Source organism: Terriglobia bacterium (assembly GCA_035712365.1).
Lineage (GTDB): Bacteria > Acidobacteriota > Terriglobia > UBA7540 > UBA7540 > SCRD01.
Genome location: DASTAW010000007.1, coordinates 1 through 57,671 on the forward strand (window position 1 = coordinate 1; position 57,671 = coordinate 57,671).

Here is a 57,671-nt window from a genome sequence, read left to right on the forward strand (position 1 = left end):
TCGGTGTCGAGTTCAATTCTGATTGCGAAGCCGCCTTGGCCGGCGCCGGCCGGCTGGAAACGCAGGTCCCGTATGATAACCGTCGTCCCGCTCTCGGTGGGCAAAACTTCAGTCCAGGGAAATCGCGCGAAATCCATAAAGTCCTCCGCCGTACGCGTTTTCAGGGCTGCTTCGAGAGCAGGCGAGGATTCAGGTTTGCGGTAGATGCGGGCATCCTGGGGGTCAAGTTGCCTGCCGGCCACATCGACAGGAAGCACATAAAAAGCCTGAGAAGTTTCAGCCACGCCAGTCCAATCGAATGGATTCCCAAAGCTCGGGAATGCGCCAATGCGCTCAGGCATTGCGTCCTGGTAACTGACAGAATCCAGCATGTTCAAGGCCCTGCGATGGCTGAAATCACGCAGGCCCCACACCGCCACCACGGCGCAAAGCGAGAAAATGGCTCCCGTCCGGAAACCGGTTTTGCGAGCTCCTACTTCCTCATTGATCAGCCGGAACAGTGCGGGAAGGCCAAGACCCGCAAACAGCACCAGCCAGAGCAGAGGATCGACAATCGGTTCGATGCCCCAGGCGTACCAGCGGGCGCTGAAGGGCAAAAAAGGCCGGATCCCATATGAGTTCGTAAAGTCCATGAGCAAGTGGGCGCCTGTCGCGACCGAACACGCCAGCAGAAGCCATGCAGCATTCAGTGGCGGGCCGGAAGCCTTGGAAGGCAGTTTCCTGTCCAAAAGATAGAAAGCTCCGGCCAGCGCGATTCCAAGGGCAGCAACTCCCACGATGGAGTGGGTGATGCCTCGATGATGTTGCAGGTAAGCAACGCCGCCCCAGAAACCACTCACGGAATCAACATCGGGAAGGTTTGAACCGACGAGAATGGCAAGCGTGGCAAAGCGCGTCTTGCGGTTGAACCCCGCCTGGCTGATCGCAAGGCCGGTGAGAGTATGAGTGATGTTGTCCATTGTAAGAGCGCGCCGTGTGGGGAGTGTAGGGTTTCTCCCCAATCGCTGTCAAGCCGGGTCTGCCCGTGATTAAGGCGCCGAACGGAGGAATGACTCGGGTGCCAGCAGGGTTAAAGCGTCGGGGACAACATCAAAGCTGACGGGTATTTGTCCTGCCAACTCCCCGTCCAGCTCAAAGAAGATACAGTCTTCTGGTTGTTCGGTGGTACAGCGTATGCTGGCCCCGCTCAGGCGCCGGACGTCGCCCAGTCGATGGTGCGTTCGTGAGATGATACTCAGCGCGTACTGAAAGTAACGACGCGGCGTGCGCCCTTCAAACAGACAGCAGGTGAGTCCGCCACTGCGGATACTGTTCGGCTGTGCCAATTTCAGCCATCCGGCGTAGCGGCTTGAACGCTGGACCACCGCAAAAGTAGTGGAAATCGGAGGGCCATTTACGGCGCATAAGAAAGAGGGAAAGTTGTAGCGGATGGCCTGACGAACGGCCTCCCAGCCATAGGCGATAATCCCCACCCGGAGTTTCATGGCGACGTCCAACTGGCTGATGATGCGCGCGTCGAACCCAACTCCCGCCACGGCCAGAAAATAGCGTTGGCGAAGTGATCCTGACTCTTCCCAGGCGGCGCGTCCCAGCGGGACGCTGCACGGGCGCCATGAATGGAGTTCCCGGGCGGCCTTCACGATTTGTCCAGGCAATCGCAGTTCCCTGGCAATGATGTTCGCGGTCCCGCCTGGCAGCACCGCCAGTGGGACCCGGCCGGTGGCCATTCCGTTGGCAGCCTCATTGATCGTGCCGTCGCCGCCGCACACAATCACCAGGTCACAGCCTTCCTTCACGGCTTCGCTGGCCAGTTTTTTCCCGTCGCCGGGTCTGCAAGTGAACCGCAGGTCCGCCGAAATGCCTGCTTCACGCAGGACCGCCACCGCCTGCTGAATCTGGCGCGCACGGCGGGATGTCCTGACCCCCGCCAGAGGGTTTGAGATGAAGGCAGCGTTTTTCAAAGGGAGGTTACCGGAGGGCCAGCAAACCTCCTCCTTCCGCATCGCGAAGGCTGCTGTCGCAGAGATTCGAGGACTTGCTCGACGACGAGCGCAAAAAACCTGATCACGATCAAAGTCTTCTATTGCGAAGCGGCTTTTGGGCCGATGCCGGTGATCACTTGTTTTGCGGTCTTGTCGTTTGTCTTTTTGTTGATCTTGGCATCGACCCAGACCATGTCACCCGCCTTGAATGCCGCTAGCGTGCTGCGTTTGCCGTTATCAAAAAATTTGGTCTTGGGTTCCAGTTTGAACATCTGGTCGTCCCCGTAGCGGGTCTTGTCAAGAATGATCTGGTCCTTGCCGATTTTCTTCACCACCCCATAGATGTAATTCTGATATTTTCCACCCACGGAAATGGCGTTTTCCAAACGGCCTGCGGCCCCGGGCGAGTCAGGCGACTGATAAACCTGCGTCCAGGCCGGTCCGGCCACCATTGTGCCACCCAGCAGAGCATACAGTAAGACGTTTAGGATTGGCATACGCATACGGTTCAACCATCCCTATGGCTATTGGTGGTTCTACCAACGAAACTAACAAGCGGATGACTGGAGTGTCAAGACTCCTTGCCTGCACGGCATTACCGAAGGTTGCATAATCTAGTGACACGTTGTCTTTGTAGCGCCGCCGTCTCGGCGGCATTTATCGAGGCCGGTCCCACTGGGCGGGACCGGCGCTACGCGAAAACGTCACTATATTTTTCAATCCTCAATTAGGATGTGTGAAGGAAGCTGCGAGTTGCTGTTCCCCGCCCACAAACTCACGCGGCGCCGCAATTTGAGTTTAGGGACTATCGGATGGTTGTGGTCGCCGCCTTCAGCGCGCTTAGGTCCTGAATAATCACTTTGCGCCCTTCGATCTTAAGGATCCCCGCGGACTGGAATTGGCTCAGATTTCTGGAAACCAGTTCACGCACGGTGCCAATCTGGAAGGCAAGTTCCTGGTTGTTGACGCTCAACGTCAGCTCGATTCCGCATGAAGTCTTTTGACCTCGATCATGGGCCTGCTGCACCAGCCATGACGCCAGGCGGCTGCGGACGGTGGTGAAAGAAAGTTCCTCGATGATCCCCACAAGGCGCCGCAGCCGGGAACTGACCACCTTCAGAACTTTAAGCGATACTTCAGGCCGTTCGAGGCACAGCGCGCGGAAGTCTTTCTTGCTGATGAAGAGTAGCGCGCACTTCTCGATGGCGGCGGCGGACGCCGGGTAGTTCCCGCCGTCGAACACTGGGAGTTCAGCCAGGGAATTGCCGGCTTTTTCGATATGCAGCACCTGTTCACGCCCCCCTGCAGAAGTGTTGAAAATCTTCACGCTTCCGGCTTGAACCACGTACAAGCCCTCGCAGGGATCGCCTTCGGAAAAGATTATTTCGCCCGGCTGATATCCCCTGGATACCGCCCGGTCCGCCAGCATGCCCAGTTCACGTTCTGTCAAATCAGCAAACAGTGGAACGTCACGAAGAGATTGAACATTCCTGGTCTTTAAGTTGCCCATGGCAGGTTATTCTACTTAAAGATCCGGCCGAAGATGCAATAAACCTGCTTTCGAATGAGGGGCGACCCTCCTGCTCAACCTTGGTTCGGCAGCAACCCCCCACCGCGGGTGGCGCATACGTCGCGCCCTTTGCGATGTATGCGGCCCTTTTTTCCCTACATCAATTGACGTAGAGGCAATCCCCTGCTGCGCATACATTCCAGACCCGGAACGTATACGCGAGCCGCCTCAGCCGAATTTGCTTGACTTAGTAGGCTAGCTGTGGTAGCCTTAACAGAGTGCTTCCCGATGAGGCGCGGCGGGCACAAGTCTTGCAGAGGGGCAGGCAAAACCTGCCAGGTTAAACAGCAAAGGTTGCGGTGCAGGATCAGGGAATAAAGCGCGGTGTTTGCAGCGCACGGTCCATGGTTGGCCCGGCGGTTTTCGCAGTGGCGGGCGACGAATGCGTGCCGGCGACGAGCGAATTTTTGCAGTCCCCAAAAAGGCACTTTTGCGCTGGTTTTGAGGCAAATGGGACAAAAAAACACGTTTTTTGAAGAACGAACCGGAGAGGTTATTGAAAACAAAGGAAAATTGCCAAAAAACGAACCGGAAACGAACCTAAAACGAAGCGGAGAAGTTGTTGAAAACACGTAGCTGTGGAAAAAACAAACCGGAACGAACCGGAAAACAAAGCTACCGATCTCGTTGATTCTGAAGGATGGCCAAAAAGCGGACCAAAAACAAACGCGACAACAGATTGGCCTCGACGCGGGCCCGTTACCGCTTCTCCGGATGCTCAATCCCCCAAAATTGGAGAAGCTCTTGATGACTTTTTCCATTGACGGGAGACAACTGTGACCAGGGATGGCGACGTTAAAAGGGAGATCGAAAAGCTGCGGGAAGAGATCCGATATCACGAGCACCGATACTATGTTCTTGACGATCCAGAAATCTCTGACGTCAAGTTCGACGAGCTGGTCCATCGTCTTCAGAAGATGGAGCAGGCCCATCCGGAACTGGTGACTCCTGACTCTCCCACCCAGCGAGTTGGAGGGCAGCCGGCGGAAGAATTTGCCAATGTCCGTCACTCGGCGCCCATGCTGAGCCTCGACAACACATATTCGGTGGATGACCTGCGTGATTTCGACCGTCGGGTCCGGGAACTCTCGGGCCGCCAGCAAGTCTCATATGTTGCGGAGTTGAAGCTTGATGGACTCTCGATGGCTCTGACTTATGAAGATGGGGTCCTCACGCGCGGTCTGACGCGCGGCGACGGCGTGACAGGGGAAGACGTTACTCGAAACGTAAAAACCATCCGTTCTGTCCCTCTCAGGATTGATTCCCGAAAGCTCGGAGCAATCTCACACGCCAAAAAGTTCGAGGTGCGCGGCGAAGTGATTATGACCCACAAAGCCTTCCGCCAGGCTAATGAGCAGCGCGCGGAGAGCGGCGAGCAGCCTTTTGCCAACCCCCGCAACGCGGCCGCGGGCGCCATCCGGCAGCTTGACCCCAAGGTGGTCGCAAAAAGGAACCTGGACATTTTCCTCTACTACCTTTTGGTGGATGGGCGTACTCCTCTCAAAGAACACTGGAAGGTTCTGGAAACGCTGGAAAATCTGGGGTTCAAGGTGAACCCCTACAGAAAGCTCACAAGATCATTCGAAGAACTGACCGCCTATATCCAGGAAATGGAGGCCAAACGGGAAAAGCTCGAATATGAAATCGATGGCATGGTGGTCAAAGTGAACGAAATCGCGCTGTGGGACGAATTGGGCATGACGGCCAAGTCGCCGCGCTGGGCGATTGCTTACAAGTATCCAGCCCACCAGGAGACGACCGTGGTCAAAGACATTCGGCCCCAGGTTGGCCGGACCGGCACTCTGACTCCTGTGGCCGATCTCGAACCGGTGAACGTCGGCGGGGTGACGGTGACCCATGCCACCCTCCACAACATGGACGAAGTTGAGCGGCTGGGCGTGAAGATCGGCGATACGGTCCTGATACAGCGGGCCGGTGAAGTGATCCCTCAGGTGCTTAAAGTGACGAAGCACGCGCCGGACGGCAAAGAATTCAGGATGCCGAAACATTGCCCCGTCTGCGGCGGCGATGTCATCCGGGTTGAAGGTGAAGTTGCGTATCGCTGCGTGAATGCTGCCTGCCCGGCCCAGTTGAAAGAGTCGCTGCTCCACTTTGCTTCGCGGCATGCCATGAACATCAACGGGCTTGGGGAATCGCTCGTAGACCAACTGGTCGGCAAGAAAATCGTTCAGGATGCCGCTGACCTCTATGGCCTGGATGAAGCCCAACTGGCGGCGCTTGAGCGAATGGGAAAGAAGTCTGCGCGAAACCTGCTGGAAGAAATCGAAAAAAGCAAAAGCGCCGAACTGCCCCGCGTGATTTACGCCATTGGAATCCGTTTTGTCGGCGAGCGCACAGCCCAGTTGCTGGCGGAACACTTTGGCTCGATGAAAAAACTCCAAGAAGCCGCAGTAGAGGAACTGTATGAGGTGGAAGAGGTCGGGCCCAAAGTCGCGCAAAGCATTGTTGAGTACTTCCACGAAGGACGCAACCGCGACGTCATCGAAAAACTGCGCAGGGCAGGCCTGCACTTTGAACAGAAAGAGCGCAGGAGTGGCGGCTCCCTCGAGGGTCGCCAATTCGTTCTGACCGGCTCGCTTCCCAGCCTCTCGCGCGAAGAAGCCACACGCATGATTGAAGAGGCTGGCGGCCGCGTGACAGGTTCAGTCAGCAAGAAGACGGACTACGTGGTTGTGGGCGCCGACCCCGGCTCAAAACTTGCGAAGGCGAAATCATTGGGCGTCCGCACGATTGACGAGGCCGCACTCAGGAAGCTTCTCGGCCCGTAGCCGGGAAATCTTCCCATCTGGCGACTCAACCACACAAGCGCCCGGAAACATTCCGGAACAAGTTATGCGGTTGTGAGTATTTTGATGGTCGTGGCCAGAGATATGAAGATTCAGGTAGTCCACGTAGACGAAGACTCCATCCCGGCAATCGTGTTACGCGGTCGGTTCGGCGCGTTCGAAAACGAAATTGCCGGATTCCTCGCTGTAGTCGAGATTCAGGTCACCGAGGGCAGCAGCAACCGTCTCGTCGACGGCCAGCCGCGTCCCAGCGGTGGATTCTACCAGGTCATCCGATTCCGGCTCTTTGGTGTCGAGTTTCAGGGTCAGGCGCAGTTGATTTTTGCCTTCCACGGTCCGGGCATCAACTCGCAGGAAAGTTGTTGCGGGAAGCGATTTGCTGGCGACAATCGATTTCACTTCCTGCGCTGCTCTTTCGGTCATTTTGATCATTCAATCTCCTTGGTGGAACCACCGGCGGAAATAACTGCGCCTTCCTTTGCCTTAGTCGAAGAGAAGACTTGAAATCTCCGGCGATTCGTATGGAATTCACTACTTCTAGCTCGGAGCACGACCGTCGATGGCAACCCCCAATTTACGGCGCGGCTCAGTCTGGTACTTACCTTGTGGCACGGTTATCCTGACCGTGTCTTTCGACGGCAGCACGAGCGAGGACGCCTGTGTCACAAATCCTCGCTGCTCCAGAAGCGGATTATCTGACATCACTGCAGCGTCTCCAGCCATTTTAGCACGGCATCCAATTTGTCGGAGGGGACGCCTTCTGCCCAGCGAACTTCATTGCCGGCATAGAGCAGTACGACTTGGCCCGAAGCCGTGTGGCCGATAATGCGTTCCGAATCGGAGTGGACGTCCGGAGTAAACTCTTTATATTTTAGAGTGAGAATCTTGTGGTAGTCACGGAAAAACGTCAGGGCGGCTTCCGCGCTCGTCCACCGTGTTCTTGCAATCAGCGGATTATTTTCACCTGACTGATCTTCATAAACGATATAGCGATCGCCCATCCAGCCGGCGCAGTCGGCGGTCGCCGTGTCTTCATCCAGGAACTGTCCCAGCAGTTCGTTGCAACCGAGCTCGCCCAGGATGTTTTCATCCAGCAGCTTGATCCCAGGGTCTGAACCGAGTGGAGTGTTGCCGGGCAATTTAACTTCGGGCAGTTCTGTGTGTTTGAAATAGACCTCTGGCTGGTAAAGGGCTTTGGTGGAAGAGGGCGGGGAAGTAAACAGTTCATTTAATGTCTTCCAATCAGCCTGGCGGAGGCCTTTCACAATAAAGCTGGCGCCCTGGATATAGGGAAAGAGTGCTTCGAGCTTGAAGAAGAAAGGGGCTTTTGAGAACACCGGGAACTCCGCCATCTGCTGGCGTATGGCAGGTCCGATCATGGCATCGAGGCTGGGCAGGTTTGAGATTGGCATTCCATCCAGCATGGTCTGGAACATGGCGGCGGTCGCATATCCTTCCACCACTGCCTGGCGGGCGGCTTCAGCATCGTCATTGGACTTGACGGCTTTCATGTAACGGGCGAGGTCGAAATTCTGGTCCTGAAGCGCGTGGGTCAGTTCGTGTGACAGCACCATTCCCTGCATGTCGGCCGGGATCCAGTTGGCGATGTACATCGTCTTCGTCTCCGGATCGTAGAAACCTGCAACCTGCTCCGTGTAAAAGCTGACCAGGAAGCTTTCCAGGTCGAAGCCTTTGGGAATCAGACCAAAAGCCCGAAGAGTGGCTTCCTGCGCATGAATTTCCTTCGGCGTGTAATCGGTGTGCAGGTTGTGGAGCAGGATTTTCCGGACCTCTTCCCGGCTCACAATTTTCTTGTTCACGGGCGACTTGATGGGAAGCCCGGTCATCTCGCTCATTTTGTGCAGGACCTCGTCGGCCTGGGCCAGCAGATCGCTCGGCGCCTGCTGCTGATTTTGAGAACTGGCGCCCGGCACAGAATCCTGCAGTCTGGCGGCAGAATCATGCCCGGCAAATAGGGCACAGAGGACCGCAAGGACGACAAAAAGTATGGGCCAATGCCGAGGTAGGCCATTCGATTTCACTGATGAGCCAGCCTTTCACGTTTTCCAACAAGAAACAGCCGGGGTAACTAAGCGTGGACGGACCGTGTGCCATGGACCCGAACGATAGAAATCCGTGCTTCAGCCCACCTGGATATTCCACTCTCCGGGTTCCCGTACTTTATGAGGATTGCATAATCGAGTGACGGACTTCCGTAGCGCCGGTCCCGCCAAGCGGGCCCGGCCCTGAAAATTGCCGCCGGGACGGCGGCGCTACAAACCATCTTGTCACCATATTTTGTAATCCTCAGTAGAAGACGACGCTTCCCGCCTCATCCATCCTTTGTGCCGGTTGGTTGACCCTCCCCTACAGGCAGATTAACATAGAAGTAGCGCGGGCAAGCCGGACGATCGCTGCTCTGCTCAAGCGCCTTTCCGGGAGCCGCAAGAAGGGTCCGGGATTGGCAGGCAAGAGCAGAGGAGAGGAAAGTCCGAACTCCACAGGGTAGTGCGCTCGTTAACAGCGAGGGTCGGAAGGGGATCTCCGGGCGACCGGGGCGTACGCTTCCGGCATGGAAAGTGCCACAGAAAACATACCGTCCCGCCTTGCGGGATAAGGGTGAAAAGGTGCGGTAAGAGCGCACCGCCTCGGCAGCAATGGCGAGGGCAGGGCAAACCCCGCACGGAGCAAGACCAAATAGGAGAGGAGGAGTGACCCGCTCCGCAAAGCCTTTAGCGGCGATCCATAATCATTCGAGCGGCTGTTGCAGGCCGGTGATTATCGACCGCCGCTAATGGCTGGTAACTCTCGGGTAGGTCGCTTGATCTCATCAGCAATGGTGAGGCTAGAAGAATGATCGTCACCCTGGGCAACCGGGGAACAAAATTCGGCTTACAGGCTTGTCCGCGCTAAGCAATCGACTCAGGGTGGACCCGGGTAGGGCTTTGTTCCAGTGTTAAGGCTTTCATCAGTGCTTTCTGTCTCATGCTGCAACAGCCCTTCGGCCACCTGACTCAGGACGGCGTCGCGCCACAGGCTTGCGCGCCCTCACAAATGCGCTCATGAATTTGCCGGCGACCTTTGCCGCGAGAGAATCCATGTTCAGACCTTGTCCTGCCAGGAACTGTCGGGTATCCTCACAACCGTAAACGCGAGTTGCTTCAATTCCGATCTCCTCGAATCCTGCAGCCGCCAACAGGGATCGGTATTCAGATTCATGTAACGCCCCGGCCACACACCCAGCCCAGAGTTCCGCGTTGCGCCGGATGTCAGAGGGTATATCGCCCCGGACGACGATGTCGGAAACCGCAAACCGCCCGCCCGGCTTCAGAACCCAAAACACTTCCCGGAGCACTCTGGCCTTGTCCGCCGACAGGTTGATAACGCAGTTTGAAATGACTACATCCATCGCGCTGTCCGGCAGTGGAATTTTCTCGATTTCACCCTTCAGGAATTCAGCGTTGGCAATGCCGGCCCTCACCTGGTTCTGCCTCGCCAGCTCCAGCATTTCGTCCGTCATGTCCAGCCCATAGGCCTTGCCTTCAGGACCGACACGTGTGGCTGAGAGAAGAACATCGATGCCGCCTCCTGAGCCCAGATCCAGCACAATCTCACCGGGATTCAGTCTGGCCAGTGCCGCGGGGTTGCCGCAACCAAGCGACGCAAGCACCGCTTCCTCGGGCAGTTCGTTCCTCTCAGCGGGGCTATAGAGGTTGATGGCAACAGGGTCGGGATTTCCGCCCCGCTGGCCGCAGCAGGCTCTTCGCCCTGACGTTGCCTGCTTGGCCGCCTGCCCATATGTTTCTCTTATGGCTTCCTTGATTTTTCTCGAATTCATCCACTCTTTCCTTTCCGGGCCTGCCCAGATCTCTGCCCGATCGTGACGAGTTTGTCCGGTTCAATTGCCTTGTTACGTGTGCAGCATTCCGCGTAAAGAAACGTGATCAGCTCCTGAAGAGAATCGGTGTCGGCCGTGTACCAGAGAAAGCTGCCCTCGCGTCGCACCCGGACCAGTTTTTCGTTTCTGAGCTTGTCGAGATGATGAGAAAGTGTGGAGGGAGGAATGCCTAATTCACTTTGAATCTCGCCGACAACAAGTCCCTGTGGGTGCGCAGTCAGCAGAAGCTGAATAATGCGCAGGCGCGGTTCGGCGCCCATGGCGGCAAACATATCTGCGTAGCGGCTGGCTTCCTCAGTTATGCTCGATGCTGCCATGGGTTCTATTATTCCAGAATTGCCGAACCATGTCAATGGATGCCAATTCCATTGATGAACGTGCATGCACGTACTTTTTGCCATGGCCTGGAGCGGAGGTGCTGGCAAAGAAAGCCTAAGATGAAGGTTCGGTATGCACGCTGTCATCGAGCCTTTTCAACAATTGCCTTCGCCAGCCTGGCGATAGCGCGCCGACGTTTAATGCCTTATGGAAAAGTTCCGGATTCTGAGGTTCACGATCGTAGAGTAGATGAATTAGGTCGCTTACACTGATCTTGTTCACATCCTGATGAATCAGTTCAACCCCGTCGCCTTCACCGACCTCGCCTTCCTCCACAACCGCAAAATAAAAGCCCGTACGCCGGCTGGAAAGGAATCGCTCGGGCATGTCGCGACGCCCAAACCTGATTCCCAGCTTATAACAAGGCAGGCGCGGTTGGGTGAGCATCAGGATGGCTGTTCCTATTCGAAAGCGATCGCCGATGTGAGCATCATGCTCCGTCAAGCCTGTGAGGGACAGGTTTTCTCCGAACGCACCCCACGGCATCTCCACGCCGGGAAGCTCGTGCCGCCAATACTCGTAATGCTCGGAAGGGTAGGCGTAAACAGCTTTATCAGGCCCGCCGTGCACCGAAAGGTCTGCCTGGCCGTCGCCTTCGATGTTGAGCTTTTTGACTTTGACCCTCTGGCGGACCGGAAACTTGTAGATCCCCGTCGTCACAGCCTGGCCACTGGAAACTACCTGGCGTGGAAGTCCGGCATTAACCGAAAGAACCTTCATCGCGTCCACCTTTTGGAGCTGTGCGCGCCACTCTTACGTCCAACCCCAAACTGAACCACCGTTTTCCAAACTGGCCGGCATCCCCGATAGGTTTTCAAGCTTTCACACACCTGATTATAATGGTTCAACGCGAAAGTGGCGGAATTGGCAGACGCGCCAGACTTAGGATCTGGTCCCGCAAGGGGTGGGGGTTCGAGTCCCCCCTTTCGCACCAAAAGCTGCGGGGAACCATCGCCTGCTTTCCGCCGTTACGAGGAATGTCAAACTACTTCGGCATGAATTCTCAGTAACGATGCTTGCGAGTTGACGCAACCTTCATCCAACTGTCTAGTTGGGACGGGTCAGGAACAACACGGCGACAACCTCCAATGCCGCCAGGACCATGGCCTCGACCGAATCGAAAGCGACAATGACTCGATTCATCGTCGGGGATGTTGTAAAGAAGGATTCTTGTTTCCTGCCGGCCGTGAACTCACTCGCACCCCAGACCCCCAGATGAATCATCGCAAAGAGGACCACCAGGACCTTCCATAACAGGGCATGCCACAGTGGCCAGGCAGCGAGCGCCAGAAGCCAGTAAACCCCCTCAATTCGCAGGGCCCGCCGTGGGGGGAATCTGAGGCTGATCCAGGAAGCGGGATGCTCGCGCCACGCCTTGAGAATCCTGGAGGTTGTCACGTGGATCAGGAGCATTACCGGTGTGTAAAAGGCGATGAGAAGCCCAAGAATCTTCATAGCTTTTCGTCAGGGATGCTGGGGGATCCTGAAATCAGAGAAGACGTTTGCTGCACTATCATCGGTTCCTACCCACCCGCCGCGGCTGCCGCTCGTTGAAGAAAGCATTCAACTCGACCACGAGATGGTCCAGGTCTGCGTGATCGGCCGCAGCCGCCTCCGCAAGGCTCAGGGACCGCGGAGTCTTTCTCGTTTTGGAAAGCGTCTTCAATCCGGCCTGTATCAATACAGCCCTCGTTTTTGGAAAGCTGGTGAGGTACCAGTATAAAGGCAACTGGGCGCTGATGCCTTGCGCCGCAAACCAGGCCGGGAGTGGTTGCATCATCGTTGCGGCCATATTGATCACGAAGGCGAGGACCCCGCCGAATTCAAGATAAGCAGAGATTGGCAGCAGGTTCCAGGCGTTGCCGCCAAAAGAATAGGCGACAGCCTCGCTGGACACTCTCAAAAGACAGCCCACGCCTAAAAGCCAGAGGCTTGCCGCCATCCACCGGGTGCTGTAGAGTTCACGGCCATTGAGAAACGAAGGAAGCATTCGAGGACCGATCGAGAGGATCAAAACACCGATAAAGCCCACTGTGACGGCGTGACGGGACGCGCCAACGAGGCCCGTGGCGCGAGGAGCCAAGTCAGCAGCAACACCCAAAAGGGCTCCGACGATAAGCCACGCGTAGGCAAATCGTATGAAAGCTGGATAATGACGGTAAGCTCCGACCAGTTTTGCGGGGCGTGCGGGCTTGTGAAATATGCGCAAGGCCCAAACCGCGTAAATGGCAAGTGCCAGAATGACCAGGTCGGCGAAAAGATACTGACGTGCCAGGGCCAACGCTAGAAGCGCAAGAATACCGATTCCGAATTGCCTCGCCGCCTGATGAAAAGGAGGATAAAGCCCAAGAAAGATGGTGACAAATCTTGTGCTGAAGCCCCACGCCGTTACGACTACGAATCCCCACACCATCAGGATCAAAAAAGTGCTGTCCCATTCCGGTGGAAACACCGGCGACCGGCCACGAACGGCCAGCCAGGTGGAAAGGCCCAGATTCAGAAGAAGGGCTACTCCTAAAGACGTAAACCCCCAGATACCAAGGCAGGAACCCAGGTCGTTGGGCTTCTTCTTAGTCGATCCGCCGAAAATCAGAATCTTCTGGGTCAGCGCGTACGCAGCGAGTTCGAGTATTGCAGATGCAGGCAGGCCGAAGCGCCAGGCTGTCTGGTTAATGCCGACCCACCACCGGAGGGCCACCCCCACGGTCCACAGGACCCAGATGGTCCAGACCAGCGAAAAGGACTTCAACGGCCGCCCGCGGAATTTGGGCAGAATGTAGAGTGAAATGCCAAGGATGAAACTTCCCACCCAGCCGAATAACTGGGCGTGGCCATGCGCCTGAATCCAAGCCGCGCTGGCAGCAGTGTTGGACCGATGGACTGAGATCTGAAGCAAATTCCAGACACCCAGGAATGTGCCCGGAAGGGCTAGAAAGAATGTTCCCGAAACGATGAACGCGGCAAGCGCCCTGGCAGCCTTTCTTTCCCAGGCTGGATCAGCATAATCCACCTGGCCTTGAGCATCGCGCTGGTAGGCTTGCACCCACTGTTCCGGCAGGCCAGCCGTTTCAAGGTTAATGGTACGCATTCAGAAATTGCCTTAAAGAAGATCCTCGGATGAGACGAGAACCACTACTCTACTCGAAGATGTCATTTCGATTCCGTGACCTAAGTCATAGGCGCTTCGGCGGCCCGGCGCCGTGCAATGGACCTGGCGGACGGCAGCAGTGCGGCAGTTCATGGCATTTCCCAGGCCTTCACCTGAGTGGCAGTGTTTGAAAAACTTGGAAAACCAACCACAAGCATGCCTAGCCACGGTAAATTCGATCGGCAATCCAGCATTGCTGTCTCACCGCATCGATAGGACCTTCCCTCGATGCAATTTGCCAGTTGTCCGCCAAGGCCAGAGATTCCTCATGCTGGGCTTGCGGATACCGATAAGCTAACATACACTTCTGCTATGCAAAGCGGATTTGACCATGGAACAATCTACGACGCGCTGATCGTCGGCTCTGGAGCGAGCGGCGGATGGGTGGCCAAGGAATTGACGGAAGCCGGCATGCGCGTCCTTATGCTTGAGGCCGGACCGCCGCGCGTCCCATCGCGCGATTTCACCGAGCACGTTTGGCCCTACCAGTTGAAGTACCGCGGTTTTGATGACCAGCAGGCCCGCCTGACCGACCAGCCGATCCAGCGGCTCTGCTATGCCTGCGATGAATACAGCCACCAGTTCTTCGTCAAAGATGCCGAGCATCCGTACACGTTTCCGATCGACAAGCCGTTTATGTGGATCCGCGGACGCCAGATCGGCGGCAAGACGTTCTGCTGGGCGCGAGAAAGCTATCGTTACAGCGATTACGAATTTAAGGCCGCAAGCCGCGACGGCTACGGGCAGGACTGGCCTTTCGATTACAAAGATCTTGAACCCTATTACGACAAGGTGGAGAGTTTTATTGGTGTGAGTGGCTCGCACGAAGGGCTCGAGCAGATGCCCGACGGGAAGTTCCTGCCTCCGATGAACCTCTCCTGCGGCAGCTTGCAGGCCAAACGGATCATTGAAAGCAAGTTTGGCTGGCGGGTGATGCCGGACCGTGTGGCCAATCTGACGGTCGCTCACAACGGCCGCCCGCCGTGTCATTATTGTGACGAGTGCCAGCGCGGCTGCTACACGGCGTCCTATTTCAACAGTCCTGCTGTGACGCTGCCCGCAGCAGTAAAGACCGGCCGGTTCACGCTGCTGAGCGATGCTGTGGTCAGCCATGTGATCGTCGATAACGAAGGCCGCGCGAGCGGTGTCCACTATATCCATCGCGCGACGCACGAACATCGTGAGGCACGGGCAAAGATTGTTGTGCTGGCGGCAAGCACGCTGGAATCAACGCGCATCCTGCTGAACTCCACCACGCGCCGTTATCCCAACGGCTTGGGAAATTCCACCGGCGTGCTGGGCCACTACCTGATGGACCACTTTACTCTGGAAGGGGCTGGCGGCATTATGGCGGGGCTGAAGTCTTCGGTCCGCGAGCCCACGGGCAACCCCTGTGGTTTCCTGATTCCGAAATACGCCAACGTGGGTTCCGACAAGCACAAGGATTTCATCCGAGGTTATCGGTTTGACGGTGACGGAAGCCAGGCGCTGTATAGCCAGGCCTTCTCGACTCCGGGATACGGTAAGGGCTTCCGAGAGAAGGTCCGCGCGAATATCCCATACCATTACGGCATGATGGTCCAGGGCGAAACACTTCCGCGTTATGAAAATTACGTTGCACTCGATAAGGAGAAGAAGGACGCCTGGGGAATTCCGGCTTTGCACATCAATGCCAGTTACGGAGAAAACGAGCACGCCATGGCCAAAGCCATGCGTGAAGACGTGGGGGCAATTCTTGACGCCTTGAAGTTGGAGGATGCGCGTCCGCCAGGAGAAAAGCTGAGCGTGTTCGGCAAAAACATCCACGAGTGCGGCACCGCGCGCATGGGCAACGATCCCAAAACCAGCGTGATCGATCGATTCAACCGGCTCCATGACGCAAAGAACGTCTTCGTTGCCGACGGCGCCGCCTTTGTCACCAATAGTTGTTACGAGCCGACGCTGACCATCATGGCCATTGCAACCCGCGCCGCCGACTACATCTCAGAGGCCCATCGCAAGGGCGACTTATAGCCGTCTGCTAAAACTGCAACGGGCCAGGGAGCAAGTGGTGGAAGACAACGACAAAAAAACGACGACAGGGGGCCGTGGTGACATCGCCGGGCTCTCACGCCGTGAGTGGCTGATTGACGTGGGTAAGGCTGCTGCCCTGGCAGGAATCGCGGGGAAGGCAATTCCTCTCGGCGCTGAAGGACTGGTTGGGAACCCGGCTTCAGAAACCGGGCAGGAAAGTCTCCCACCGGGACTTTATCGTCCGTCGCCCGAGCATCTCGGGCACGCGCTGGGGAATGATATGCGGTTCCATCCGATTCCGCCGGGCTGCGAAGTTGATTTTATTCGCCCGCGTAAGGGGCCGTTCGAGCCGCAGTTTTTTTCTCGCGAGGAATACAAAGTGGTTCGCCGGCTGACTGCTTTGATGCTGGGTGAGCCTGCGGAGTCGCACGGAGAGAGCGTCCATTCTACAGATGGGAATATCGTAGACGAAGTGGGCGAGTGGATCGATCTCCACACTTACAGTTTCGCCGGTATTCGCGAGGCGGCCGGGCGGCTGACTTCGGAGCAGGTGGCGCTCGCCAAAGCGTACGACGGCGCTCCGCTCCTGCACGGCCTCAAGACCGCCGACCCTCAGAAGACATATCGGGCCGGATTGTCGTGGATGGCCGGGGAGTCGAACCGGCGGTACGGACATGGTTTTATCGAGCTTCGCGAGGAACAGCAGACCGCCATCCTCGACCTCATCAGCGATACTCGGACCCGAAGCAGCGCTGACAACGACGGCACACGCTTTTTCCAGCAGCTCAAGCACGACATTATTTCAGGCTTCTACACCTCGAGGACCGGCCTGAAAGAACTTGATGACAAGGCCAACCGGTTTTACGCAGAATCGCCCGGTTGTCCGTCTTCCACGGCCAATCGGCGGAAGCCGCAAAGTTAGGTTGCCGAAAATCGTCCTTCATCTATTCCAGCCTCTAAAGACAACGGTGTGCTGCTTTCTGGGCGCGTGGCGCGCTTGCGTGGATCAGCCGAAGAGTTGTACCCTCTCCTTCCGGGAAAGCTGCCCGCGTGCCGACACTTATCTGGCGATAGGACGCCTGCGAGGAGCGTTTTGGGGTGTCCGCGCTGGCTGTTAATTTGAGGATAAATCCGATCCGTATTGGGCATCCGCCCGGCGACAAAGTCTTGTATTGAGGATGAAGCAAGTGCCAGTCCCCGTGGAGAATACCAAAATGAAAACGAGAACCCTGCCTGACAAGATCCAGAAACTAATGACGCGCGATTGGGAAGTGGACTACGCAAGCCGATGGTTCCTGTCGAAAATCGTGGCAGCAGTAGCGTTCCTGATAGTGTTCGGCGCCAGTCCGAGCGTGGCGCAGCAGGGTATAAATTATGACGAGTCAAAGGCGCCGGCATACACGCTGCCGGACCCTCTCGTGATGGCCAACGGACAACGGGTGACGAACGCCCGGATGTGGACGGCGGAGCGGCGTCCGGAATTGCTGAAACTGTTTGAGACGTATGAATACGGACGCAGCCCCGGCCGGCCCAAGGGAATGACCTTCCAGGTACTTTCCGTGGAGGTGAACGCTCTTGGCGGCAAGGCCGTCAGGAAGCAGGTGCTGATCAACTTTACCGGCAAGCAGGATGGACCCAGGATGCGGCTCCTGATTTACCTGCCGAAGGGCGTAACGAAGCCGGTCCCCATCTTTCTCGGCCTGAACTTTGGCGGCAACCAGACTGTTGCCCCGGACCCTGGAATTACCATCAATCCGGGTTGGGTGGGAAGAGGCTGGGGGGTCATTGACCATCACGCGACCGAGGAATCGCGAGGCGCTAGTGCCTGCCAGTGGCAATTGCAGAAGATTCTCTCCCGTGGCTACGGACTGGCTACGGCATATTACGGCGATATCGAACCGGATTTCGACGGCGGCATCCGGCACGGGGTTCGGGCGCTCTATTTGCATCCAGGGCAGTCAGCGCCGGCGGCTGACGGCTGGGGAGCTATTGGAGCATGGGCCTGGGGACTGAGCCGCGCCATGGATTATCTGGAGACGGACAAGGACGTGGACCCCCATCGCGTGGCCGTCATCGGGCATTCACGGCTGGGCAAGACGGCCCTCTGGGCGGGAGCGCAGGACACGCGGTTTGCGCTTGTGATTTCCAACGATTCAGGCGAAGGCGGAGCCGCGCTCAGCCGGCACTGGATGGGCGAAACCGTCAAGGCCATCAATACCAGCTTCCCATGGTGGTTCTGCCGGAATTACAGGAAATTCAACGACGATGTCAACGCGCTTCCGGTGGACCAGCACGAATTGATTGGCCTGATCGCCCCGCGGCCCGTCTACATAGCGACAGCCGCCGGCGATTTATGGGCCGACCCGCGGGGCATGTTTCTGGCGGCCCGGGCTGCCGGTCCAGTTTATCGCCTCCTGGGGACGGATGGACTGGGCGCTGCCAAAATGCCAGGGATCGGTCATCCCGTGATGACCACGATCGGATTTCACCTGAGGTGCGGACCCCATGACGTCACCGCGTACGATTGGGACAGGTTTCTGGACTTTGCCGACAAGCACGAAAGGGTGCGGTAATTGGGCGTGCTGGCGTTCCTTAGATAGCCCATTCAATGCGGGATTGGAGCCGTTGCATATTTCAGGGCGGTTGTCAATCTATTGAACCCTTGTGCGCTATCTGCTAACCTGACGGTTTATTCTCATGGCCACGCCGTGTAGAAAATGTGGGGCGACAAAGACAGAACGCGCGAACCGCGGCCTTTTGTATCTGGCGGCCCGAAAGTGCGGTTATCGTTTGCGCCTGTGTTCCCGGTGCCGCAGGCGGCGCTTGCTGCTCCTTGAAGAACATACTGATGAGCCGGTTCTGCCGCGAAAGGGGCGGTCCCTGGTAGGACTGCGAAGCTCGCCGGCGCGGTCCCGCAATACTGAAAAGGCCGTCCTCAACTGTCCGCGTTGCGGCGGGTTGGACTTTCAAAGAACGAAGCGCCGGTGGTATGAGCGAGCTCTCCGCCGCTCTCCGATGGCACGGTGCCGGCATTGTCACCGTCGGTTTCCGGTGGCCGCTGTGTAGCAGGATCGGAGCAACACCGTCAAGAATCTTCCACGAAAATTTCTCGGAGCTTTGCTTTCGGCATTGACCATCGATGGCTGGTCCTAGTGGATTAAATCGCGATACACCATCGCCCCTGCCGGCGCTCACTGTAACTCAGCGGATCGTGGCCTCGACCGGCATCGTCATGGCGAGCATTCTGGCCAGCCGCCTGCTTGGTTTTCTGCGCGAGTGGGCTGTCGCCCACCAGTTCGGCTCGAGCGCGGTTACCGACGCCTACTACACGGCTTTTACACTCCCCGATTTTGTCAACTACCTGGTTGCCGGAGGCTCGCTCAGCATCACTTTCATTCCCGTTTTTGTTAAATACATGGCGGAGGACAATGAAGAGGAAGGATGGTATGTCTTCTCGACCGTGATCACCTCGATGGTGCTTCTGCTGATCATCCTGGTGGCGGTGGGAGAGATTTTTGCTCCAGCGCTCCTCCACGTGATAGCGCCGGGCTTCAATCCGGCGGAAACAACGCACGCTGTGTATCTGACCCGGCTGATGATGCCGGCGCAAATCTTCTTTTATCTTGGCAGCATCCTGACCGCCGTGCAGTACGCCAAGGGACGTTTCCTGATCTCCTCTCTGGGTCCTGTCGTCTACAATCTGGGCATCATCCTGTGCGGTTTCCTGCTTGCCTCTTCCGTGGGCATCACCGGCTTTTCGGTTGGTGTCTTGATCGGCGCCTTTGCTGGGAACCTGCTGCTCCAGATTTATGGCGCGCGTGGAGTGGGAGCCCGGTTCAGGCCCAACCTCAACCTGAGACATCCGGGCTTTCGGCTGTTCATCAAGCTCGCCGTTCCCGTCATGCTGGCGCTGTCGGTGGTCTACTCCGATGACTGGATTATCCGCTGGTTTGGGTCTTACCTGGTTCCTGCGTCAATCACCTGGTTGAGCTATGCCAAAATCCTGATGCGGGTCCCGATCGGCGTCATCGGGCAGGCCGTGGGCGTAGCTTCATTTCCTTTTCTGGCCCAGCTCTACGCCGAAAAAAAATATGACGAACTCAACCGCACTCTCAACACGACACTGAAAGGCCTGCTGCTGATGATCGTGCCAGTCTCAGCGCTCACGATTGCCATGAGCCGGCCGCTGGTCTACTTCGTTTTTTCGCACACCCGCCTTCGCGTCCCTGATCTGAATGCCACGGCCGCGGCCCTGGCGCTGTTCTCGACCAGCATGTTCGCCTGGGGAGCTCAAGGTATCCTGGCAAGAGGATTTTACGCCGGACGCGACACACTTCGGCCGGCGCTGTATGGGACTGCCGTAACCTTTCTGAACCTGCCGGTATACTGGCTGCTGGTGAGGTCTACACAGTTCAAGGGGCTTGCCCTGGCAAGCTCAATCGGCATATCGGCTTACACGGTTGTGCTTTTTGTCTCGCTTTATAGGTCTACGGGCAACAAGGCGACCCTGGAGATGGCGGGGTTTTTTCTGAAGACCTCGGCTGCTTCAGCCGTCGGCGCCATCGGCGCATTTGAGATTGTCCGTTGGCTCGAAGGCGTAACAAACTGGCAAAACTCGTCGGGCGCTCTCATCGTGTTGATCGTGGCCACGCCGGTGGGGCTGGCACTGACCGGGCTCGCCGCAAAGCTTCTCGGCATCCGGGAAATGGATCACTATCTGAAATCGATTCCGCTGTTCTCCCGCCTTCGACGAAGTTCCCGCTGATGCAAAGGCCGCCTGCTTTCCCGCCGATTTCGCTACGGTCATTTCCCGATGCAAAACCGGGAAAAGATAATGCCCAGGATGTCTTCAACATCAGTGGCTCCGGTCAGTGTGTCCAGAGGCCGCAGCGCTTCGTAGAGGTCGAGCAGGAGCATCTCGTGGTGCATCCGCTCACAAGCCGCCTGGCGGCACCGCTCGAGAGCCTGAAGCGATTCCCGAAGTAGCTGCTGGTGTCTGAGGTTGGTGACCAGTTCGCCTTCCGAGCCGATCGGGCTCCCGGCCCCCGCCGCCTGCAGTATCCTGTTGCGTAGTTCCTCGATGCCCTGTCCGGTCAGCGCGGAGGTGATAACTGTTTCCACTGGCCCGGGCGACTCGTCATCTTCGGCCCGGATCGCCTGCCGGATGGCGTTCATGCTGGTGCTTGCGGGCAGATCGGATTTGTTCGCAACCACCAGCATGGACCCCATCCGGCTTGCCTTGCGGAGCAATTCCGCATCCTCCTCGGTCCAGTCCTGCGAGGTGTCCACCACCACGAGCCGCAGGTCAGAATCGGCCATCGCCTGGTTCGTGCGCTCGACGCCGATCTTTTCCACTTCGTCCGTCGTTGCCCGAATGCCGGCCGTATCGACGAGGCGCACAGGAATGCCGCCAATGGAGGCGCTTTCGGTCACCAGATCTCTTGTTGTGCCCGGAATTTCAGTCACGATGGCGCGGTCCATGTTCAGCAGGCGGTTGAAGAGGCTGGATTTGCCAACGTTGGGGCGGCCTACAATAGAAAGGCTCAGCCCCTCGCGGACGATCCTGCCAAACGCATAACCGCGCACCATTTTCTCAACATCGGTCTTAACGCCGTCGAGATCGTTGAGCAAGTCCTTCCAGTCGATCACCTCAACGTCGTCATCGGCGAAGTCAATTCCGGCTTCGAGCCTGGCGATCAGGTCCAGAAGGGCTTGTTTGTGCGGTTTCAGCCGTGCTGAAAGGGAGCCCCCAAGCTGCGTGGCCGCCACTCGCGCCTGGTAGAGCGTTCGCGATTCTATCAGGTCCCGAATGGCTTCAGCCTGGGTGAGGTCGATGCGGCCGTTCAGGAAGGCGCGCATTGCAAACTCACCCGGCTCCGCCGCCCGCGCGCCGCGCTCCAGGCAGCATTCCACCAGATACCGCAAAATAACCGGAGCGCCGTGGCAGGAAATCTCTACGACGTCCTCGCCCGTATAGGAATGCGGCGTACGGTAAAACGTCACGACGACTTCGTCCAGGAGCTTGCCGGTGTGGGGATCCAGGAATTTGCTCAAAGTCGAGCGTTGCGCTTCGGTCGGCAGTTTTGCCGGTCGAACCAGTTGGGAGGTGATTTCGACGGCCTGCTCACCCGAGAGGCGCACCACACCGATGCCTCCGCGGCCCGGTGGAGTGGCAATGGCCACGATGGTGTCTTCTTTCATCATGCCAAAACCTGTGGGGGTTTCAGGAAGGAGATGTCGAGGGGTAGATAACAACCTTTCGGGACGGTCCCGCGCCTTCACTCATTGTCTTCACCGTGGCTTCGTCCTTGAGAGCCAGGTGAACAATGCGCCGCTCGCGCGAACTCATGGGGGTCAGGTGGAACGGGATCCCGGTTTCAACGGCCTGGCGGGCCGCCATGAGAGCTGTCAATTTGAGCTCCTCAGCCCGGACCTGCCTCCAGTCGTCGCAATCAAAACTGATCCTGCCGTACAGCTCATCATCCACGTGCACTGCTTTCAGGACGACATATTCAAGGGCATCCAGCAGGGCCGCGTTTTTCTCCAGCAGCAAATCGCAGTCGGGACCGTCAAAATTCACAAGGATGCAGGGAGCGTTGGCATCGAGTCTAGGGGTGTCACATCTCCGCACGTTGGCCGTAAGTTCAAAGCCTCCGTGCTGGATGATCTGCGTCACAAGGGATTCGATTGCGGCCAGGTAACTATCGGCCGATGGCTCTGATGAAAATTGTGTCGTCATAGTCTTTGCTCGCTACGCCTTTGCCTCAACTGTCTTTGCCGGACTCAAAGGCGGCTGCTTCGGGGTGATGAAGCGGTTGATGATAAGCTGCTGCCCAATGCCAACTACGTTCGCTGCGAGGAAATAGAGCACGAGTCCACTGGCCAGGTGAAAGAACATCAGACCGAATACCAGGGGCATGATGGTCATCATGCGTTTCTGGTTCGGATCGGTCACGGCCATGGGGGTCATCTTCTGCATGAAAAACATGCTCACCATCATGATCACCGGCAGGATCGGAATCGGCAGACCCATGATATGGGAAGGATCGGGCAGGGACAAGTCCTTTATCCACAGGATCCATGGAGCGTGGCGAAACTCGAAGGGCGTCTCCAGCGACTCATAAAAGCCATAAAGAATAGGTAACTGCGGCAGCATCGGCAAGCACCCGCCCAGCGGATTGATCCCGTGTTCCTGGTAGAGCTTCATCACCTCCTGGTTCATTCGGGCCTTGCGAGGGTCATTGAACTTGTACTGCTTATAGCGGTCCTGAATACTCTTGACGAGGGGCCCGATCCGCTGCATTTCCTGTGCAGAGCGGATGCTCTTGAGCTTCAGCGGGAACAGGGCCATGTTCAGGACAATGGTCAGAATCACGATTGCCCAGCCGTAATTGTGTACCCAGTGGTCATAGATATAGCGCAAGCCCAGGAACAGCGGTTTGGCGATCACGCTGAACCAGCCGAAATCCACCAGACCTGTCAGCGAAGGCTGCGTTGTGTCCAGAACGTCCAGCGCCTTGGGAGCGACAAATAGCCTGAATGTCACCGGCTGCGCCGTCGAGCTTCCCAATTCCGCGTAACCTGCTTTGGGAGTTTCCTTTTTGTTCCCGTTTTCAGGGTTCCAGGACGTGTATCCCGCGCTGAAGACCTGATCTGACGATCCAGGAAAGAAGATGCCGACAAAATAACGGTCTTCAAGTCCTGCAAAGCCGAACGGGCCGGATGTTGTCAGTTGGCTCTCAAGCTTGCGGAGATCGGGGGTTTCGAGCTTGCCACTGGTTTCGTAGGCCACCTTGCCTTGTGCGAATTGCTCCTGTTCGGAAAGCGAATGGTCGCCGAAACCTCCAACCCACGCCACCCGAACGGGAACGTAATTCTGGTCCCGTGCTACGCCCACGCTCGACTGCACCATGTAATCCGAGCCGAAGGTAAACTTCTTCTGGACCTGGACGTGGCCGTCGCTGTACGTCAGTTCAAGCGTGGCGGGCGCTTCCAGCTTGGTGCCGGACGGCTGGGCAACATAAAGCGCCTGATTCACCTTCTGATTGAGCGATTCATCCGCTGTCCTCAGGCTCATCGGGTACCCGAGCTGCTTGCAGGCAGCGGCATCCACCACGTCGAGAGGTTTGCCGTTGGCATCCGTATATTTTTTCAGGATCCAACTCTTCACCACGCCTCCCCGCGTGGAAAAAGTGATCCGGTAAAGATCATTTTCGACGACGATATCCTGCGCCTGCTGGCCTTCTGAAACGGGTATCTGCGGAGCAGGAGGGACTTTGGGCGTTTCCGGCTTTCCAGCAGCTTGTTGGGTCCCGTTCGCCCCTGCGGCCTGCTGGGCTGTGGTGTGCGCGGCGCCGGAGGGTTTCGGCGCTGGGGGCGGCGTTTTGACAAACATGACCCGCCATAGCAGCAGCAGGACGAATGACAGGGCGAACGCTATCATTACCCTTTTTTCGTTGTCCATGGACGAAAGGCTTTCTGTTTAACTCTCTTGCCCCGGTGCTGCTGGGAATCAGGGAACCGGATCGTAACCGCGGCCACCCCAAGGCCGGCACCTCAACAGCCGACGGGCTGCCAGTCGCGTTCCTTCCCATGCACCCCACTTTGCCACAGCGCCAAACGCGTAAGCCGAACAGGATGGGTAAAAGCGGCAAGAGGAGGGCACAATGGGCGATAGACAAATCTGGTAGAAGCGAATGGATCCCAAAAGCAGGTATCTCAGGCCGTAGGCTCCTCCGCGGAAGATGCTTCGGGCGGTCTGGCGGGGAAAAGGCGCAACAGTTCCCGTTCCAGGGCCGAGTAGGCGACCTTGGCAGCCGCGGGACGAGGGTTCAGCACAATGTCCCAGCCGCCCGGCAGTTCCTTTCGATTCAGCCGGAAAATTTCTCTCACGCGCCGCTTGATGCGGTTCCGCAAGACGGCCGTACCCAGACGCCTCGGCACGGTGATGCCCAGGCGCGTCTGGGCCAACCCGTTCGGTCGATAAAAGATGGTGCATAGCGATGCACTTCGGCGCTGCCCCTGCTCGTAAACCCGTTGAAATTCCAATCGACGGAGCAGCCGATATTGCTTGGGGAAAGCAGCCGAATCGGGAGTCACGGAGTCAGACGGTGGCGACCCTTTTGGCGGCGCCGCTTTAACGTCTGACGCCCCCCTGGGGTTCGCATGCGAATCCGAAATCCGTGCGTTTTGGCACGCCGACGCCGATTGGGTTGGTAAGTCCTCTTCAAAGCTATCACTCCCTGTTAAGTTCGCGGCCCTAAAGCCTAAACAGCTACGATAACCCGCAGCTTCCAGCCAAGTCAAGCTGCGGACGCGCTGAATATCTGCAGAATTTTGGGCCGCGAGGCGATCTATCGACGGCGAAAACTCATTCTCAAAGCCGGGGCAACTTAGCTGCGCACGGGATTCAAGATCACCGCCTCAGGGGCGCCGGGCTTTCTTGCTGCCGGTTGCGCTGAGGCTGGCTCATCCCTTATATATAGCGTTGACACTCGATCCTCGCTTTGCAGGACGGATTCAATGAAACCAAAGTCATCGCCATCTTCACACGCTTTCAGAACAGCCGGACGGTCCGATGCCGAGAGAGAGTATCTCGTCTACGTTGGCTCGTACAACACAGCGAGGGGGAAGGGCATCCATGGGTTTCGATTTGACCCTGCGGCCGGCCGGCTCAGACTCATAGGTCTCGCAACGGAAGCAGTGAATCCCACATTCGTAACTGCGAGCACGGACGGCCGGTTCCTTTACGCGACCAAAGAAGTGGCGCGGCACGAGGGCAAAAAGGGCGGCGCGGTCAAAGCGTTTGCCATCGACAGCAGGACCGGCAGGCTTCGCTTCCTCAATGAAGCCGCTTCAGGCGGCGCCATCCCGTGCTACGTAAGGTTGGATAACACCGGCAGGTACGCGATGGTGGCCAACTACGGCAGCGGCAGCGTCACCGTGATCGAAGTCCGCCAGGACGGCCGCCTCGGCAAGGTGACCGCGTTTGAGCAGCACGCCGGTTCTGGCGTTAATCCCCAGCGGCAGGAAGGGCCGCACGCACATTCCATCAACGTGTCCCCCGACAATCGTTTCGCGGTTGCCGCAGACCTCGGCCTCGATAAAGTTTTTGTCTATCGCTTCGATGAAAACACCGGCGTGCTTGCGCCCCACCATCCCGCCTATGCCATGGTTAATCCAGGCTCGGGGCCGCGACACATTGCGTTTGCGCGCAACGGCCGATTCGTTTACGTCATCGGCGAGATGAAGTCAAACATCACGACGTTCGCGTATGATGCCGCGCGCGGCAGGCTGCGAAAACTGCAGACCATCTCAACGCTTCCGAAAGGCTATAAGGGCCAGAGTGATTGCGCCGAGGTTGCCGTGAGCCCGTCCGGGAAATTCGTCTACGGATCGAACCGCGGTCACGACAGCATTGCCGTTTTTGCAGCCGACCCGAAGAAGGGAACTCTCACTCCGGTCGAGCGCGTGCCAAGCGGCGGCAGGACTCCGCGCCACTTTGCCATTGATCCGACCGGCGCCTGTCTTCTTGTGGCCAATCAGGAGTCGGATACTTTAGTCGTTTTTGCCATCGACAGGAAGACCGGGCGGCTGATTCCCACCGGCGAAACGGCAGCCGTCAGCTCGCCGGCGTGCGTGCGATTTGTGACTTTCTGACAGGCCGCGCAATTTTTACCCAGTGTACCGCAAACAAACAATTTTTATGTGTGAGGGCCAATTTCCGCTCGAAAAATATATATAACTATAAGATACTAAACAAGTTGTAATTTTTACATTTTTGGATCTGGAAAATCCCATCCGTCCCATTTTCGGGGTGTCCAACTCGATGTAGGCTCGTATAGGAGGCTCGTGAAGTCGGTGCCGCGCTGGGTTTGCACCGCTTGCGGTGTTGGCGACGTGCGCGGCCAACAGGCGCTGGGGTGCCTTTGTTGCGATGACCTTCAGGCCGGCATGTGCCGGATCCGGGCCGGGCGCTCCGGGGCGGCATGTGCTTGCCGGCCGCGGCGCCCCGGCAACAAAATTCATTCAAAAGGCTTGACTCAGAGTCCTCTGCATGATAGAGTACTCTGCAAATCGAAAAAGAGGTCGTTATGCCCATGCCCAATGAACAAGCCGCCCGCTCTCTCCACGAAATCGAACAAGCTTCCCGCCGCAGCGCCGTTGCCTACGGCTACGAGAAGGCCTCGCCCCATCTCATCCTGTGGGGCTTCATCTGGATGGCCGGTTATTCCGCCACCTACTTTCGGCCGCAGGCCGGCGCCGTGTGGCCGCTCCTGGTGCTCGCGGGTCTCGCCGGAGATTTCTGGATCGCCCGCTGCACAGCCGCCGGGGGTTCCGGGACCCGCGACTGGCGCATTGGCGCCGCCATGCTGGCCGTGTTCCTGTTTTTCGCGGCGCTTTTCGCCATCATGCCGCCGCGCTCGGGCTTGCAAGTGGCCGCGATCATTCCCATATTCGTCGCTCTATGCTACACGATGGCCGGCTTCTGGATGCGCGGCGCGAGGTTTGTTCTGCTCGGCTTCGCCCTTGGTGCACTGAGCGTCGCGGGATATGTGTGGCTGGCCCACTATTTCCTGTTGTGGATGGCAGCCGCAGGCGGCGGGGCATTGATTACGGGTGGCCTGTGGCTGAGGAGGGTCTGAGCTGTGGAACAACCCGACCCCGCTATTCACCAGCCGACGCGGCTCAAAATCATGGCCGCGCTCAAAGCGCTGCCTTCCCGCGCGCAGTTGGAATTTACGCGCCTCAAGGCCATCGTCGGCGCCACGGACGGCAACCTCGGTGCGCACATCAGCACACTTGAAGAATCCGGCTACGTCGAAGTCGAAAAAACATTCGTGAGAAAGAAGCCCCGCACGCGCGTTCGCCTCACCCGGTCGGGCCGCCGCGCCTTCGAGGACTACGTCGCCTACCTGCGCGAAATTGTCGGAGACGCCTGACGCGCCAGACGCTCCGGCACGCCGGGAGCGAATATTCGGTGTAAGCGCCTCCTGCCGACCAAGGAGATTAACCCCTTCTCCTCATAGACCCGTAACGTTGACGCAGGAACACCCGACCGCCGCGACACTTCAGTTATGTCCACGTCTGCATACCCCTTGACCTCAAGTCGACTTGAAGTAGCAGAATATGCTTAGTAGCTCTTGAAAGTAAGAGAGGGAGGCAGATTGACGACAAGTACGATCGATGGCTCGAAAGCGGCAAAATCACGGATGACCGAGCTCCAAAACAATCCATCCAATCCATGGCGGGGCACGCTCGCCGGCTTTGTCGCGCTCCTCGTAGGAATCGGGATCGGCCGTTTTGCCTATCCTCCACTCATCCCAGCCTTAGTACGGCAACACTGGTTCTCGGCGCCGAAAGCGGATTACCTCGCGGCGACAGCGTTGGCAGGCTACGTAGTGGGCGCGTTTTTTGCCGGCCATCGGCGATGGAAGCCGGGGCCAAGCATCACAATTCGAACGAGCATGATCGTTGCTTCCGCGAGCTTTGTCGCGTGCGTGAGGCCGATCGGGTTCGATTGGTTTTTTCTATGGCGGTTCCTTGCGGGCGTTGCGGGAGGTTTCCTGATGGTCACCGCCGTTCCGTTGATTATCGCCCGCACGCCGGCAGAGTTCCGGGGGCGCGCCAGCGGCGTCATTTTTACCGGCATCGGAGCAGGAATAGCAGCCTCGGGAACGCTCGTTCCCGTGCTGGCGAACCGCAGCCTCGCGGAGGCATGGTTGGGCATCGGCCTAGCCAGCTTTGTTCTGACCGCTGCCACATGGCGATATTGGCCACGTCTCCGAACGCCTGTGTCAACGCATCCGGCCGAAAACCACTCGATCAGGCTTTCGGCGCCGATGGCCCTATTACTGGCTGCTTATTGCAGCGCCGCCGCTGGGTTCGCTCCGCATTCCGTCTTCTGGGTGGATTTTATCGCCCGCGGGCTGCGCCGAGGGTTGGCGTCTGGCGGGCATTACTGGGTGATTATGGGATTTGCCGCTGCTGCAGGACCGATCTTTGCTGGCCTGGTCGCGGATGGCGCGGGCTTCGCCTTCAGCTTGCGCTGCGCGATAGTAATCGAAGCCGTTGGCGTGGGTTTGCCCGTTTTTTCGCACTCCGCATGGTCTCTAACGCTATCTTCCGTTCTGGTCGGATCAATGTCTATGGCAGTGGTCACGCTTACGGCCGGAAGGGTATCCGAACTTGTTCCTATTTCCGGACAAAAACAGGCATGGGGCTGGATGACCGCCGGCTTTTCCATCGTGTATGCGGCAGACGCATGGGGATTGTCCTTTTTGTTTGCAGAAACGCGTTCCTACGGATTGATTTTCGCGGTCGGCGCAGCCGCTCTCCTCGCCGGAGCGCTTTTCGAAGCCGCCAGCTCGCACGCGGCATCAGCCGCCCGGATAAATGCGAAACCGCAGGCATCCAGGCCCAAGTGAAATTGAATGGGGAATCCAACGGGCCGTTCGCCGCCTAAGAATTCGGCGGTACTATCGACCGGGCAGTCCAACCGTAATAACATGAGCCGGTAGCCACAGTCAGTGCAGTTCTGACTGTGGGTTCTTTGTGGGGCAATAGCTCACGGCACAGGCCCGGTGCCGTGGCTACCAATGGCACCGCATACATCGCAAAGAGAGCGACGTATGCGCGACCCGCCCGGAGGACCACGCTACCCATGCGGCCCCTTGTTTCTTATTCAGTGACTTGTCATGCTTAGTTTATGTTCTTGACTTCCAATTACTTAAATGATATACGTGTGGAATCAAGACCTTGCGGTGTTCGCATGCCGCACCGGTTGCAAGACGTTCGACCTAAGCGCCACTCAAGCAAGATATGAAAAAGCATGTTGGTAGCCACGACACAAGTCCGGTGCACCTACGACTAGCTTCAGGGAGGTGAAATGAAATACCTATTACTCGCTGCCATATTCTGGACGGCACCTGCGTCGGCTCTCGCCCAGCCCTCGCCGATTAGCTGCGGTCAAACGCTCTACATTGCACCCATGCAGCAAGGGTTGGACGGATACATCCGTGCGCAACTCGTGAATAACGGATTCCCGCTCACGGTGACTACTGTTGAGCAGAAAGCCGACCTAATCATGAGTGGGGATTCCCAAACGTTTAAGAGCCATTGGTACAATTCCTCAACCGCAAACAAGATGACGGGGAACGTTACGATAACTGACCGTTCCGGCAAGGTGGTTTGGGCCGGTTCTGCTGGTGACCGGAGCCTCTGGTGGGGGAACATGGCCAAGCACGGGCCTGAGAAAGTGGCAAAGAGAATTGTTGAGAGGCTCATGAAGGGCGCGCCGAAGCACTGCAACTGAATGTTCGCCGCCTCCGCGCCGCTTCTCTGCCGTGGATTCGCGTAATTTTGCGAACCCACGGCAAAAGTATGATGCTGGTCGCACTATGCCTTGAGCGGCTGAAGCCGGGCGGCTGCAGGGTGGTGGTGATGACATAGCTGAAGCTATGTCCCGCTGGAAGCGGGCAGCCACGGCACACGGTTTGTGCCGTGGACTTTTTGCGGGGGAATCTTACGAACCCACACGGCATAGAAACGATGCCTGGCGACCAACCACAATGCCAGCATCGTTCAGCGGGGACAGGCACGGACAGGAGGCCGAATGGATGCTCGACCCTCTGCGGATGAGATCATCTCAGCGCAAACAACTACAGCGGACAAGATCCGCGCACTGGCACAGGCAGGCTATACCCGCACAGAAATCAGCAGGGTTCTTGGTATTCGCTATCAGCACGTGCGGAATGTCCTCCTTCGGTCCGGGATCACTGGTGGTCTGCGCAGACAAGTGGAGGTTGAAAGAGAGTCGGTAGCTGTCGAGGCCGCCCCGCCATCTCGCAAGGACGTTTCCTGGCAAGCGTTAACTAAGGCGGGATTCAAGCTGCTTGGTGAGTGGACTCGAGATGGAGAAAGCGCAATAAGGTTCGCCGGCCAGGCTCCAACCTCGCCCGGCGTGTACGCTTTTGTTGTAGATGATGTTGTCGTTTACGTGGGGCTTACCCTCAACGGACTCAGGACGCGATTTGACCAGTATCGCCGGGGCCACAAGCGACAGAGGACGAGCGCACGAATCAACAGCCTGATTGGGCGCACGTTAGCCGAGGGGAAGCACGTCAGAGCGCTTGCGGCCACGCCCAATCCCCTTGAGTGGCAGGGTCTACCCATCAACACGGCAGCCGGGCTTGAAGCGGGACTGATTGAGATGATTCAACCCTCATGGAATATCAAGGGAGCATGATGAGCAACGGGGTGGGCCAGCCACATTGCCACGGCACCGGGTTAGGTGCCGAGGGCTTTTTGCGCGGGATTTTACGAGCCCGCTACCAGCTAAGCCTCGAACCGCTCTATGAGATTTTCCAGCGCGCGTTGTCTGAACAATTCGTTCCTTAACTTGGGCTTTACCTTGTTATACCGAGGTAGTTGGAAGTACCGGCTCCAGAATGTGTGGACCAGAGCCGATTCTAGCTCCTTCCAGGTCTTAACGGCGGGAACGCCGGCGCATGTGGCTATATACACGTCGATGGTTTTGACCCCGTGTAATTTACCGAACGCCTGGCTAGCCTTGTTGACTGCTGACGCCGCAGGCCTCGCGGCTCCCTTCTTCGTTGTTCCGATGTAGATTATTCGCGACCGACGACCGCTTTTGTGCTTGTATAACCTAGGGGTCGTCAGAATGTAAACCATCCTATTACGCCACCGATTACTGCGCGTGATAGTCAGCACGGGGTCATCGGTACAGTTGATGCGCAGGGTTCGCTTCTTGTGCGCTTTGTTGTGGAGCTCATGTTTCACTCAGGCCGCCTAGGGAGCTTCTTTCGAGCAGTAATATATAGCCGGGCCTGCAGCAGTGTCAATGCCTGGGTCCCGCTAGCTTACAGCCACGGCAGCGGTTTTGTGCCGTGGACTTTCTGCGCGCGGGATTTTGCGGGCCCGCGAGGACGGCCCCTCACCCGGTCGCTGCGCGCCCACCCTCTCCCTGTTAGCAAAGCAGTGATGAGTGACAAGTGATGAGTGACGAGCCGGGTTCACACCGCAGCGGATTCAAGATTTCAGATGGCAGCGAAAGAAGCGGCGGACGGCAGACCGTAGTAGGTGGCAGGTGGTATGGGGCAAGTGGAAGGCGTGGGGCGCACACGCCAGGGGATTTGAAATTCAAAATTTCAGATGGCAGATAAAGAAGCGGCGGACGGCAGACTGTGGTAGGTGGCAGGTGGTATGGGGCAAGTGGGAGGCGTGAGGCGCACACGCCAGGGGATTAGAAATTCAAAATTTCAGATGGCAGAGAAAGAAGCGCCGGAAGGCGGGGCACGAAGTACGAAGTGTGAGGGATGAAGGATGAAGAAGCACCGACGAGCGGGGAAGGGCGCGTGCCGGGCTGAAGCCCGGCGCTACGGCGGCAGACGGCGGGATAAACCCGCAGCAGCAGTTGCACCCGCAGACCGCAACCGCGGGATCGCGCTGCCACTCAAAAGAGAGGTTCTTATTTGCAGCCGATAGAGCGTCCACCCGCTTCGCTTACTGAGAACTGGCGGTGCGCTTGCCTGTAAAGTCGAGGCTGAAGCGGTCATTGCCGGCGGTGCCCTTCATCGAATCGCCGTCGACCGTGGCCTTGTAGTTCATGGTGAAGGTGCCCCGCGGCGTCTCGCGAGTCACGCTGAAGGTGAGCTCGTTGCCCGTCACGGAACCCTTGACGGGACTGTCTCCCCTGCGGCCCGTGATGGTGCCTGTCACCGTGTTGCCGTTCTGCTCCAGCTTGAGCGTCTGCTCGGAAGTGCCGCGCTGCCCGGTCATGGTAAGGGTCCAGGCGCCCGCCACGCTTGCCGAACCGCCCTGGGCCATTGCCACGCTGCCGGTAAACAATGCCAATCCCAGCGCCAGCCCCAGCACAAACAGTTGATTGCTCTGCTTCATGGTTTTCTCCTTAATGTGGTTTGTCCAGCCGTTGGTCCAAACGGCCGTGGATGGTAGTTCAGACGAGACAGGCCGGTCCCAGGTTACTCGAGACGTTGCGTGCTGGAAGTTCGATGAAGGATGAAGTGTGAAGGATGAAGGATGAAAACCGCTGTGGCCACTGGCAAGCGGCGACAGCAATTACAATTCCGGGTTATGCTCTGGTGTAGCGGCTGGGCTGCGGCAGAGGACCAACGGTCGTACAAGGTCATCAGCGGCTGAAGCCGGGCTGCTGTGGGGTGGTGGTGATGACGTAGCTGAAGCTGCGTCCCCCTGAAAACACCCCTCGCCCGCCCTTTGCGCTCCGAGGCAACCGCCGGTTGTATTCCTAGTGGTCAGGTGGTACGTTATCGGCTTGGTTAAAGCTGCGGGTGGAGATTCTGAATACTTTCTGATTGGAGGAGGTCAAGATGCTCTTCGCCATAGCGTGGGAGAATCGAGCCAGCGCCACTGAGGAAACCGAAAAGAGGTCGCTCAAACTGTTCAAGAATTGGCAGCCGCCTGCCGGATTGGATTTCAAGGGCTTTTACGATTACGCGGATTCGAACGGCGGCATCGCCATAGCGGAGGCGAATTCCGCGGAGGCGATTCTGGAGGCGACTGCGCCCTGGGCAATGTTTTTTAATTTCTCTATCCGGCCGATCGTGCCAACCGACAAATCGCCGGCAATCATGGAGAAAGCTATGGCCTGGCGCGACTCTGTTCGCTGAAATCTGTCTGGTAACTCAGACCGTCCCGCTCTGCGGGATCTGCGGCCCTCTCGATTACCGTCCGTGACCCGGCGCAGCGGCGGTCGTGGGGTGGCGACGTCGCCGCCGCGGCTGGCCGCCTTTGTAGCGCCGCCCTTCAGGGCGGCACGTTCTAAAGGCAAAAGGCACGTTGCAAAAGCAAAAATGCCGGGCTGAAGCCCGGCGCTACACGAACAGGCGCAGGCGAAAGGGCTAACGGTGCAAGGCCATGAGCAGGCCTTCGCGGATGAGGCGGCGGACCAAAGTCAATTTGCCGGCGTCATCCAGGCCGCCCGGCAGATCGCGAACCAAAAATTCCGGATGGCGCAGAGCATAACGGAGAGCATCGGCGGCAAAGGACGGGAAAGTGATCTTGCGTCCGCAGAGGTGGATGACAACAGAGTCATCGGTCTCCTGCAAGTAATAAACCACGCCCGGCCGGGCGCCCGCCAGGCTATCAGCCGTCAAAGCGTCGAGCGCCGCAATCTGGGCCATTTGTCCTTCCAGCAGAGGCGGACACGAACGGACAAGCGCATCCAGAAAGCGGTTGAGCGCCGCGTCAAAGTCGGCCTTGAGCGGCACCTGGCCCAGAAGCGCGTGCAAAGCCTGTTTGGCCTGAGCCTTGTCAAAACCCGGGCGGGCAAACCCCGGCGGAAGCGACCTGCGAAAAGCGGGATCATTCAGGCAGGCGCCGGCCACATATTCCAGCAGCAAGTCTGCCCAGGTGTATCTGAGAATCCCGGCTGTGATGTGAAGGGATACTTCATCGGTTGAGCGGGCTTCGTGAACCACTCCGCGAGGGACGTAAATGATGTCGCCGGCGCGCAGATCGAACTCGAGCGTGACAGCGCCTTTCTTATGAACTTCCGGATCGAAATCCTGACTGGCCAACGGCAGTTGGTAAGGCGTGCCATAAACGGTCCACTGTTTGGAACCCGCGACCTGAAGAACAAACACGTCGTGAGTGTCGTAGTGAGGCCGGGCTCCCTGCGCGCCGGGCGGCGTGAGATAAATGTTGGTTTGCAAGGGGAAACTGAGCTCGCATTCGAGCGCCCTGCAAAACCGGGTAAGCGATGGAACAACGTTGTCGAGAAAGGCCAGAGTGATGGTCGAGCCGTCGGCGAAATGCTGATAGACTTTCGCGACATCAAGCACTTCGCCGTCCACAGTGTAATCACGGCGGGCTATATCGCGGGCAGCGTTCTTCAGAATGGTGTTGGGATAGCGGCGGTCGAGCGTGGTGAGGGCGCGGTCCACTTCATCAAGAGATATGAGGGAAGAGAAGTAATCCGGCTGCCCGCGGTGGATAACCAGCGGCCTGATTTCCCAGTACTCCTTGAAGAAACTTTGCTTCTCGATAGGACTGATCAGCCAGCGAAGTGAAGGCCCCTCACCTGGATTCCATGCAGAACCTTTTTCAGTTTCCACGGCGCCATCAGCAGGGATTGACTCCATCGAGGATTGGTTGGACATACGAAGCTCTGTGTGCGACGCAGGAAGCTTTTAGACGTTGCAAGAGACAACTGTAGCGTCGCGTTTTCAGGTCCTGATCAGCGGAGGCCTAACCCCTAAGTTTCTTTGCGTTCGGTGGTTTCTGATCGGGATCGGCAGGCTTCTGCTGATCCGGATCGGCCGGCTTTTGGCTATCAGGATCGGCCGGTTTTTGCTGATCGGGGTCCGCAGGCTTCTGACTATCGGGATCACTTGGCTTCTTGCTATCAGGATCGCTTGGCTTCTTGCTATCGGGATCGCTCGGCTTCTGGCTATCAGGGTCGCCGGGCTTCTGCTGGCCAGGATCACCCTGACCTTGAGGGAAGGCGACGAGGGTTGCGGCGCGGGCGCCGGTAACGATGGCCGTTGCCCCGGCCATGAGAGTGCCTGCCGTGGCGAGAAATGACCTGCGCGGAAGCTTCCGCTCGGTGACGATCTGGTCGTCATGAAGAGTGCGGATTGAATCCTGATCGGCGTTGTCTTTCTTGTTCTTCATCGTTAGCTCCTTTCGAACCCAGCCGCCCTGTCGATCGCTTTTCTTGGCAGGCCGCGGGTCCTCATCCACCGATGCTCCCCCCGGTATTAATCCTCTCGATTCCTTTCGGTTCCCTGGCTGCCTGACCTGCTCTTGTGTAATTCTGGTGAGAAACCCTAGCATAAATCAGATCGGACGCGAAGAAAAGGGCATCGAGAAGCAAGGAGCCAGAAGTAACGGGCAGGAATTACGAATTACACGCTCCCGATCCAGGGTCCCGGGTTATCGGTTATGAAGGCTGACCGCTGTCTGCTGAAGGCTGACGGCTAATAAAGCCTCGAAGAGGGGAGGAAAGACTTAGCCCATGGCGCAAGCCGTAGGAAATGGGCCGTCATCCAGCCCAACCCCGGGCATGGCGGGTCTAAACCGGATGCGTCCGCGCGCCAGGACATGCTACAGTACCCAAATCCGACCAAGGGCTGGAGGGGTAAGGAGAGCGAATGGCCCGACTCAAGCTCGTCTTGTTCTATTCGGCGATGGTGGCAGTCGCCGTAGGGCTCTTTCTGCTGATCCGGGATTCCGGAAGCGCCATCGTCGTGCCTTCCGCGCAGGGGCGTGCCAGGTTCGGGACTGGCCTGGGGTGGAAGGCCCCGGGCCTGATGGGGCACGTCCTGCTGGCGCTGGTGGTGATTGTTGTGTGCGCACGGGCGCTTGGCCTTTTGTTCCAGCGGTTTAACCAGCCACCTGTGATCGGCGAAATGATCGCCGGAATCATGCTGGGCCCCTCATTGCTGGGCCGCCTGGCGCCGGGTGTTTTTGCCTCGCTGCTTCCGCCTTCCGTGGCGCCTTACCTTTCCGTGATCGCCAACTTAGGCGTGATCCTCTATATGTTTCTGGTCGGGGTCGAGCTGAACACAAGCTTATTGCGGGCCCGCACCCACGCCTCCGTAGCCATATCTCACGCCAGCATTGTGCTTCCTTTCCTTCTGGGCAGCGCTCTGGCGCTCAAGCTCTATCCGATTTTTTCCACAAGCGATGTGCCGTTTGTCGCCTTTTCAATGTTTATGGGCGTGGCCATGTCCATCACGGCCTTCCCGGTGCTGGCGCGCATTCTGACCGACCGCAAAATGCACACCAGCCAGCTTGGGGCCGTGGCCCTCGGCTGCGCGGCCGTGGACGACGTGACGGGATGGTGCCTCTTCGCCCTGGTAGTCAGCGTAACCGCGGCGCGGCCCGGCCACGCGTTGATCACCCTGGGTCTGACTGCGTGTTTTATCCTGGCTGTCATCCTCTTTGTCCGGCCTGCCGCCGTCTGGTTCGCGCGGCGGCATGCCAGCCTGCGAAGGCCGAGCCAGAATTCGATTGTGATCGTTTGCATCGCGCTGCTTGTCGCTGCTCTGACCACCGAACGAATCGGCATTCACGCCCTGTTCGGAGCTTTCCTGGTTGGCGCCCTCATTCCTCACGGGTCGCAACTGGCGCGCGACATCCGGGAAAAATTCGAGGACCTCGTGGTTGTGCTTTTCCTGCCCGTTTTTTTCGCCTTTACAGGAATGCGCACGCAGATTGGGCTGGTGCACGGGCTGAGGGACTGGTTCATCTGCCTGGTGATCATTGCGGTGGCCTCGATCGGGAAATTTGGAGGAGGAACGCTGGCGGCCAGGCTGACAGGGCTGACATGGCGGGAGTCAGGATCGCTGGGAATCCTGATGAACACTCGCGGCCTGATGGAATTGATTGTCCTCAACGTTGGCATGGATTTAGGCGTGCTTTCGCCGGCCCTGTTTGCCATGCTGGTGATTATGGCGATCGTTACGACGGTAGCGACCACGCCCGTGCTTCACGCTTTGACGTCCGGTTCGGAAGCGGAAACTTTCGCGCAACCTGTCAGTGTGGGTGAGGAGAGCGCGTGATTTCGCGTTTAGGGGGACGTAGCTCCGTCCGCGTCATCGGGGGCGCGCAAGAAAATCGCATAACCGTCGCCAAGGGGGAAAAGGCGCCGGAGGGACAGCGGCGCGTGACGGGCGCATCAATGGGTTGAGTGAGCGATTGGCGATTGAGTGATTGGAAGGACGGCTGATCGCAGGGCGGCCGGGTCCCCGCCGCCGGCCTTGACTTTGTAGCGCCGCCCTTCAGGGCGGCAGGTTGTAAAAGCAAGAATGCCAGGCTGAAGCCCGGCGCTACAGGGCGGCAGGCGCTGGGAGTTCGGTAGACCGGACCGCGGCTACCGGTTTAGCTGGAGGGAAGCGGATCTTTCGAACCGAGCCGATCGAGATTGTCGAGCGCCTGCTGCACGCGGACCAGCATGTCCGTGGTGCCGTTGGGTATCGCTTTGCGCAGCGATTCAAGCTTTGCGTGGGTGCTCTGCACTGCCTTGAACCTGGGAGTTTCCATCAGACTGTTGAACGAACCCTCGATGCGTGAGAACGACCGATCGAGAAAGTCCTTGATTCCATTGTTCAGGCTGATTTCAGCTTGTTTCATCGCAGTATCCGCCGCCGGCCGCTCCGGTGAGCTCTGCGCAGCGGGGTCGGCCTTCATTTCGCGGATTTGTTCCATCTCGTGCTCCAGCGCGCTCATCTGGGTCTGGACGGAACTGAGCGCAGTCTGAAGCCTGCCCTGGATCAACCGCTCATGTTCGGCAAGCAGGCGCACAACTTTCTCGAGTTCGTTGCCGAGACGGCCTTCATACTTTTTCGTCGCAGCTTCCAGCGCTGCGTTCTGCTGCTCCGCTGACATCGACACACCCGAATCAGCGTTCGCCTCGCGGGCTTGCTGCACCTTCTGGTCCAGCGTGCTCATCTGGGCCTGGACAGAGCTGAGCGCAGTCTGGAGCCTGTCCTGGACCAACCGGTCATGTTCGGCGAGCAGGCCCTCCAGCCTTGCATTCGGTTGTTCCGCCGACAGCTTCGCGAGCAGATCGGCCTTCACCTGATGGATTTGTTGCGCCTTCTGGTCCAGCATGCTCATCTGGGCCTGGACGGAGGTCTGAATCTTCTGAAGCCTTTCTTGAAGCGATTGCTCCTGCTCGTTGAGCAGCAGTTCGACCTTCGGGACGAATGAGCTTTCCAGCCTGGCCGCTGCTTGTCCGACGCAGGGGCCCAGCAACTTTTCAATCTGCGCCGGGGTCTGCAATTGGAACTCAGCGGCAACCAGCGCGCTCATCTGTGCCTGGACGGAGCCCAGAGCAGTCTGAATCTTTTCCTGGATCTCTCGTTGCTGCCCGGCGAGCTGTTGGTCAATCTTCGAGTTCAGCTCTGCCGAAGACCGGGCAACCGACTCGGACTTCAGCTCACAGGACTGTTGCACCGATTGTTCCAGCGTGCGTATCTGCGCCTGGACGGAACCCAGCGCGCTGTGAAGCCTGTCCTGGACCGATCGTTCCTGTTCGGTAAGCAGGTGTTCAACCTTGTCGATCTCATTGCTGAACCTGCTTTCGTATTGTTTCATCGCACTGTCCAGCGCGGCCTTCTGCTGCTCGCCTGACAACTGCGCACCCGAATTCGACTTCAGCTCACGGACCTGTTGCACCGATTGTTCCAGCGCCTGCATCTGCGCCTGGATGGATCCCAGCACGCTCTGGAGCGTGTCCTGTATCGACTGTTGCTGGTTGGCAGTTAGCTGTTCAAACTTTTGGGAGAAGGACTTTTCCAGCCTGGCTTCCGATTGCTCAACGCAGGGCTGCAGCAGTTTGTCAACCTGAGCAGGAAGCTGCAATTCTTCCCGCAATTCGGCGGCAGCCTGCTCGATGTGGCCGCCTACCTCATTCTGGATGGCTTCCAGGGCGGCGCGAGTTTGCTCTCGAGCCTTCTTCGCCAGTTCCGCCGTCGTCTTGAGGGAAAACCCTTCGAGGTCATTGCGGAGCCGGTCCTTCAGAGTGTTCATGTGCAGCCTGGGCGCGGACGCGGAATCGTCCTGAACGCCCGCAGGCAAGCCTGGAATCTCAACGCCCGAAAAGCTGGCGACGGCCCGCAGTACTTCCCTCAACGTCTGTTGCACTTGCTCGATGTCGTGTTGCCAGGGCCGCTCGTTTTGCCTCGGATCAGGTGCAGGGTCAGGCCGCGTCCCTTTTTTTTGCCCGCTGGCCAAACGACTGGCGCGAAGTTCCTGCTCAAAACTGATGGTTCCTCTCATTTTGCGGCATGCCGCTGGCGGGGCCGGTCCCGCGCACTGCTGGTCACTTCCGGGAGGCTCCGTCAATCAATCAAATAATTCCAGCAGCATTCTCCTTTCACCCCTCGGCATCGGGACGCTCATCTATCGCTTTTCCCGGGTGCTGGTTACACTTTGGTACTTATAAACTACTTCGTCAAAGAACTTAAGTACTAGAACTTTAGTGCCATTCCACAGGGGAGTTGAGGGCGCTGCTGTTGGCATCTGGCATTGAAGTCGTACGAATCACAGGAGTTAAACTTCAAACGAGGGCGCGCAATTGCCAGCGGCGCCGGCAGCTTCAAGCTGCTGGCGGTCGGGATTTCGCGGCCAGGTGGTCAATGATACTGCCAAGGTAATAGAGGATGGCGGCGTTGATGATCAATCCCGGCAGGACCGTCAGCGACGCAAAGAAGCCGTAGAGCGCGGGCGAGCCGGCAAAACGGTTATACCAATTGACGAAGCCGACTGAATCCCAGAACCGCCCGAAGATGATGCTCCAGGGCAGCGTGATGAATATCGCAGGAACTCCTGAAAGCTCCGAGTTTGCCGTGTCAAAAATGAGGGAGCGGAAGGCCAGTATCTCGGCAAAGAGAAAAATGGCGAGGTAGGTGATGAGGAAAATCAATCCTAGTCGCGAACGCAGCCGCATACTCTGTCCACCTGATCGAGCAGTGTAACGCAGCCTCCTCTACCACGTCATCCTGGTCCCGCAGAGCGGGAAAAGGAATCTGCTGTTCCCTCGGGCGTAGAAGCAGATCCCTCGGGCCGGAAGAGTACCGGCCCTTGGAATGATGACGTGTGGTGCAGAATCACTTGGGTGCTTCTCCCGCTTCGCGGGCTCAGCATGACGGGTGGCCTTTTTCAACGGCCTGCTGGACCGGCGAGCGTCTGTGCCCGCAGGCAAACTTGCATCAGTGGAGTTTAACGCTGATGGTCTCGTCACGGTCGAGAGTGAAACGCGCCTTGTCAAAGCCTGGCGCCGAAAAATGCACCGGCGGGTTCTGCGACATGCCCCACTGTTCCTTAGGCTTGCCGTACCAGTTACGATCGAGCTTCCGGTTCTCGTTCAGATCGTGCAGCACAACGGCGGCATACTCGCCGGCCGGCAAATCAGAGATTTGAATCTCCACTGAACCCGGATGGGCCGGCACCGCGACAGCCCGGAACGCGCGGCCATTATCTGTTGGCCAGCCCCGCGGCGAGTTGAAGACCAGCACTCCCACAACGCCCTCGCTGCTGGAAACGCCTTGCGCCGTGATGGTCAGCGTGTATCCATGACCAGACGCCCAGCACGGAACGCCGAAAAGCAGGAGGCATTCGAGGAATTTCAAGCAGAATCTGTATCGGAACGTATGACGCTCCTTCTGAACGAGCCGGCGCCTAGCGCGCAACTCTCACCACAATGTGAAACTTCAGGGTGACGGCGTCCTTCACCTTCACCGTTCCCCCTGCAACGCTTTCGGGCTTAAGCCCGTAGTCCGTCTGCTGGATTTGGAATTCGCCGTCAAACGCGGCCTGCTGTCCATCAGAGCGGTACTGCGCCTGGACCGTGACGGGATGACTGTGCCCGTGGATTTCCATGTTTCCGGTGACCTGCAGCCGACCGCTGCCTTGCGCTTTGATGGCCGTTGCGGTGAACTTGATCTGCGGATAGCGCGCGGCGTCGAGGACCTCGCTGCTCAGCATCCGCTGTTGGATTGTGCGCATCTCGGACTCGCTGGGTCCCTTCCCCAATCCGGCTTTTTGCCGGGCCGCGGGAGTGTCGACGACCAGTTTGTCCGTGGGCAGCGTAATGACCGCACTTGCATGGCTCAGATCGTCAGGGTTTACCTTGAGGTCAGCGGACCAATCGCTGGCGAGGACAGCGTGCCGGTGGCCGGCAAATGCGAATAAGCCGGTGGTGCCTGTGATTGCTACCAGGTAGGAGGCGCCGTAATCCACGGCCTCGTCCGCCGGAGAGGGCATTCCCCTTCCGCGCAGTGACGGCACTCCAGAGACAAGGAGCAATATGGGCCACAGAATACCGGCGGCAGAGCGCCGCACAGTTCGCGCTTTTTGCATTAGAGACTCCCTTTCTCGATGGCATGCCCGCGTTTGCAGGCGAATAAGCCCCGCGGCTGCACTTTGTTCGATGCCGGATGACCTTCTGTGGCGCGGGCGTCCTGGCCCGTGCTGCGGCCACAATAAACGGCCAGGATGGCCGCGCCACAAAATGGAGGCCAAGCCACGAGCCAGCGCCAGGAACGCCGCCGCAGTACTCGAGAGACCTCAGTGGTCCAGCGTGCACGCCTGCGCACCGTAAGGGCACGCCGCTGGCTTCCCCCTGAGGACAAACGTACCACCTGGGCGACACATGGCTTGTCAGGCATTTGTGGCAAATTTGTAAATGTTAAGTGGATGAAGCGAAGTGGTCCTGCACATGGGGATTGGCGATTGCGGATGGTCTAAAGGAAGCGAGTAAGGAGGTCGTGGGTAGTGGGTCAATTTGAATTCCGCAGGTTTTTCTCTTGTGTCCCTTTTCAATAAGAGTCATCATAGTGGTATGCCTAAGCGTTCAAGAACAACCGACCCTATTTTGCTTGCCAAGAAAGTCTTTGACCATATCGAAGCCACTGGTAAACCTAAAAAGAACCCGGCTGCTGTAGCTCTTGGAAAACTAGGGGGGCCAAGGGGTGGGCCAGCCAGAGCAAAAGCTCTAAGCCCTGCACGGCGGTCGGAAATTGCACAAAAAGCCGCTCAGGCACGATGGGAAAAGCGTAAGTATTAGTCTGTTATCTCGTACTCTGAGATGAACGATTGGCGTGTCGCCTCCTCTTCAAGACAGTCCGTGGTTCGTGGGTACATATTTTGGAACCACGCATTCAGAAGGGGTTTGACTGCACTAACGTTAACCATAGGCTTGCCCGCCCGCAAAAGAATTGTATGATTAAGACCGCCAACGACAGGGCACACTTCTGAAAACTGTTTTGCCTCCCGGATGTGATACCAAGTTCTCTGGGTAGACATGAAACAGTTTTGCTTTCTCAAATTCAGCCAATGTAATGCCGCATTGGCCCCGGCTCCGCCGCAGAAGAATCCAGGATTGGTTTGTTCCTGAATATTCACACAATCTGTAAAAAACAGAACTGGCTTTCCCGCTTGAGTAAACCCCGCAACCGTAACCTGAGTTGAGATCACTCTATCTCTTATCTCCCCTGCTATGTCATCTCGCTTTTGCAAGTCTCTTTTTCCCAGGAACTCATCTAGGCTAACTCCATAATCAGCCAGGACCTCGCGCCGCATCCACATGCGAACATACTCGGCAGTCCTGTCCAGAGAAAGTTTGATTAGGTCAACCAAGTTAGGATCGGACGCCTGAAAAGAAGTCATCTGGTGGTGAAGATAGCTCACTACTTGATGGCTCTGACTTATGTCACCAGCTATTGCCATATAGAACCCGTGGGGCAAATCGTATAGCTTTGTTCCCTCGGGATTGCCACTAACCGGTGTCCCGCTCGCATCTGAGTAGCTGATGAGAGTGTCGGCACACATTATGAAATTACCGGTCTGGGTCCGGCTAACTGCGTCACACAAAGCAGCAATTGTCACTGTCATTGGCTTGGTGCTCCATCTGTCTCGCGGCCGCCGAATAATGATATTCCCGTGCCATCGTCTGTGAGTGCCAATCATACCTGAAATATTTTCCCCAACCTTACAAAGATTTCCCTTGACAATGCCTGAGCGTTCAAGCATAATATTGGACATGAACAGACTCCCTTTCTCCAAGCAAGTTGCCGTTGTAAGCGCCCTCGTTGAAGGGAACTCCATTCGTTCCACGAGCCGTATGACTGGCGTGGCTAAAGGAACAATCCTTAGTCTCTTGGAAGACCTTGGAACGGCGTGCGCTGAATTTCACGACCGCGCAGTGCGAAACGTGAAAGCCCGTCGCGTTCAATGTGATGAAATTTGGCAGTTTTGCTATGCCAAAGACAAAAATGTTCCGGCTGAGAAACAGGGGCAATTTGGGTATGGGAGCGTCTGGACGTGGATTGGAATTGACGCCGATACCAAGTTGACCATTTCTTACCTTGTCGGAACGCGTGATGGCGCATCGGCTTACGAGTTTATGAACGATCTGGCCGGACGCCTTGCCCATCGGGTGCAATTGACCACAGACGGACATCGGGCATACCTTGATGCCATCGAAGGGGCTTTTGGGGCTGATATTGACTATGCCACGCTGACGAAGATTTACGGGGCGCCCGTCGAATCCGAGAGGCGTTATAGCCCTGCCGTATGTCTTGGAGCTACAGCCGCTGTGATTAGTGGCAAACCTGACCGACGCCACATTTCGACAAGCTATGTCGAAAGGCAAAACCTCACGATGCGGATGTCCATGAGACGGTTTACCCGCCTGACGAACGCTTTCAGCAAGAAGGTTGAGAACCTTCGCCATGCGGTTGCGCTTTATGCTGTCCACTATAATTTCTGCCGTGTCCATAAGACTCTCAGGGTTACACCCGCAATGGAAGCGGGGCTGTCAGATCACATTTGGAAGATCGAAGAATTGGTTCGGCTCATAGCAGGTCAAATGCCAAAGGCGGCATGAGTTCAAATTGACCCACTACCAGGTCGTGTAGTGCAGGACAAGTGCCCCGGCCTTCCCGAAACGCGCCCAACCGATCTGCGGCCAGGGCCGCGCGGTATCGCATGCCGGGGTCAGATGAATCCGTGATCGTGCGAAACAGGCGCTGGGCTAGCCGGGGCCGCCACAAAACTGCGGGTCTCAATACTGGAGGCCGGCACTGGCCGCCACCTGCTTTTCAATCGAATCTGCTGGAATCGGGTCCTCGCGGGTTACTGAGGGATCGATCCGGCTCTCGTGGCGGCGGACTTCCTCAATCACGCATCTGGGGCAGCCGTGATACCGGCGTATCCTGGCGCCGTGCCGTGGGCATATCTGCTCAAACGGGGCAGTCTCTGTCTGATTTTGGTCGGGCTCAATCATCTCCATCGTCGCATCCCCCCGAACCCTGAACACTAGAGTGAGCCTAGCGCCCGGACGCCGGATCTACAATGGACCTTTAGTTCCAGCAGGTTATCCGCGAGTATCAGCCGGTCGCGTTGCGCGACCACCCTTCCCCAGGGGCGCGGGCTTTGGTTTCCTGGAAGGCTGACAACTGAGTCCAACCGCCCGCATACACCGCAAAAGGTTCAGCATATGCGCGGCCTGCCCGCCAGAAAATCGGGGCGCGGCAGACCCTGGGGCGGCACTACTTCCTGCTGCCGGCGCCGCGTTCGGGCGCGATGGCGGCGAAATCCTGCGTAATGTAAAGATCGCCGTCCGACGCTTGCACGATGCCGATGCCCACGTCTGTGTATTTCGGGTCGAGGATGTTGCCCCGGTGATTGTTCTGGAAGCGCGGCTCGTCCATGAAGGATTCTTCCGCTTCCCGGACAGTCTGGTTGATGGCGATGTTCTCCGCCAAAGCACTCCAGTGAATTCCAGTGGCGTTGATTCGAACGAAGGGGCTCCGGCCCTGTTGGTCAAAATGGCTGAAGTACCGGTGCCGAAGCATGTCGCGGGAATGCTCCCGCGCCACTTGAGCCAATTTCTCGTTCCATCTGAGGGATTGCGCCCGGCCATGGGTTTCGCCAGCGTTCGCAGGGTCGCGCCGGTCGCGATTGACCAGCGCCAACATCTGCCTTTCCAGACCGGACATCGTGCGATTGTCCGAGGTCTGCGCCGCACCTGGCGGAAGGGCTTTTGGCACCGCCTGAGCTCGAGCCATTGGCGGAGGCGCAAAATAGGGCAGGACCCGCCCCGGAGTTTGCGCAGGCCTCGCGAATGCCAGGACGGCAATCCAGAAGAACGTAGTGGATACAGCGGCGGGCGGGCAGGGGAAATATGTCTTCATCCTGAATCATCCTGACGCGTATAATCCGTTGCCGTCGCCCTGAAGTATCCCTCTTCTTAAAGAGCTGCGCACACGGCCATTGTAATCCCCTTGTCCAGTTGCAGCGGCCCGCGTGGATGGGGCGCTCGCCCATTCCCCTACTATTGCGGCGGTGGATGACTGGAGGAGTTTGTTCAGGCAAGACCCGTCGTGGATGGACTGGCGATGGAGCAAAAGATAGCGGGCACGGCGAGACCCGCCCCCGGTTGAAGTGGAATCCGCATCCGCAGCAGTCAGCCGGGCGGACCTCGTGGGGTGCGTCTAACGTTTCCTCACGATGCCGTCAGGCGCTACGGGCGTCCCGCTCCCGCCTGGGCGGGGCCAGGCTGGCCGTGTCACCAATACCGTAAATCTACCTGGGACGCACCACGCTAGTTGCAGCCGTTGAACTTGAATCCTACAATCTGCGTTCCCCAGTTGGTGTAGGAGCCGGTCTTCTTGAGGTACTCGTTGGCATACCACATGGTGCAGTCGTCCGCGGGATCGACACTCATGCTGGAGTAATCGCCCCAGCGGTTGACAGACTTTTGCGCTCCCTTGCCAATATTGAACTGGGTTTCAAGTTCCATCCCGTTTTCGGAGGGCGTCTTCCCCGTGACGGCGAGATAGGGAAACACGGACGGGCTCGAAACGCTATAGCCGAGGCCCAGATTGCCCTGTTTATCCTGGGCGATGCTGCCCATCCAGCGGTAAAGGCCATCGTTGGGGCCAAACGTTCCATTCTTGGCTACGGTCCAACTGCCCCCGGTGCTCGTCAACTGATACCAGCGCTCGCCCGTCTGGCTGCTGGCAGAGCTGTCCTGCACGGAGTGGGAGACCGCCATCGACTGAGTGCCGTTGTAGTTGCGATAGGACAGGCGGTACATCAGCCGGTCGCCCAGAGAATCGAGCCGGGCGCTGGAGCCGAACTGCGGGACGCACGCGCCACCGCCGCATGCCTCATGGAACGTGGCTACGGCGATGTTCGTCGGCCCGGTGATGCTGACGCTTTGGCTTGCGAAGTTCGGTGTGAACTTGATCAATTGGACGGCGTTGGCGCCGGTAAAGTCCAGGAAGTATTCACCCGCGCCTGAGGGGGCGGGGCTGGTCGTTCCGGTCACCCCAGGGCTGCCCTCCAGGTCCGCCGGCAGGACGCTCGAAAGGTTCGACATGACCGGGCTGCACACCCACTCGAACGAGGCTGGCGGGTTGGCGACGTCGCTGAGCGGGAAGCCGCACATCTGGGCGCCGGCAAACGAGTTGCCGCCGCTGAAGATGTTGGCGGAGAAATATACCCCGGACGTCGAGCCGGGAGCGGTCCAGCTTCCAGTGGCCCAGATGCCCAGCTTGGGATAATCGGGGAAGTTCTTGCCGAACGGGATGTCGTATGCATCGTAGCTGCCGGTCGCGTCCGGCGAGGTCGAAATGGCGAGGCAGAAATGATTGTCCGACAGGCTTCCGTTGTAGGCAAGCTGACTGATGATCCAGCGCTGGTCGACCTTGTCGTAAAGCACGATGGGGTCGCCGCCATCAACCGAAGAGCACAAGGATGTCCCGCCTGCCGCCGCCCAGATGTCATGCATCGCCGTGGCGGGCTGCAATACGTGCCCGGTTTCGTCGTAGACGGCGTAGGTGACGTTCACGGTCTCGACAATCTGGCCATTTCCAACCGAAATGTTGGTGTCAGGAGGAACGTAGCCGACCGACGTGAGGCCATCAATGCCGCCCTCAATGACGCTGCGAGAGTCGCTGTTGACAGGATTCGTTTGGAGCAGAGAGTCTGTCCAGGTTGTCCCGCCTCCGCCACCTCCGCCTCCGGGACGCGAGTTGGGCTTTCGCAATGGAAACACGCGCACCGGCGCATTGGGTTGGGAGTGGTGCGTGGCCCTGTAACTGGCCATCGGACTCGTGGTGCCGATCTTGCTGGCCGTCCGGGTCTCGGCGCGCGGCGTTCTGTCAGCAGCGAGCGGCAAGGCCCACATCAGGCATGCAATAAGACAAATGAGTTTTGCTCTTGAAACCGTGGTCATCTTCCCCCCTTACTTGAGGACTGGATTCCCCCAAGCGGCACTCTGAAACGCCAAAGTATATATTGCGTCTGCCGGAGCGGCAATCAGGTGTTTACCGGAGAGTTAACCGGGGAAGCCATCGCGGGCAGGGAACGCAGCCACCCGTGATGGTAGCGGGCAGGAACGAATAGCGAGATGAGAGCAGCAGGTTTGCACGCTGCGGGGGAGGCGAAAGCCGACCGCGGACTTCTTTGCGGTGGAATAGACCCACAGCCGGAAAATTGCTGGACGCGCTGACCACCCGTCCGCGGTCAAGGGGCGTTGTTGAAAAAGACCTGGCTGCTGAGCGAGCCTATGCCAATTGTCGCAAAACCCTGCCCGCCCAAAAGAAGGAAACGCGGTGTTGACGCGGGCGATTGCAGTGGGCTTACGATAGCCGCGGCGTTGTACACGTTTGCGCCAGGTGAGTCTCCGGCAGCGATGCCGGTCCATTGCATGAGCGTCCCGTCGGCATTGATGCTGCTGGCTTCCAGTTCCTGGGACCCCGAGTTTCCGTCATACACGCCTTCAGCGTCGATGACTTGCCCGAAGGCCGTCCAGGTGGCCTGCTTCTTGCGTTTCACTATGGTTGATGAAGTGGTGGTCCAGGTCCCGACAACCCCGTTCAGGATGGTGGCGAAATTCACATTGTTGATGCCCGGGCTGCCTTGCGCCCCCGGGCTGATCGATCCGGTTGGGTCGCCGCCCAGAACGTAGAGTCTCCCGGCATATCCAAATTCCGTGGCAAAGGAGATTGCCAGGGGATAAGGGTTGGCGGACTGCTGTGTCCACGCACCCAGCGTTCCGTCGGATTTAACCGGGGCCGAATAGACATTCGCCGACGGCGTGCTGTCAGCATTCAGGCCTCCCACGACGTAGACATACCCGTTCGAAAGTGCGGCGGCTGCGCCCACCAGCGGCACCGGCAGCGACGAAGCAAGTTGCGTCCAGGTTCCCACCGCCCCGCTGTTTGAATCGACCCCGGCCATATAAACATTGGTTGTTCCGCCGGGCGTGCCGCCAGAGGTAACCTGTCCTCCCAGGACATAGATAAAGTGCGATCCGGTGGAAACAGGAGAGTTGGTGGAATCAGCTTCCACCATGGCATGGTACGCGACGGTTTGCGGAAGGATGTTTGTGGGAATGGTGGTCCACGAAGGACCTACGGCGCCTGTCGGACTGATGGTGTTGCAGTATACGTTGCTCGAGTTTGCGGCGCCATCAAAGCCGCCAGTCACCACAACAAAGGCCTTGAGGCTGTCGATGGGAACCGCCACCGCACGAAGCCCGGTGAGTGCCACCGGAAGGGGCGTTGTGGTTGTCCAGCCAAGGCTGTTCACGTTAAAAGCGAGAGTTTGCGCGAGGGTCAGCGATATTGCGTTGCTGGTTCCTCCGCTGGTCGTAACCGCGACGGAAATGGTGCCGGGCACGGTGAAGGAGTTTGTGCCGTCGCCTTTTGGCACGTTGGCCACAACGCCGTGGTCGGTCCAGCCGGCTGCGTTTGGCGTAACGGTGGCTGCAATTCCCGAGGAGGCTTGCGTAAAGACCACTTTGCCGGGTGAACCTTGAAAACCGCTGCCGTTGATTTCAATCGGCAGGTTAATAGGGCTGGAGGGGTCGGTGGAATTGTTAATATTCTGAATCGAGGGGACCGAAGGGGGCGCGGGATTGTTATTAGATGAGCTTGAGCTTGACCCCCCGCAGGACATGATAAGAACTGATACGGCAAGGAGGGCAAGAATTCCCGCCCCGGATGTGAACTGGGGCCGTTTGCGCGAACTTCCAAGACTTTCCAGCGCAAGTGACAGCCTTCGCTTCATATCAGTACCTCCATGCCGCCTGCTAAGCTGCCGGCTCCTGGCTGCGTCGCACTCCCACTTTTTCTTGCTGTCAATTATATGGCATCTGATCAATAGCAGGAAAGCGGCCAGGTGCCGTTCCTTCCTGGGCGAAGTCCCACCGCCGCGCCGCTGTGAAGGCCGGCGTGGCTATCTTTTCCAATGGCAGTAGGCCTTGGGCTGAGAGCTGGAAGCTGAGAACTGACCGTATTATTCATCCTCCCAGCCGTAAAGCTTCAAGGCGTTGCCGCGCAGCACCATTCGGGCGATCTGCTCGGCGCGCGCACGGGTGATTTCGTTGTCATTCATCATGCCGGTAAGCGCGATGGCCAGCGCCCGCCGCGCCGAATGCGTGGTCTGCCAGCCAATCTCTTCCCAGCCGATCTCCGGGGTGCCTGGGGAGAGGTCCGTGCCAAACATCACTTTGTCCGGGCGCCATTCGAGCCAGTCGCGGACTACGCGGCTCACCTGTCGGGTCGGCAACAGCCAGGTCTGCTCGGACATGTCGGTATAGACGTTCGGCTTCACCAACAGGTCTGCAACCCACTTGCTGTAGGCCCCCGCGCCACCGTGCAGCAGCACGAAATTGGTCTTGCGCAGGGCAGGATCATCGAGCACGGATTCGAGCAGCAGCGGATTCGAACCGGCCAGTTTGAAATAGCTGCCACAGCCGAAGCCGGTGTGGATGTGGACGGGCATGTGGAGCCTTCCGGCCTCAGCCGCAACGTAGCGGAACAGGTAGTTCTGGAGGATGGTGTAATCGGCGCTGGGCGGCGCCCCGGCGTGGACCCAGCGGGAATACACCTGCGCCGCGAGTTCCTTGGCCGCCGGCTCGAAATCGAGCGGGCGAAGATAGGCCGCTTCGAATTTCACGGCCACGGCGCCGGCTTTCCGCTGGCCCTCAAGCGTGGGCGTGACTACCTCCGAAAGGTATTCATCAAGCGTGTCGGGCGGGACGGACTTGCCAAGCACCTTCAAATATGCAGCCAGGAGAGCGCCCGCGCGGCTGAAGAAGATTTTGCGGTCGGGCGTGGCGTTGGCCAGCCGGCGATTGTCGAGGGGGAACAGCAGAGTGTCGTCAAACGGCACCCAGCGGAAGCGGGGAGGGTCCAATCCGCGCCCCATGGCAATACGGTTTGAGAGCTCGGTTTCGATCCCCAGATGGTCAAGCACCCATTCAGGATAGTGGTCGCCCTGCTCGCGGCGGACGCGCGCCTTGGCGGCCAGTAGTTCCTTGATGTGGGCCGGGCTGCGGTCATTGTAAGGGTAGCCGAAAAGCGACTTCGACGCCTCGAGAAACGCCGGATTATCAGGCAGGCCGGTGAGCGTGGGCTCGGTGGGCTCAAGCGGCTCACACGGCAGCGCGTCGTAATCGTCGTCCTTTTCGCCGGGCGCCGTGAGGGCCGGCGTGTGCGAATGGTTGTCGATCGCGCGGATAGCGTCGATCTTTGCCAGCAGAGCGGGATCAGGCTGTTGCGCCCCTGCCCGTGTAGAAAACAACACAACGCCCAGGAAGGACACCAGCAGAAGACTGGCCGAAGCATATAGGTTCTTCATGGGGACGTCCTTTGCTTGGATTGTCAAAGGGTATGGGGTTCTTGACCTTGGCATTAGAATGGAGGAGGAAGTATACACCGGCCCGGCAATTCGGCCAACCTGGCAACCGACGCGCAAGATCGTTTGTAGCGCCGCCGTCCCGGCGGCGCTACGGAAATCCGTCACTCTATTATGCAATCCTCATTAAGTTGGGCTTTGGGCGTCCTCGCGCGTGCTGCGGTGGCATGACACCGGCCAGGCCCGCCCTGAGCGAAGCGAACGGGATGGCCGTGCCACAAGGTTGTGGACCAAACTGAGTCAGCACACTGAAGGCTGTTTGTTTCGCCAAACCGGCAATCTCGATTATACTGATTGGCGGAGAACCAGCCGCCGGGGACGCTGTAGTCATGTCGGGCGTGAAGTTGGCTTCTATGCCCCTGGCCCCGGCCGGTGATCCAAGCCAATAAAAAGGTAGGGTACGGAGTGGAGCGAAAAGAATTGGAGCGGTATAAAGCGCTGTTGCTGGCCAAGCGGGAAGAATTGTCCTCAGCGTGGCGAGGCAGGGACGAGATTGCGCCGTCGGCCGGACATCAGCACGGAGATCCTGCCGACCAGGCCAGCGCGGCAAGCGAGGCCGCCATCCAGGTGCGCCTGCACCAGACTGACAGCAAGCTGCTGCGCGCAATTGATGATGCCCTGGCGCGAATCGCGCGGGGCGCCTACGGAACCTGCGAGGTGTGCGGGGAGCCGATCTCCGCGGTCCGCCTGACTGCGGTGCCATGGACGCGCCTTTGCCTTGATTGCAAAGCGCAACAAGGCTAGATGCTTGCCGACTGCGGCGAACGCCCTTCCGGGTGGCGGACCGCTCGGGTGAGGAACAGATTGGCTGGCGTCTCGGCGGCCTGATTTCTCCAGTATGTGCGCTGTATTTTTCAGCGAATAATGAGCGGCAGACCTTCTGCAACGCCAGGTCACACGAAAACCCACTCACAATCGGACCAAAACCTGGACCCGATGCCCCGCTGGGCCGAACTGGGCGGCGGGCTTCCTTCGGTGATGCGCCTGGGACTCGCCACGCGCGGCAATACGAGCCTCTCGGCTGATGACGTGGCGCTGGCGGTCGAGTGCGGCGTGAATTACCTGAACTGGTGCGGCCACAATGACGGCATCGCCCAGGCATTGCGCGGCAAGCTGATCGATCGCGGAAGCGTCGCGGTTGCCATGCAACTGGATGCGCGCGACGCCGCCTGCGCCGAGAGCGAGATCGAGGATGCTCTTCACATGCTCGGCACCCATCGCATCGATGTGGTGACCTTTTATTATGTCGAGAGCAAAAGTGAATGGGGACAGATCACCGCTCGCGATGGTGCGCTACACGTGCTGGAGGCCGAAAAGCAGACGGGCAGAGTGGGACTGATTGGCCTCACAACTCACCAACGGAAGCTGGCGGCAGAGTGCGCCGGCGAAAATAAGCTTGACCTGCTGATGGTCCGCTACAACGCGGCGCATCGCGGAGCGGAGCAGGACGTCTTTCCCGTCACGGAGCGGCTGGGACTTCCCGTGGTGGTCTACACAGCGCAGCGCTGGGGAGGTTTGAGGCGGGCGACGCGCGACGACCCGTCGGGATTCACTCCGCCCGCCGCAACCGAGTGGTACCGCTTTGCGCTGGCACACCCAGCCGTGAGCGTGGTGCTGATGGCTCCCAACGGCCGCCAGGAACTCGAAGAGAATCTCAGGCTGCTCGGCAACTGGCGCGCGCCAACCGCCGCCGAATTTGAGGTCATGGCCTCGCACGGCCTGCGCGTGCGAAAGAACGCGGGCAGATTTCCCTAGATATCCCAGGCATCGCGGGTGGCGCAGGGCATCGCCCTCAGGCGCGTGAATTGGAGCAGCTTTCGCGCCGGCCGGCGCATCAGAAAACGCCGGCGTGAGAAATATGTTGCCATGCCACAGGAGAAGTAGTAGCCTGATGTGGTATTGCCACAGGAGCGGACATGGTGAAAGCCAAACTTGACCTGCTTCAGGGCACCCTGGACCTGATGGTCCTGCGGACGCTCGTCACGCTGGGTCCCCTGCACGGCTACGGAATCGCCCGGCGCATTGAGCAGGCGAGCGGCGACCACGTGCTGCTCAACCAGGGCACGATTTATGCCTCGCTGGTGCGATTGCAGCAACGAGGGCTGATCTCATCGCGCTGGGGAACCTCTGAAGGCGGACGCCGCGCCAAGTTCTATTCCATTACCGCGCGCGGCCGGAAGCGCCTGGCGGAGGAGACCGAAAACTGGCACAGGCTCTCGGCGGTGATCGGCCGAGTGCTCGCGGTGCCGGAGAAAGGACGCGGATGATGTCCCTGCATGAATGGGCGGAGCGGTTGCGGGCGTTCTTCAGGAAGCGCGAGCTCGACCGGGAGCTCGATAGCGAGCTTTCCTCGCACGTTGAAATGGCCGTGGAGGAGAATCTGCGTCAGGGCATGAGCGAGCAGGAGGCACGCCGTCGGGCGCTGGTGCGGCTGGGCGGCATCGAACCATCCAAGGAACTGCACCGCGACGCCCGTGGGCTTCCGGCGCTCGACCACCTGCTGCAGGACCTGCGGTACACGCTTCGGAAGCTCAGGCGCGACCGCGGATTTGCGCTGATCGCTGTGCTTATCCTGGGCCTTGGCATTGGAGCGAACACCGCCGTCTTCAGCGTGGTGAACACCATCCTGCTGCGTCCACTGCCGCTCGCGAACCCGCAACAGCTTGTCTGGATCGCGCCGGAGATCGGGGCGCCCTGCGGCTTTTCCTGCGAGACCTACTCGGCGGACGCCTTCGAGGAGTTTCGCGCGCAGAACCGTTCCTTCCAGGACGTAACCGGCTATTTTCCCTTCTCGACAGTCAACAATGAGCGGCTGACGGTCCGCGGCGAGCCCGTTCCTGCAACCGCCGTGGGCGTGGTTGCGAACTTCTTCCAGGTGCTGGGCGTCCAGCCAATGCTGGGGAGATTGTTCACCGCCGATGAGGCGCAAAAAAACAGCCACCCCGTCGTGTTGCTTTCGAACGCCTTCTGGAAAAGGCAGTTCGCGGCCGATGCGGCGATTGTGGGCAAGGCCATTGATCTTAATGGAGCGCCGGCGACCGTGGTGGGTGTTCTGCCCGCGAGCTTCGATTTCGGCGCGGTGTTTTCTCCCGGCGAGAAGGTTGATTTCTTCTCGCCCATGATTCTGGATGACGCTCGCCATTGGGGCAATATTCTGACCCTGATCGGGCGGCTGAAGCCCGGCGTGAGCGTGGCCCATGCGCAGGCGGAGACAACGCTGCTGGCACCGCGTCTTTACTTCGATGTCAGATATCCGAACTCAAAGGGAGATTACAAGGCCAATCTCTTCCCGCTGAAGCAGTATGTGACCGGGCGGCTGCGGGGTCCACTGATGATGCTGTGGTTCGCCGTGGGCGCAATCCTGCTGCTGGTGTGCGTGAATCTCTCCAACCTTCTGCTGGCGCGCGCGGCCACGCGCAGCAAGGAGTTTGCTCTGCGCAGCGCGCTTGGAGCCGGCCGCATGCGGCTGGTTCGCCAGCTTCTGACCGAGAGCCTTATTCTTTCTGTGGGAGGCGCGGCGCTGGGGTTGGGCCTGGCCGCTGCGATTACCGGGCTGCTGGCGCATGAGGTCTCGATTGCGCTGCCGCTGCTCGGCAGCGTACGCGTGGACGCCGCTGCGCTGGTCTGGACTCTTCTGCTGGCCAGCACGGTTGCGATCGTCTTCGGCGTGGTTCCGGGCCTGAAGATTTCGGCCGGCAATCTGCACGAGTCGCTGAAGGACGCAGGGCCCGGCATGTCCGAGGGCAGGCGACACGAGCGCGTTCGCGCCGCCCTGGTGGTTTGCGAGGTGACGCTCGCCTGCGTTCTGCTGGCCGGCGCAGGACTACTGTTGCGAAGCTTTCTTCGCGTGCTGGATATCAACCTGGGCTTCCAGCCCGCTCGCGCAGCCGCCATCAAGCTCGATTACAGCGAGGGAGACAACGCAGAAAAAAGGGCAGTGACTTTTCGCCGAATCCTGGAACGCGTGCAGGCGATTCCGGGCGTCGAGGCAGACGGCATGGTGGACTATCTGCCGCTCGGCCCGAACCGCAATTGGGGTGCGCTGACGGTGAAAGGCAAGGTGTACCGGCCAGGCGAAGCGCCTGCGCCGCTGATTTACGTCGTGACGCCGGGTTTTTTCCGCTCCATGGGCATGAGCGTGGTGGCCGGGCGTGACTTCAGGTGGGAAGACACACCCTCGACGCAGAAAGTCATCATCATCAATGAGGCGGTTGCGCGCAGGCTCTGGCCGAACGGCGGTGCGGTTGGGCGGATCGTGCGTGGCAACGGCGACGACCTGTTGGTGGCCGGAGTAGTTGCCGATGTCCGCGAAACCAGCGTGGAAGGAACGGCTGGGTTGCAGGCCTACTACCCCGCGACGCAATATACTCCCGCAGGAGCGGAACTCGTGGTCCGAACGCAGTTGCCTCCGGAGTCGCTGGCCTCAAGCGTGCTAGGCGCGCTCCGGCAATTGAATCCGAACCAGCCCGCGGCGGAGTTCGTGCCCCTGCAGCACATTGTGGATCACGCGGTTTCTCCACGGCGCTTCTTCGTGCTGCTGGTAGCGAGCTTTGCCCTGTTTGCCGTCGTGCTGGCGTCGCTTGGCATCTACGGCGTCATCTCTTATTCGGTCACCAGGAGAACGCGGGAGATTGGCGTACGCATGGCGCTCGGCGCCTCGCCTGCCGGCGTGCAGTTCATGGTGCTGCGAGCCACCCTGCGGTTGACGCTGGTCGGCATCGCGCTTGGAATTATGGCGGCTTTCGCTGCCGCGCACCTGATGGCATCATTGCTGTTCGGCATCAAGCCTGCCGATCCGCTGACGTTTGCGGCAACGGTCGCCGTTCTTGCTTCCGTTGCGCTGGTGGCCGGATTTCTCCCCGCCAGCCGCGCCTCGCGCATCGAGCCGATGTCCGCCCTGCGCGCCAATTAGCCGACGATGGTTCAGGCTCTGGCCTTGTACAGCTTGCGATATGGGCTAAATTCTTTCGCCGCCTCTCGGGGGCTTATTTGCAGGCAGCCTTCAGAACCCAGAACTCATCACGCAGAAACTGGCACTCGTAATCCGTAATTTCCGCCCGCCACTTATCACTTACCACTGATCACCGCTGTTTTCATCCTTCGTACTTCATCCTTCTCCTCAGCGCGTCTGACTTCCGGCTCCTGACTCCTGGCTTTTGACTCCTGCACTTTTCTTTCGCCTCCCTCCGGGGGCTGGTGTGGCTTTGTTGCGTGCTACCCCGTCCCATAGCTCACGCTATGGGCTAAATTCTTTCGCCGCCTCTCGGGGGCTTTTCATACTTCATTCTTCACACTTCATCCTTCTTAGTGTTAATCTTCCGTTTTCAAAATCTCACACTTGACGGGGGCTCGAATGCGACGACTGACATTGCTTGCAGGTTTGATGATGGCCATAATCATTCTGGCCATGCCAGGTTACGCCCAGAACTACACCAGCCACGGCGACCGCAGCCAGGCGCGATCGATGGTGATCACGCCTCTGGGCATCGTGGCCACCAGCCAGACTCTGGCCTCGCAGGCCGGAGCGCAGGTCCTGGCGCGCGGCGGCTCGGCCGTTGACGCGGCGATTGCGGCCGATGCGGCCATGGGCGTGGTCGAGCCTATGAATGACGGCATCGGCGGCGACATGTTCTCGATCATCTACGATGCCAAAACAGGAAAGCTGGCCGGGATGAACGCCAGCGGCTGGGCGCCCGAAAAGCTGACGGTGGATTTCCTCAAGAAAAAAGGCTACACGAGCATGCCACAGGAGGGCGTTTTCAGCATCACGGTGCCGGGCTCGGTGGATGGGTGGGCCAAGATGCACGAGAAATACGGTCGCCTGCCCTGGGCGGAGTTGTTTAAGCCCGCCATCTATTTTGCCGAGCATGGCTATCCGGTCACCGAACTGATTGATTCCTACTGGCACGGCGGGCAGCACCTGCTGGAGCAAAACGAGAACGCCCGGCGGGTCTTTCTGCCCAACGGACGGCCGCCCGCAATTGGAGAAATGTTTCGCAATCCCGAATATGGACGCGCGCTCGAACTGATCGCGAAGCAAGGCCGCGATGCCGTTTACAAAGGTGACATCGGCAAGGCAATTGTCGGGACGATAGACAGGCTGGGCGGGGTGATGTCGCTTTCCGACTTCAGCGAATATCAGGCCGAGTGGGTCGATCCTATTTCGACCACCTATCGCGGGTGGAAAGTCTACGAGCTTCCGCCCAACGGCCAGGGACTGGCGGCGCTCGAGATGCTGAACATTTTTGAGCACTTCCCGCTGCCCGATTGGGGATTCTTCAACGTTGACGGGCTGCACGTGAAGATGGAAGCACAGCGGCTGGCGTATGCCGACCTGCGGCGCTACGTGGGCGATCCGAAATTTTCCAACATTCCCGTCGAGGGGCTCATCTCCAAGGAATACGCGGCCAAGCGCGCCGCCACCATTGACATGGACCACGCCCACTGCGACGTGCCGCCGGGCAAACCCTCCGCGCTCGAGGGCGCGCACGACACCATCTACCTCTCGGTGGTGGACAAGGATGGGAACATCGTGTCTCTGATCCACAGCCTGTTCAACGGCTTCGGATCTGGAGTGGTCTCAGACGACTACGGCATCCCGCTGCAAAACCGCGGCGGTTTGTTCGTCTTCGACGCGGGGCATCCCGATGAA

At 58.6% G+C, this 57,671-nt stretch carries 50 protein-coding genes, 1 tRNA gene, 1 other RNA gene and 1 pseudogene (1 of these 53 running past the window's edge); 21 read left to right on the top strand and 32 right to left on the bottom strand.

Annotation, left to right across the window (positions count from 1 at the left end; genetic code table 11):
• The 4 genes from VFQ24_01545 to VFQ24_01560 form a co-directional block, all read right to left on the bottom strand.
• Window positions 1-959, bottom strand: a 959-nt coding sequence (locus VFQ24_01545) for a metal-dependent hydrolase (GenBank protein ID HET9177023.1), incomplete at its 3' end; no start/stop codon positions are given.
• Window positions 960-1,028: 69 nt separating this feature from the next.
• Window positions 1,029-1,961, bottom strand: coding sequence for a diacylglycerol kinase family protein (locus VFQ24_01550; GenBank protein ID HET9177024.1), 933 nt, complete (start codon window positions 1,959-1,961; stop codon window positions 1,029-1,031).
• 119 nt (window positions 1,962-2,080) lie between these two features.
• Window positions 2,081-2,485 (bottom strand): hypothetical protein, encoded by a 405-nt coding sequence (locus tag VFQ24_01555; GenBank protein ID HET9177025.1) that lies wholly within the window; start codon window positions 2,483-2,485, stop codon window positions 2,081-2,083.
• Between the two features lie 302 nt (window positions 2,486-2,787).
• On the bottom strand, window positions 2,788-3,492 hold the full coding sequence (locus VFQ24_01560) for a Crp/Fnr family transcriptional regulator (protein HET9177026.1): 705 nt from the start codon (window positions 3,490-3,492) through the stop codon (window positions 2,788-2,790).
• Between the two features lie 836 nt (window positions 3,493-4,328).
• Here VFQ24_01560 and ligA point away from each other — a divergent pair.
• Window positions 4,329-6,341 (top strand): NAD-dependent DNA ligase LigA, encoded by a 2,013-nt coding sequence (gene ligA, locus VFQ24_01565; GenBank protein HET9177027.1) that lies wholly within the window; start codon window positions 4,329-4,331, stop codon window positions 6,339-6,341.
• Window positions 6,342-6,494: 153 nt separating this feature from the next.
• Here the strand turns inward: ligA and VFQ24_01570 are convergent, their stop codons facing one another.
• The 3 genes from VFQ24_01570 to VFQ24_01580 all read right to left on the bottom strand — a co-directional run bounded on the left by VFQ24_01570 (window position 6,495) and on the right by VFQ24_01580 (window position 8,293).
• Window positions 6,495-6,791 carry an iron-sulfur cluster biosynthesis family protein gene (locus VFQ24_01570; protein HET9177028.1) on the bottom strand — a complete coding sequence of 99 codons (297 nt, stop codon included), beginning with the start codon at window positions 6,789-6,791 and terminating at the stop codon, window positions 6,495-6,497.
• 105 nt (window positions 6,792-6,896) lie between these two features.
• Window positions 6,897-7,061 (bottom strand): hypothetical protein, encoded by a 165-nt coding sequence (locus VFQ24_01575; GenBank protein ID HET9177029.1) that lies wholly within the window; start codon window positions 7,059-7,061, stop codon window positions 6,897-6,899.
• A complete protein-coding gene (locus tag VFQ24_01580) occupies window positions 7,061-8,293 on the bottom strand; it encodes a DUF6782 family putative metallopeptidase (protein ID HET9177030.1) in 1,233 nt (410 codons plus the stop codon). The genes VFQ24_01575 and VFQ24_01580 overlap by 1 nt, the downstream gene beginning before the upstream one ends.
• A gap of 461 nt (window positions 8,294-8,754) precedes the next feature.
• Between VFQ24_01580 and rnpB the strand changes: the two genes are divergently transcribed.
• Window positions 8,755-9,270: RNase P RNA component class A (gene rnpB, locus VFQ24_01585), an RNA gene on the top strand.
• A 72-nt stretch (window positions 9,271-9,342) separates the two neighbouring features.
• On the opposite strand, the gene VFQ24_01590 is transcribed toward rnpB, so the two are convergent.
• The 3 genes from VFQ24_01590 to VFQ24_01600 all read right to left on the bottom strand — a co-directional run bounded on the left by VFQ24_01590 (window position 9,343) and on the right by VFQ24_01600 (window position 11,355).
• Complete coding sequence (locus tag VFQ24_01590; GenBank protein HET9177031.1) at window positions 9,343-10,197, bottom strand: arsenite methyltransferase; 855 nt, start codon at window positions 10,195-10,197, stop codon at window positions 9,343-9,345.
• Window positions 10,194-10,574 (bottom strand): metalloregulator ArsR/SmtB family transcription factor, encoded by a 381-nt coding sequence (locus tag VFQ24_01595; protein ID HET9177032.1) that lies wholly within the window; start codon window positions 10,572-10,574, stop codon window positions 10,194-10,196. Before VFQ24_01595 ends, VFQ24_01590 begins: the two co-directional genes overlap by 4 nt.
• 115 nt (window positions 10,575-10,689) lie before the next feature.
• Complete coding sequence (locus VFQ24_01600; GenBank protein ID HET9177033.1) at window positions 10,690-11,355, bottom strand: MOSC domain-containing protein; 666 nt, start codon at window positions 11,353-11,355, stop codon at window positions 10,690-10,692.
• A 129-nt stretch (window positions 11,356-11,484) separates the two neighbouring features.
• Between VFQ24_01600 and VFQ24_01605 the strand changes: the two genes are divergently transcribed.
• Window positions 11,485-11,569: transfer RNA gene (locus VFQ24_01605), tRNA-Leu, on the top strand.
• A gap of 113 nt (window positions 11,570-11,682) precedes the next feature.
• On the opposite strand, the gene VFQ24_01610 is transcribed toward VFQ24_01605, so the two are convergent.
• Window positions 11,683-12,090, bottom strand: a complete 408-nt coding sequence (locus VFQ24_01610; protein ID HET9177034.1) for a hypothetical protein — start codon at window positions 12,088-12,090, stop codon at window positions 11,683-11,685.
• 58 nt (window positions 12,091-12,148) lie between these two features.
• Window positions 12,149-13,723: an NnrS family protein gene (locus VFQ24_01615; protein ID HET9177035.1), complete on the bottom strand. Its 1,575-nt coding sequence runs from the start codon at window positions 13,721-13,723 to the stop codon at window positions 12,149-12,151.
• A gap of 372 nt (window positions 13,724-14,095) precedes the next feature.
• Here VFQ24_01615 and VFQ24_01620 point away from each other — a divergent pair, with 372 nt between their 5' ends.
• From VFQ24_01620 to murJ, 4 genes are all read left to right on the top strand, one after another.
• Entirely contained in the window at window positions 14,096-15,796 is a 1,701-nt protein-coding gene (locus VFQ24_01620) for a GMC family oxidoreductase (protein ID HET9177036.1), read from the top strand.
• Between the two features lie 37 nt (window positions 15,797-15,833).
• Complete coding sequence (locus tag VFQ24_01625) at window positions 15,834-16,718, top strand: gluconate 2-dehydrogenase subunit 3 family protein (GenBank protein ID HET9177037.1); 885 nt, start codon at window positions 15,834-15,836, stop codon at window positions 16,716-16,718.
• A gap of 292 nt (window positions 16,719-17,010) precedes the next feature.
• Window positions 17,011-18,369, top strand: coding sequence for an acetylxylan esterase (locus tag VFQ24_01630; protein ID HET9177038.1), 1,359 nt, complete (start codon window positions 17,011-17,013; stop codon window positions 18,367-18,369).
• A 566-nt stretch (window positions 18,370-18,935) separates the two neighbouring features.
• Window positions 18,936-20,561 carry a murein biosynthesis integral membrane protein MurJ gene (gene murJ, locus VFQ24_01635; protein ID HET9177039.1) on the top strand — a complete coding sequence of 542 codons (1,626 nt, stop codon included), beginning with the start codon at window positions 18,936-18,938 and terminating at the stop codon, window positions 20,559-20,561.
• Between the two features lie 38 nt (window positions 20,562-20,599).
• On the opposite strand, the gene mnmE is transcribed toward murJ, so the two are convergent.
• From mnmE to rpmH, 6 genes are read right to left on the bottom strand one after another with little or no spacing between them, the layout of a single operon-like run.
• Window positions 20,600-22,000: a tRNA uridine-5-carboxymethylaminomethyl(34) synthesis GTPase MnmE gene (mnmE, locus tag VFQ24_01640; protein ID HET9177040.1), complete on the bottom strand. Its 1,401-nt coding sequence runs from the start codon at window positions 21,998-22,000 to the stop codon at window positions 20,600-20,602.
• A gap of 19 nt (window positions 22,001-22,019) precedes the next feature.
• Window positions 22,020-22,535, bottom strand: coding sequence for a R3H domain-containing nucleic acid-binding protein (locus tag VFQ24_01645; GenBank protein HET9177041.1), 516 nt, complete (start codon window positions 22,533-22,535; stop codon window positions 22,020-22,022).
• Between the two features lie 12 nt (window positions 22,536-22,547).
• Entirely contained in the window at window positions 22,548-24,260 is a 1,713-nt protein-coding gene (gene yidC / locus VFQ24_01650; protein ID HET9177042.1) for a membrane protein insertase YidC, read from the bottom strand.
• Window positions 24,261-24,308: 48 nt separating this feature from the next.
• Window positions 24,309-24,518: a membrane protein insertion efficiency factor YidD gene (gene yidD, locus VFQ24_01655; GenBank protein HET9177043.1), complete on the bottom strand. Its 210-nt coding sequence runs from the start codon at window positions 24,516-24,518 to the stop codon at window positions 24,309-24,311.
• Window positions 24,515-24,844 carry a ribonuclease P protein component gene (rnpA, locus tag VFQ24_01660; protein ID HET9177044.1) on the bottom strand — a complete coding sequence of 110 codons (330 nt, stop codon included), beginning with the start codon at window positions 24,842-24,844 and terminating at the stop codon, window positions 24,515-24,517. Before rnpA ends, yidD begins: the two co-directional genes overlap by 4 nt.
• Before the next feature lie 47 nt (window positions 24,845-24,891).
• Window positions 24,892-25,026: a 50S ribosomal protein L34 gene (rpmH, locus tag VFQ24_01665; protein ID HET9177045.1), complete on the bottom strand. Its 135-nt coding sequence runs from the start codon at window positions 25,024-25,026 to the stop codon at window positions 24,892-24,894.
• Between the two features lie 292 nt (window positions 25,027-25,318).
• On the opposite strand from rpmH, the gene VFQ24_01670 reads away from it, so the two are divergent.
• From VFQ24_01670 to VFQ24_01680, 3 genes are all read left to right on the top strand, one after another.
• Window positions 25,319-26,455: a lactonase family protein gene (locus tag VFQ24_01670; GenBank protein ID HET9177046.1), complete on the top strand. Its 1,137-nt coding sequence runs from the start codon at window positions 25,319-25,321 to the stop codon at window positions 26,453-26,455.
• A 440-nt stretch (window positions 26,456-26,895) separates the two neighbouring features.
• The gene (locus VFQ24_01675; GenBank protein ID HET9177047.1) at window positions 26,896-27,441 is read left to right on the top strand and encodes a hypothetical protein; all 546 of its coding nucleotides are present in this window, start codon (window positions 26,896-26,898) and stop codon (window positions 27,439-27,441) included.
• Window positions 27,442-27,492: 51 nt separating this feature from the next.
• Window positions 27,493-27,738, top strand: a complete 246-nt coding sequence (locus VFQ24_01680; protein ID HET9177048.1) for a transcriptional regulator — start codon at window positions 27,493-27,495, stop codon at window positions 27,736-27,738.
• Between the two features lie 2 nt (window positions 27,739-27,740).
• Here VFQ24_01680 and VFQ24_01685 read toward each other — a convergent pair.
• Window positions 27,741-27,881: pseudogene (locus VFQ24_01685) on the bottom strand (MerR family DNA-binding transcriptional regulator).
• Between the two features lie 82 nt (window positions 27,882-27,963).
• Here VFQ24_01685 and VFQ24_01690 point away from each other — a divergent pair.
• The 3 genes from VFQ24_01690 (at window position 27,964) to VFQ24_01700 (ending at window position 31,043) form a co-directional block, all read left to right on the top strand.
• Window positions 27,964-29,223, top strand: coding sequence for a YbfB/YjiJ family MFS transporter (locus tag VFQ24_01690; protein HET9177049.1), 1,260 nt, complete (start codon window positions 27,964-27,966; stop codon window positions 29,221-29,223).
• A gap of 461 nt (window positions 29,224-29,684) precedes the next feature.
• The gene (locus VFQ24_01695) at window positions 29,685-30,110 is read left to right on the top strand and encodes a DUF4136 domain-containing protein (GenBank protein ID HET9177050.1); all 426 of its coding nucleotides are present in this window, start codon (window positions 29,685-29,687) and stop codon (window positions 30,108-30,110) included.
• Between the two features lie 300 nt (window positions 30,111-30,410).
• Window positions 30,411-31,043 carry a hypothetical protein gene (locus tag VFQ24_01700; protein ID HET9177051.1) on the top strand — a complete coding sequence of 211 codons (633 nt, stop codon included), beginning with the start codon at window positions 30,411-30,413 and terminating at the stop codon, window positions 31,041-31,043.
• A 1,277-nt stretch (window positions 31,044-32,320) separates the two neighbouring features.
• Here VFQ24_01700 and VFQ24_01705 read toward each other — a convergent pair.
• Complete coding sequence (locus VFQ24_01705; GenBank protein ID HET9177052.1) at window positions 32,321-32,716, bottom strand: hypothetical protein; 396 nt, start codon at window positions 32,714-32,716, stop codon at window positions 32,321-32,323.
• Between the two features lie 449 nt (window positions 32,717-33,165).
• On the opposite strand from VFQ24_01705, the gene VFQ24_01710 reads away from it, so the two are divergent.
• On the top strand, window positions 33,166-33,465 hold the full coding sequence (locus VFQ24_01710; protein HET9177053.1) for a DUF3303 family protein: 300 nt from the start codon (window positions 33,166-33,168) through the stop codon (window positions 33,463-33,465).
• Window positions 33,466-33,696: 231 nt separating this feature from the next.
• On the opposite strand, the gene VFQ24_01715 is transcribed toward VFQ24_01710, so the two are convergent.
• Window positions 33,697-34,956 carry a cupin domain-containing protein gene (locus VFQ24_01715; GenBank protein ID HET9177054.1) on the bottom strand — a complete coding sequence of 420 codons (1,260 nt, stop codon included), beginning with the start codon at window positions 34,954-34,956 and terminating at the stop codon, window positions 33,697-33,699.
• A gap of 88 nt (window positions 34,957-35,044) precedes the next feature.
• A complete protein-coding gene (locus VFQ24_01720) occupies window positions 35,045-35,470 on the bottom strand; it encodes a hypothetical protein (GenBank protein HET9177055.1) in 426 nt (141 codons plus the stop codon).
• A 479-nt stretch (window positions 35,471-35,949) separates the two neighbouring features.
• Between VFQ24_01720 and VFQ24_01725 the strand changes: the two genes are divergently transcribed.
• On the top strand, window positions 35,950-37,362 hold the full coding sequence (locus VFQ24_01725) for a cation:proton antiporter (GenBank protein HET9177056.1): 1,413 nt from the start codon (window positions 35,950-35,952) through the stop codon (window positions 37,360-37,362).
• 319 nt (window positions 37,363-37,681) lie between these two features.
• Here VFQ24_01725 and VFQ24_01730 read toward each other — a convergent pair whose 3' ends face one another.
• The 5 genes from VFQ24_01730 to VFQ24_01750 all read right to left on the bottom strand — a co-directional run bounded on the left by VFQ24_01730 (window position 37,682) and on the right by VFQ24_01750 (window position 43,348).
• Window positions 37,682-39,583, bottom strand: coding sequence for a hypothetical protein (locus VFQ24_01730; GenBank protein ID HET9177057.1), 1,902 nt, complete (start codon window positions 39,581-39,583; stop codon window positions 37,682-37,684).
• A 319-nt stretch (window positions 39,584-39,902) separates the two neighbouring features.
• Entirely contained in the window at window positions 39,903-40,253 is a 351-nt protein-coding gene (locus VFQ24_01735) for a hypothetical protein (protein HET9177058.1), read from the bottom strand.
• Window positions 40,254-40,515: 262 nt separating this feature from the next.
• Window positions 40,516-40,935 carry a DUF2141 domain-containing protein gene (locus VFQ24_01740; GenBank protein HET9177059.1) on the bottom strand — a complete coding sequence of 140 codons (420 nt, stop codon included), beginning with the start codon at window positions 40,933-40,935 and terminating at the stop codon, window positions 40,516-40,518.
• A gap of 49 nt (window positions 40,936-40,984) precedes the next feature.
• Window positions 40,985-41,665, bottom strand: coding sequence for a YceI family protein (locus VFQ24_01745; GenBank protein ID HET9177060.1), 681 nt, complete (start codon window positions 41,663-41,665; stop codon window positions 40,985-40,987).
• A 702-nt stretch (window positions 41,666-42,367) separates the two neighbouring features.
• Window positions 42,368-43,348 carry a hypothetical protein gene (locus tag VFQ24_01750; GenBank protein HET9177061.1) on the bottom strand — a complete coding sequence of 327 codons (981 nt, stop codon included), beginning with the start codon at window positions 43,346-43,348 and terminating at the stop codon, window positions 42,368-42,370.
• Between VFQ24_01750 and VFQ24_01755 the strand changes: the two genes are divergently transcribed.
• Window positions 43,347-44,192: an IS1 family transposase gene (locus VFQ24_01755; GenBank protein ID HET9177062.1), complete on the top strand. Its 846-nt coding sequence runs from the start codon at window positions 43,347-43,349 to the stop codon at window positions 44,190-44,192. The genes VFQ24_01750 and VFQ24_01755 overlap by 2 nt on opposite strands.
• 177 nt (window positions 44,193-44,369) lie before the next feature.
• On the opposite strand, the gene VFQ24_01760 is transcribed toward VFQ24_01755, so the two are convergent.
• From VFQ24_01760 to VFQ24_01780, 5 genes are all read right to left on the bottom strand, one after another.
• Window positions 44,370-44,597 (bottom strand): hypothetical protein, encoded by a 228-nt coding sequence (locus tag VFQ24_01760; GenBank protein ID HET9177063.1) that lies wholly within the window; start codon window positions 44,595-44,597, stop codon window positions 44,370-44,372.
• 259 nt (window positions 44,598-44,856) lie between these two features.
• Window positions 44,857-45,501, bottom strand: a complete 645-nt coding sequence (locus VFQ24_01765) for a CAP domain-containing protein (protein HET9177064.1) — start codon at window positions 45,499-45,501, stop codon at window positions 44,857-44,859.
• A 410-nt stretch (window positions 45,502-45,911) separates the two neighbouring features.
• On the bottom strand, window positions 45,912-47,549 hold the full coding sequence (locus VFQ24_01770) for a hypothetical protein (protein ID HET9177065.1): 1,638 nt from the start codon (window positions 47,547-47,549) through the stop codon (window positions 45,912-45,914).
• 290 nt (window positions 47,550-47,839) lie between these two features.
• The gene (locus tag VFQ24_01775) at window positions 47,840-49,387 is read right to left on the bottom strand and encodes a hypothetical protein (GenBank protein ID HET9177066.1); all 1,548 of its coding nucleotides are present in this window, start codon (window positions 49,385-49,387) and stop codon (window positions 47,840-47,842) included.
• Between the two features lie 228 nt (window positions 49,388-49,615).
• Window positions 49,616-50,962, bottom strand: a complete 1,347-nt coding sequence (locus VFQ24_01780) for an amidohydrolase family protein (GenBank protein HET9177067.1) — start codon at window positions 50,960-50,962, stop codon at window positions 49,616-49,618.
• A gap of 477 nt (window positions 50,963-51,439) precedes the next feature.
• Between VFQ24_01780 and VFQ24_01785 the strand changes: the two genes are divergently transcribed.
• The 5 genes from VFQ24_01785 to ggt all read left to right on the top strand — a co-directional run.
• Window positions 51,440-51,763, top strand: a complete 324-nt coding sequence (locus VFQ24_01785) for a TraR/DksA C4-type zinc finger protein (GenBank protein ID HET9177068.1) — start codon at window positions 51,440-51,442, stop codon at window positions 51,761-51,763.
• 120 nt (window positions 51,764-51,883) lie between these two features.
• On the top strand, window positions 51,884-52,774 hold the full coding sequence (locus VFQ24_01790) for an aldo/keto reductase (GenBank protein HET9177069.1): 891 nt from the start codon (window positions 51,884-51,886) through the stop codon (window positions 52,772-52,774).
• A gap of 161 nt (window positions 52,775-52,935) precedes the next feature.
• Complete coding sequence (locus VFQ24_01795; GenBank protein ID HET9177070.1) at window positions 52,936-53,286, top strand: PadR family transcriptional regulator; 351 nt, start codon at window positions 52,936-52,938, stop codon at window positions 53,284-53,286.
• Window positions 53,283-55,931 (top strand): ABC transporter permease, encoded by a 2,649-nt coding sequence (locus VFQ24_01800; GenBank protein HET9177071.1) that lies wholly within the window; start codon window positions 53,283-53,285, stop codon window positions 55,929-55,931. Before VFQ24_01795 ends, VFQ24_01800 begins: the two co-directional genes overlap by 4 nt.
• A gap of 441 nt (window positions 55,932-56,372) precedes the next feature.
• Window positions 56,373-57,671, top strand: the 5' portion of a protein-coding gene (gene ggt / locus VFQ24_01805) for a gamma-glutamyltransferase (GenBank protein HET9177072.1). Its footprint extends 426 nt past the window's final position; only the first 1,299 of its 1,725 coding nucleotides appear in the window; the start codon lies at window positions 56,373-56,375; its stop codon lies off the right edge, out of view.

Excerpts from the sequence above, each read along its gene's own strand:
- murJ (HET9177039.1), top strand. The coding sequence starts at position 18,936 with ATGGCTGGTCCTAGTGGATTAAATCGCGATACACCATCGCCCCTGCCG.
- VFQ24_01600 (HET9177033.1), bottom strand. The coding sequence starts at position 11,355 with ATGAAGGTTCTTTCGGTTAATGCCGGACTTCCACGCCAGGTAGTTTCC.
- VFQ24_01770 (HET9177065.1), bottom strand. The coding sequence starts at position 47,549 with ATGACCACGGTTTCAAGAGCAAAACTCATTTGTCTTATTGCATGCCTG.
- VFQ24_01715 (HET9177054.1), bottom strand. The coding sequence starts at position 34,956 with ATGTCCAACCAATCCTCGATGGAGTCAATCCCTGCTGATGGCGCCGTG.
- VFQ24_01675 (HET9177047.1), top strand. The coding sequence starts at position 26,896 with ATGCCCAATGAACAAGCCGCCCGCTCTCTCCACGAAATCGAACAAGCT.
- VFQ24_01590 (HET9177031.1), bottom strand. The coding sequence starts at position 10,197 with ATGAATTCGAGAAAAATCAAGGAAGCCATAAGAGAAACATATGGGCAG.
- VFQ24_01735 (HET9177058.1), bottom strand. The coding sequence starts at position 40,253 with ATGCGGCTGCGTTCGCGACTAGGATTGATTTTCCTCATCACCTACCTC.
- VFQ24_01670 (HET9177046.1), top strand. The coding sequence starts at position 25,319 with ATGAAACCAAAGTCATCGCCATCTTCACACGCTTTCAGAACAGCCGGA.
- VFQ24_01560 (HET9177026.1), bottom strand. The coding sequence starts at position 3,492 with ATGGGCAACTTAAAGACCAGGAATGTTCAATCTCTTCGTGACGTTCCA.
- VFQ24_01610 (HET9177034.1), bottom strand. The coding sequence starts at position 12,090 with ATGAAGATTCTTGGGCTTCTCATCGCCTTTTACACACCGGTAATGCTC.
- yidC (HET9177042.1), bottom strand. The coding sequence starts at position 24,260 with ATGGACAACGAAAAAAGGGTAATGATAGCGTTCGCCCTGTCATTCGTC.
- VFQ24_01555 (HET9177025.1), bottom strand. The coding sequence starts at position 2,485 with ATGCGTATGCCAATCCTAAACGTCTTACTGTATGCTCTGCTGGGTGGC.
- VFQ24_01795 (HET9177070.1), top strand. The coding sequence starts at position 52,936 with ATGGTGAAAGCCAAACTTGACCTGCTTCAGGGCACCCTGGACCTGATG.
- VFQ24_01750 (HET9177061.1), bottom strand. The coding sequence starts at position 43,348 with ATGTCCAATATTATGCTTGAACGCTCAGGCATTGTCAAGGGAAATCTT.
- VFQ24_01615 (HET9177035.1), bottom strand. The coding sequence starts at position 13,723 with ATGCGTACCATTAACCTTGAAACGGCTGGCCTGCCGGAACAGTGGGTG.
- VFQ24_01680 (HET9177048.1), top strand. The coding sequence starts at position 27,493 with ATGGCCGCGCTCAAAGCGCTGCCTTCCCGCGCGCAGTTGGAATTTACG.
- VFQ24_01765 (HET9177064.1), bottom strand. The coding sequence starts at position 45,501 with ATGAAGACATATTTCCCCTGCCCGCCCGCCGCTGTATCCACTACGTTC.
- VFQ24_01595 (HET9177032.1), bottom strand. The coding sequence starts at position 10,574 with ATGGCAGCATCGAGCATAACTGAGGAAGCCAGCCGCTACGCAGATATG.
- VFQ24_01700 (HET9177051.1), top strand. The coding sequence starts at position 30,411 with ATGGATGCTCGACCCTCTGCGGATGAGATCATCTCAGCGCAAACAACT.
- VFQ24_01755 (HET9177062.1), top strand. The coding sequence starts at position 43,347 with ATGAACAGACTCCCTTTCTCCAAGCAAGTTGCCGTTGTAAGCGCCCTC.
- VFQ24_01760 (HET9177063.1), bottom strand. The coding sequence starts at position 44,597 with ATGGAGATGATTGAGCCCGACCAAAATCAGACAGAGACTGCCCCGTTT.
- VFQ24_01775 (HET9177066.1), bottom strand. The coding sequence starts at position 49,387 with ATGAAGCGAAGGCTGTCACTTGCGCTGGAAAGTCTTGGAAGTTCGCGC.
- VFQ24_01645 (HET9177041.1), bottom strand. The coding sequence starts at position 22,535 with ATGACGACACAATTTTCATCAGAGCCATCGGCCGATAGTTACCTGGCC.
- VFQ24_01705 (HET9177052.1), bottom strand. The coding sequence starts at position 32,716 with ATGAAGCAGAGCAATCAACTGTTTGTGCTGGGGCTGGCGCTGGGATTG.
- VFQ24_01745 (HET9177060.1), bottom strand. The coding sequence starts at position 41,665 with ATGCAAAAAGCGCGAACTGTGCGGCGCTCTGCCGCCGGTATTCTGTGG.
- VFQ24_01730 (HET9177057.1), bottom strand. The coding sequence starts at position 39,583 with ATGAGAGGAACCATCAGTTTTGAGCAGGAACTTCGCGCCAGTCGTTTG.
- VFQ24_01800 (HET9177071.1), top strand. The coding sequence starts at position 53,283 with ATGATGTCCCTGCATGAATGGGCGGAGCGGTTGCGGGCGTTCTTCAGG.
- VFQ24_01630 (HET9177038.1), top strand. The coding sequence starts at position 17,011 with ATGAAAACGAGAACCCTGCCTGACAAGATCCAGAAACTAATGACGCGC.
- VFQ24_01570 (HET9177028.1), bottom strand. The coding sequence starts at position 6,791 with ATGATCAAAATGACCGAAAGAGCAGCGCAGGAAGTGAAATCGATTGTC.
- VFQ24_01695 (HET9177050.1), top strand. The coding sequence starts at position 29,685 with ATGAAATACCTATTACTCGCTGCCATATTCTGGACGGCACCTGCGTCG.
- VFQ24_01710 (HET9177053.1), top strand. The coding sequence starts at position 33,166 with ATGCTCTTCGCCATAGCGTGGGAGAATCGAGCCAGCGCCACTGAGGAA.
- VFQ24_01780 (HET9177067.1), bottom strand. The coding sequence starts at position 50,962 with ATGAAGAACCTATATGCTTCGGCCAGTCTTCTGCTGGTGTCCTTCCTG.
- VFQ24_01725 (HET9177056.1), top strand. The coding sequence starts at position 35,950 with ATGGCCCGACTCAAGCTCGTCTTGTTCTATTCGGCGATGGTGGCAGTC.
- VFQ24_01720 (HET9177055.1), bottom strand. The coding sequence starts at position 35,470 with ATGAAGAACAAGAAAGACAACGCCGATCAGGATTCAATCCGCACTCTT.
- VFQ24_01790 (HET9177069.1), top strand. The coding sequence starts at position 51,884 with ATGAGCGGCAGACCTTCTGCAACGCCAGGTCACACGAAAACCCACTCA.
- mnmE (HET9177040.1), bottom strand. The coding sequence starts at position 22,000 with ATGATGAAAGAAGACACCATCGTGGCCATTGCCACTCCACCGGGCCGC.
- VFQ24_01620 (HET9177036.1), top strand. The coding sequence starts at position 14,096 with ATGCAAAGCGGATTTGACCATGGAACAATCTACGACGCGCTGATCGTC.
- VFQ24_01575 (HET9177029.1), bottom strand. The coding sequence starts at position 7,061 with ATGTCAGATAATCCGCTTCTGGAGCAGCGAGGATTTGTGACACAGGCG.